Below are 57,133 nucleotides of genomic sequence, written 5' to 3'. Positions count from 1 at the left end.
CCGCCGCGAGGGAGCCTCGCTAAAGCGAGGAGTGAAATCTCTCAGCACTTCTCCAAGGAGAAACGGCGATGGCCGCTTTTGAAGCCAATTTCGACGGCCTGGTTGGCCCGACCCACAACTATGCCGGCCTGAGCTATGGCAATGTCGCTTCCACCGGCAATCAGAATGCCGTGGCCAGCCCGCGCCAGGCGGCACGGCAAGGCCTGGCGAAGATGAAGGCGCTGCACGATGCCGGCTTCAAACAGGGCGTGCTGGCGCCGCACGAGCGCCCCAGCGTGGCCAGCCTGCGCCTCCTGGGCTTTACCGGCACCGACGCACAGGTGATCGCCAAGGCAGCCAAGGAAGCACCGGCCATCCTGGCGGCCTGCTCCTCGGCTTCCACCATGTGGACCGCCAATGCCGCGACCGTCAGCCCCAGCGCCGATACGCAAGATGGCCGGGTGCACTTCACCCCCGCCAACCTGAACAACAAATTCCACCGCTCGATCGAGCACCCAACCACCGGCCGCATCCTCAAGGCCATGTTTGGTGATGAGCGCCACTTCGCCCATCACCCAGCTTTGCCAGCGCAGATGCACTTCGGCGACGAAGGCGCGGCCAACCATACCCGCTTCTGTGCCGAATACGATCAGCCCGGTGTCGAGTTCTTCGTGTTTGGCCAGGCAGCCTTCGACGCTCGCTACCCCAAGCCTGCTCGTTTCCCGGCCCGCCAGACACTGGAAGCCAGCCAGGCCATCGCCCGTCTGCACGGCCTCAGCGACGCCCGAGTGGTCTATGCGCAGCAGGACCCGGACACCATCGACCTGGGCGTATTCCATAACGACGTGATCTCGGTCGGCAACCGCAATGTGCTGTTCCACCACGAACGTGCCTTCCTGAACCAACCGGCTGTATTGGCCGAGCTTGATCGCAAGCTGGCCGCCGTCGGCGGCCGCTTTGTGGCGGTCGAAGTACCCGAGGCTGAGGTCTCCGTGGAAGAAGCGGTCAAGTCCTACCTCTTCAACAGCCAGTTGCTGAGCAAGGCCGACGGTAAGCTGATCATTGTGGTCCCGGAAGAGTCGCGCAATACGCCGCGCGTCTGGCAATACCTGGAGAAGCTGCAACAGAGCGGCGGCCCGATCGATGAGGTACGCGTGTTCGATCTCAAGCAGTCCATGCAAAACGGCGGTGGCCCGGCCTGCCTGCGCTTGCGCGTGGTACTGAATGAGGCCGAGCTGGCTGCGATCAATCCGGCAGTGATGATGAACGACAGCCTGTTCGAGACGCTGAACCAGTGGGTCGACAAGCACTACCGCGACCAGCTTAGCGCTGCCGACCTGGCCGACCCGCAGCTCCTGAACGAATGCCGTAGCGCGCTCGACGAGCTGACCCAGATTCTGCGCCTGGGTTCGGTCTACCCCTTCCAACTAGGCTAAGCGGACCCCGCCATGGACTACCTCGCCCACCTGCTCGATGGCACGCCCTGGCACGACGGGCCCGCAAAGCTGCCGGATGGCACCCAGGTCGTTCAGTTGGGCGAGGGTCTGATCGCATTGGAGCCGGCGCAACCGACCTTCGATCTCTTCCTGTCCTGCGGCATCCATGGCAATGAGACCGCCCCTGTCGAGCTGGTATCTGCATTGCTTCAGGCCGCCCTGGCCGGTGAACTGGCGGTCCGCGCCAGGGTGCTGCTGGCCTTCGGCAACCCGGCGGCGCTGCGCAAGAACGAACGCTATCTTGACGACGACCTGAACCGGCTGTTCGGCAAACCGCGTGAGCAGACCGGCGAGGGGCCAGCCGCAATGCGGGCCCGAGAGCTGGAAGCAGCCGCGCAACAGTTCTTCGCCAATTCGGCCGGACGCTGGAAGCTGCACTACGACCTGCATACCGCCATACGCGGTTCACGGATCGAGAAGTTCGCCATCTATCCCTACCCGCATGAGCAGGGCTTCGATCGTGCAGAGATAGGCCGGCTCGGGGTCTGCGGCATCACCGCCGTCTTGCTGCAGTCCAAGGCCTCACCGACTTTCTCCTACTACACCCGGCGCCACTGTGGCGCGCACGGCTTTACCCTGGAGCTGGGCAAGGCGCGGCCATTTGGCCAGAACCAGGTTGTCGACCTGAGCCGCCTCGAGGCGGAACTACGTCGCCTGATCGCTGGCGAGAAGCAGGACCATGCCGTAACTGCAGATCAGGTCGAGCTGTTCAAAGTAGCGCGCGAGGTGATCAAGCAGACAGACGCTTTTGAGCTACATCTGGCCGATGCAGTGGAGAATTTCACCGAGCTGGAGCAGGGCTATGTGCTGGCAGAGGACGGTGAATGCCGCTTTGTCGTACACGAGGCCGACGCCCGCATCGTCTTCCCCAACCGCAAGGTCAAGAACGGCCTGCGGGCCGGCTTGCTGGTCGTACCGACCCAGCTTCCTCCTACTGCCGCCTAGGTCAGCGCATGCGCCACGCCAGGGATGAATATCTGGACCGGCTTGAACCCTTGCTGGCAGCCATCCGCTTGCGCACCGGCCTGGTCGAGCGCAAGCGCGGTACCTTCTACCGCAAGGGACAAGCCTTCCTGCATTTCCACGAACACGCGGGCCAGCTGCTGGCCGATCTGCGTGCCGATGTGGGCTTTACCCGCTTCGAACTGGTCGCAGACCAATGGCAGCCCCTCCTGGCCGCACTGGATGCCCAGCTGAGCCGGCGCTAGACATTTAGCGCTTATTGTCCGGAGGCAGGGCGGCATTCAGTACGCCACGCAGAATATCCACCTCCAGCTTCTCGAGCTGGATACGCCCGAACATGCGCCGCAGGCGCGGCATCAGGCGCTTGGGGTTGTCGGGGTTCAGGAAGTGCAGCCCGACCAGGGTCTGCTCCAGGTGCACGTAGAAGCGCTCGATATCGTCGTGCGCCGCCAGTTGCGGTTTTTCTTCCAGATGGCTGATGTCATCGTCCACCGCGCAGCGCAGCTCGTAGGCCAGGATCTGCACCGCCTGGGCAAGGTTGAGCGAGGAATAGTCCGGATTGGTCGGGATGGTCACCAGCCGATTGCAGCTGCGGACCTCCTCATTGCTGAGGCCGGACATCTCGGTACCGAATACCAGCGCCACCTCTTCGCCCTGGGCAGCACGCTCGACCAGGATGGGGGCGATCTGCCGGGGGTTGTGCCGAGGTACGCTGAGCTCATGCACGCGCGGGCAGGTGGCCACCGTCTGGGTGCAACCGGCCAGTGCCTCTTCCAGGCTGCTGACTACAACCGCATTTTCAAGAATGTCATCGGCCCGGGAGGCCAGGGTGGTCGCCTCGGGATCCGGAAAGCGCTTGGGGTTCACCAGATAGAGTCGTGACAAGCCCATGGTCTTCATGGCCCGCGCCACCGAACCGATGTTGCGTGGCAGACTGGTATGGGAAAGTACTACCCGTACCCGATCCAGAAGTTGGGTTTCCGGTTTATTCATTGATCGACTTCGCGTAAAATCCATAAAAATTCAACGGCGTGGTAGTCCTCTCCACGCCGTTTTCCTGTTCTTTGCTTCCTGCCGCATCGTGTGCCGCGCCAACATCGCTTGGCTGGCTCGTCTATTGTTCCTACGGTGGGAAGCCTGTTTTCGTTGCCGAAGGAATTGCCATGCACCCGATGCTCAACACCGCCGTCAAGGCCGCCCGCCGCGCCGCTTCCGTCATTCAGCGCGCCTCGAACAATCTCGATCTGCTGCGTGTCGAGCGCAAGGAACACAACAGCTTTGTGACCGAGGTCGACCGCGCTGCCGAGAAGGCCATCGTCGACACGCTGCTGGAAGCCTATCCGACCCACGCAATTTTAGCGGAAGAGGGCGGTGCACGCGGTAGCAACGACTACACCTGGATCATCGACCCCCTCGATGGCACCACCAACTACCTGCATGGCGTGCCGCAGTATTGCATCTCCATCGCCCTGGAGCACCGCGGCCAGATCAGCCAGGCCGTAGTCTACGACCCCAACCGCAACGACCTGTTCACCGCCACCCGCGGTGCCGGTGCCTTCCTCAATGACCGCCGCATCCGCGTCTCCAAGACCAAGGAAATGGCCGATTCACTGATCTGCACCGGCTTCCCGTACTCCGACTTCAGCCGCCTGGACCGCTATATGGGCCAACTGAAGGACGTGGTACAGAAATCGGCCGGCGTACGCCGTCCCGGCGCCGCTGCCCTGGACCTGGCCTATATCGCCTGCGGCCGCTACGACGGCTTCTGGGAACTGGGCCTGCAGCCCTGGGACATCGCCGCAGGTAGCCTGTTGGTCCTGGAAGCCGGTGGTCTGATCACCGACCTCAACGGTGAAGGTGGTTACCTGGAGAGCGGCGACGTCGTCGCCGGTACGCCGCGCGTCTTCGCCCAACTGCTGCAGACCCTGCAGGGCTGAATACCGGCACAGGCTTGAGCCTGCACCGCCAGACGGGATGAACAGCGATGTTCATCCCGTTTTTCTTTGCGGCCCACGGGAACACAGCGTCGGGGCGCAAATTGCAGTTCCAGCAATGCACGCCGGCATTGGATAATGCCGGCTTCTTGCCGGCCGCGGGCTGGCCCAGCAGTACAAAGACCAAGATTGATTGAGGGAATAGGCAAGGTGGAAAAACACACCCCGATGATGCAGCAGTACCTGGCGCTCAAGGCTCAGCATCCTGACAAGCTGATGTTCTATCGCATGGGGGATTTCTACGAACTGTTCTTCGACGACGCCGTAAAGGCCGCACGGCTCCTGGACATCACCCTGACCGCCCGAGGCCAGTCTGCCGGCATGCCGATCAAGATGGCCGGCATCCCCTACCACGCGGCCGAAGGCTACCTTGCCAAGTTGGTGAAGCTGGGCGAATCGGTCGCCATCTGCGAGCAATTCGGTGATCCGGCCACCAGCAAGGGGCCGGTAGAGCGTCGCGTAGTCCGTATCGTGACTCCCGGCACCCTGACCGACGCAGCCCTGCTGGACGACAAGCGCGACAACATCCTGCTGGCGGTCAATGCCATGAAGGGTCGCCTGGGCCTGGCTTGGCTGTCGCTCGCTTCCGGAGAATTCCGCCTGATGGAAGCCCCCAGCGAGGCCCTGCCGTCTGAGCTGGAACGACTGAAGCCTGCCGAGGTGCTATTGCCGGACGACCTGCCGCTGGAACTACCCGCAGCCAGCGGTTACGCGGTCAAGCGCATCGCCAACTGGCAGTTCGACGTGGAAACCGCTGCCCGCCACCTGGCGCGGCAGTTCCAGACCCAGGACCTGAGCGGCTACGGTATTGAAGAACCTGGCGTGGCCGTCGGCGCTGCCGGCGCCTTGCTGGAGTACGCCCGCGCCACTCAATGCGGCGCTTTGCCGCACGTCACCGGACTGATGCTGGAGCAAGCCGGCCAGTACCTGGCCTTGGATGCCGCCACCCGCCGTAACCTCGAACTGACCGAGACCATACGCGGTGAAGCCTCGCCCACGCTCTATTCGCTGCTGGACGTCTGTGCCACCTCCATGGGCAGCCGCCTGCTGCGGCATTGGCTGCACCACCCGTTGCGCAATCAGGCCAAGGTGGCTCGCCGTCGCGATGCGGTTGAGGCGCTGAGCGGTAGTCACCAGCTCGAAACGCTGCGCGAACAGTTGGCCCAGATTCACGATATTGAACGGATTGCCGCCCGGGTGGCCCTGCGTACCGCCCGGCCGCGTGATCTTTCCAGCTTGCGCGACAGCCTCTGCGCACTGCCGCAGCTGCAACCGCTGCTGCCGACAGACCCGCTGCTGGCCGAGTTGATCCGCCAACTACAACCGCCGGCTGACACCGTAGACCTCTTGAGCCGCGCAGTGATGGACGAGCCCTCGGTCGTGCTGCGCGACGGCGGCGTGATACGCACCGGCTTTCATGCCGAGCTGGACGAATTGCGGGCGTTGCAGACCAATCATGGTGACTTCCTGCTCGCGCTGGAGGCACGCGAGCGCGAGCGCAGCGGCATACCCAACCTCAAGGTGGAGTACAACCGCGTCCACGGCTTCTATATCGAGGTCACCAACTCGCATGGCGACAAGATTCCGGACGATTACCGTCGCCGCCAGACGCTCAAGAATGCCGAACGCTATATCACGCCTGAGCTGAAAGCCTTCGAGGACAAGGCATTGTCGGCCCAGGAGCGCTCGCTGGCGCTGGAAAAGGTGCTGTGGGAGTCCCTGCTGGACCAGTTGGCCTCGGTCGTTCCCACCCTGCAGCTGCTTGCCCAGGCCGTAGCCGGCCTGGACGTGCTGGCCGCCCTGGCCGAACGGGCACAGACCTTTGGCTGGATCCCGCCGGTCTTCGTGGACGACACCGTCCTGCAGATCGAAGCCGGCCGCCACCCAGTGGTAGAGCAGCAACTGCGCGATGGTACGGGCGAAGCCTTTATCGCCAATGACCTCAAGTTCGACGCGGGCCGCAAGCTCTTGCTGATTACCGGCCCGAACATGGGTGGTAAATCGACCTATATGCGCCAGGCGGCGTTGATCGTGCTGCTGGCCCATATGGGCAGCTTTGTACCGGCACGCGCTGCCGTCATTGGCAAACTCGATCGCATCTTTACCCGTATCGGTGCCAGTGACGACCTTGCAGGTGGGCGTTCGACCTTCATGGTCGAGATGACCGAGACCGCCAACATCCTCAACAACGCAGGGGAGCATGCCCTGGTACTGATGGACGAGGTAGGTCGCGGCACCTCGACCTTCGACGGCTTGGCGCTCGCCTGGGCCATTGCCCGTGCGCTGATCGAGAAGAACCGCAGCTATACGCTGTTTGCCACGCACTACTTCGAACTGACCCGGCTGGCGCTGGACTATGTGCAGGTCGCCAACGTCCACCTCGATGCGGTGGAGCACAAGGACAAGATCGTCTTCCTGCACAGCGTGCAGGAGGGGCCGGCCAGCCAGAGCTACGGCCTGCAGGTCGCCCAGCTGGCGGGTGTGCCGCGCGACACCATACGGCAAGCCAAGCGCTACCTCACCGAGCTCGAAAACCAGCGGGTGAGCCAAAGCGGGCAGGGTGACCTGTTCTCGCTGCCGCAAGCGGTGGAAGCGGAACCTGAAACGCATCCGCTCGTCGAACAGTTGCAGGATCTGGACCTCGACGAGTTGAGCCCCCGTGCCGCCCATGAGCTGCTCTATGAGCTGGTGCGCAAGGCCCGGCTACACTGAGGGCAGCACAACCGTACAAACTTTCTTCAGAATACCGCCGGATAGATTGAAAAATTCAATTAGTCGACATTTGCCTGCCGTCTATAACGACTCGACATACAACGAGCCGGGGGCATGAACCGCCGGCCTTTTTCATTTTCTCGGAGAAGCAATTTCTATGGTGGCGATACAAGATAGCCGACTCGATGAGGGTCTGGCCCGCATATTCGGTATCTCGGCCGACCAGGCCGGGGTACAGCTCGACGCGATCCGCAGCAAGGCTGCCGCCAATCTGGCCGCCTATGGCAGACTGATCGCCGACCTGTTTGCCAATCAATCGGTCCCCGTACCGCCACCTGTCCACCTGCAATGGTGGAGTGAAGGCAGCCGCATCCAGGTCGTCGGCAGCCATCCGGACCGGGAGCGGATCGAGGTCATCCTCAACGGCAATGGCGAGCTGGTGGAAGAGTTCAAGGAACTGGAACTGCTGCACGAGATAGTGCGCAACGCCGAACTGGCCGGGCAGGGCACGACCCACGGCCAGCACTTCAATATCGGCATCACCAGCTCCGGCCCCTTGGCCTTCTTCACCGAATAAGCCGGCCGCAAGCAGGCTTCAAAACCGGCGCAGACGCGCCGGTTTTGTTTTGTCAGCCCAGCTTAGCGCTTCTTTTTGCTTGAACTCTTCTTAGCAGCGGCCTTGCCGCCGCTGGATGCCTTGCTCTTGCTGGCCTTGCTGGACTTCCTGCCCTTTTTGCCGGTACTGGGCTCGCGGCCCTCGGCCATCAGTTGCGCCAACCGCGGGCTACGCTCGGCAAAGCTCTCGTTGGTCACCCGCCGGGCGCCATTGAAGCGTTTGGCCCAATAGGCGTCCGACAAGCGCACCACCTGCACTTTGCTACCCTTGGATGGCGAGTGGATAAAACGGTCGTCACCCATATAGATGCCAACGTGCGAGAACTTACGCCCCAGGGTGTTGAAGAACACCAGATCCCCTGGCTTGAGTTCATCCTTGTCCACGTCCTCGCCCAGCCGGCTGATGGCAAAGGCGTTATGGGGGAGGGCGATGTTCAGCGATTGCTGGAACACGTACTTGATAAAGCCGCTGCAATCCAGCCCACTCTCGGGGGAATTGCCCCCCCAGCGGTAAGTCACGCCGATCAGGCCCAGGGCCTGCAGCATGATGTCCTGGGCAAAGCGCGTCCCGGCATCACCCTCAACGGCAGACAAGGCATCGTCCGGCTGGGCGACGGTCTCGTTCTTGGGGGCGGCAAGGGCAAGGCAGGCGAGGGGCAGGAACAGCAGGTGTCGGAATTTGAACGTCACGCCGGCACTCATTCAAAAGGTTAACAGGGAGTACGAGCATCAGGCCAGGGGACGCCTGGCGTCCATGCTGGCCGGCTCGACACCGGATCGGCCCGCGCCGGAAGGGCGTCGGGGAGGGCCGCGAATCGCGACACCATACGGGGATGTTTGCCGATGAGCAACGAGCAATCTTGCTGCACTGCGTCGACCGCCGGGCACACGGCTTTGCGCCAGGGCAACCCAAGCTTAGCGTTAGCGTGAAATCCGCCACGGCAGGCTCTAGAATCGACCCATGCTACGCGAAACCCTCAGCCTGATGCGCGACCTGCCGCGCATCCGTGAAATCATCGGCGTGTTGGCCAGACACGGTTTTGGCGATTTAGTTCGCCGTCTCAACGTTCAGCGTACTTTCGAGCGCGCCGGTGAATCACTGGACCTGCCGGACGATAACCGGCGCGAGGAACAGGATGCACCGGTCCGCGCCCGGCGCGCGCTGGAGGAACTGGGCCCGACCTTTATCAAGCTCGGTCAAGTCATGGCGACCCGGGTGGACGTCTTTCCACCGGACTGGATCGCCGAATTCGAAAAGCTGCAATCCAATGTGCCGGCCAGCCCATTCGAGGAGCTGGAGGCCGAGCTGACGCGGGCCTGGGGCAAACCGCCCGGTGAGATGTTTGCCGAGCTGGACCCCACCCCTATCGGTTCTGCCTCCATCGCCCAGGTGCATCGGGCCCGGCTGCCCGACGGCCGCCCCATCATCCTCAAGGTGCGGCGCCCCAATATCGTTGCCAAGATCGAATCCGACCTGCGGGTGCTGCACCACCTGGCCAGCTTGGTGGAATTCGAGTTTCCGGATAGCCGCCAGTACCAGCCGGTCAGGATCGTCGAGCAGTTCGCCAAATCATTGCGGCGCGAACTCAACCTGGCGCAAGAGGCGCACCATCACCGCCGCTTTGCCGAGAACTTCGCCAACCACCCGCACATCGTGATCCCGGAAATTTTCTGGGACTACACCAACGAGATCGTCAACGTACAGGCTTTTATCGGTGGCGTGCCCGGCAATGAATTGGGATTGCTGGAAGCCGCCGGCCTGGACCGTAAGCTGCTGGCGGAGCGCGGGGCAGATGCAGTACTCAAGATGGTATTGATCGACGGCTACTTCCACGCCGACCCGCACCCGGGCAACGTGATCTACCTGCCGGACAACCGCATCGCCTTTATCGATTTCGGCATGGTTGGCCGGTTACCGGCACCGCGCCGGGACGAGATCGTCGATCTCCTGGCCGCGCTGGCCGCGCGTGACGAACGCGGCATCCTCAATGTGTTGCTGGACTGGACCGCAGACAGTCCGGTAGATGAAGAGAAGCTGGCGGCGGACCTGGCTGAGTTCATTTTCAATTACGAGAACCTATCGCTCAAAGACATCCGCTTTGGACAGTTGCTGAACGACGTGATCGCCATCATGCGCGAGCACGCCATTACCTTGCCGGCCGATCTGACCCTGCTGTTCAAGGCGCTGATCACCCTTGAGGGCCTGGGCCGCCAGTTAGACCCGGACTTCCAGATGGTGTCGCACCTGACGCCATTTGTGCGCCAGGTCCTGCTGAACCGCTATGCGCCTGGCTCGCTGTTGAAAAAGGGGCGGCGCAACCTCTGGGAGATCATGACCCTGGTGGGCGGGCTACCGCGCGACTTCTCACGCCTTGTGAAGGCGGCGCGGCGCGGCAAGCTCAAGATCGACCTGGACCTCAAGCGGCTGGATCACTTTGGTCAGCAGATAGACCGCGCCGCCAGCCGCTTGACGCTAGGCATCGTGACCGGTTGCCTGATCATCGGCTCCAGCATCGTCATGACCGTACCGGCCGGCCCTCGTCTCTTTGGCCTGCCAGCCTTCGGCTTCATCGGTTTTCTGATCGCCTTCTTCAACAGCCTGTGGCTGATCTGGTCGATATGGCGCGCCAGCAAGCGTAACGGGCTAGGAGACTAAGCACCCACTTAATAGATACGCCGAGCGAGACTGGCCTTGTGCAGGATGGTGGAGGCCAGCTCTTCAATGGACTTGCTGGTGGTGTTGAGGTGCGGAATGCCGGCATTGCGGTAGATCGCCTCAGCCTCGGCCACCTCGAAGCGACAGTTGTCCAGCGAGGCATAGCGGCTGTCCGGCTTACGCTCGGAGCGGATCTGCGACAGCCGCTCGGGCACGATGGTCAGGCCAAAGAGTTTGTGCTTGAAAGCCTGCAAGGGCTTGGGCAGGCCGGGCTGGCCAAAGTCGTCCGGCGTGAGCGGATAGTTGGCCGCCTTGATGCCATACTGCAAGGCAAGGTAGAGGCAGGTCGGGGTCTTGCCGGAGCGGGAGACACCCACCAGCACGATGTCGGCAGTATCGAGATCGGCCGGCTTGATGCCATCGTCGTGCGCCAGGGCATAGTTCACCGCCTCGATACGGGCGTTGTACTCGTGGAAGTTCTCGATGCTGTGGCTCTTGCCCACGGTATGCGAGGACTCCTTGCCAAGTTCGGCCTCCAAGGGGGCGATAAAGGTTTCGAAGAACTCGACCATATGCGCCTCCGGTATGCGCAGTACCTCGCGGATCTCGTCCTTGACGAAGGTAGCGAAGACCAGTGGCCGGGCACCGTCTACCTCGCCGGTCTGGCGGATGCGTTCAGCCACCAGCTGCGCCTTCTCCTGAGAATCGATGAAGGGCAGGGTGATGCGCTTGAACTCGATGCCCTCGAACTGGGTGATCAGGCTGTGCCCCAGCATTTCGGCGGTGATGCCGGTACGGTCGGAGATGAAGAAGACGGTGCGATGCTGAGGCATGGGGGAGGCTTTCGAGAATGACGGAGCTGCGAACCATGTTGCCATAGGCCCAGCACCGCTAGCGAGCGGGTTGTGCAGATGCAACATCAGGGAAAGCGGCCATTCAGACCATGCGCGCTTGTAACCCAGTGATTTCGACTACATTTTCCTTCATTTGACGCTATCATTGCATGTTGCATCGCGCAAAAAGAGGCCGCATCCGTGCATCCCACCCGGCTGCGTGAGGCCGCGCAATCAGGCTAGAATTGCTGACTCAGAATCCCCAAATCCCTGCAAGGAAACAGAAAATGGCAGAGAAAAACGTCATCTGGTTTGACGAACTGCGCATGACCGACGTCGAACGTGTAGGCGGCAAGAACGCCTCGCTCGGCGAAATGATCAGCCAGCTGGCCGCTTCGGGCGTACGCGTCCCCGGCGGTTTCGCCACCACGGCGGAGGCCTACCGCGCCTTCCTCGCCCACGACGGACTCTCTGCCCGGATCGATGCCGCGCTGAACGAGCTCGACGTGGAGAACGTCACCGACCTCTTGCGGGTGGGCAAGCAGATTCGCCAATGGGTGGTCGATCAGCCATTCCCAGCTGAACTCGATGCCGAGATCCGCGCCAACTACGCCAAGATGGAAGCCGACTCAGGCGCCGCCATCTCGGTCGCCGTACGCTCCTCCGCCACCGCGGAAGATCTGCCGGACGCCTCCTTTGCCGGCCAGCAGGAAACCTTCCTCAATATCGTTGGCGTAGACAATGTGCTGCACGCCATCAAGGAAGTGTTCGCCTCGCTGTATAACGATCGCGCCATTTCCTACCGCGTGCACAAGGGTTTCGAGCACGCCAACGTTGCCCTGTCGGCCGGTATCCAGCGCATGGTGCGCTCGGACAAGGGTGCCGCCGGTGTGATGTTCACCATCGATACCGAATCGGGCTTTGACGATGTCGTCTTCGTCACCTCCAGCTACGGCCTGGGCGAAACCGTGGTGCAGGGTGCGGTGAACCCCGACGAGTTTTACGTCTTCAAGCCCAATATCGAGAGCGGCAAGCCGGCCATCCTGCGCCGTAACCGTGGCTCCAAGCTGATCAAGATGGAATTCACCGCCGAGGCTGCCGCCGGCAAGTCGGTGCGTACCGTGGATGTGTCGGACGTGGAGCGCAACCGCTTCTCGATCAGCGACGCCGAGGTCGAAGAGCTGGCCCGCTACGCCCTGATCATCGAGAAACACTACGCCCGCCCGATGGATATCGAGTGGGGCCGCGATGGTGTCGACGGCAAGCTCTACATCCTGCAAGCCCGCCCCGAGACCGTGAAGTCGCAGGAAGCCCGCGTGGATACGCTGCGCCGCTACCGCCTGAACAACAAGTCCAACGTGCTGGCCTCGGGCCGGGCCATTGGCCAGAAGATCGGCCAGGGCGTAGTTCGCCTGATCAAGGACGCCAGCGAGATGGACGCCGTCAAGCCAGGCGACGTGCTGGTCACCGACATGACCGACCCGGATTGGGAACCGGTCATGAAGCGCGCCTCGGCCATCGTCACCAATCGTGGCGGCCGCACCTGCCATGCCGCCATCATCGCTCGCGAGCTGGGCATCCCGGCCGTGGTCGGCTGTGGCGACGCCACCCGTGCGCTGAAGGATGGCGATGTCGTCACCGTCTCCTGCGCCGAAGGCGATACCGGCAATATCTATGAGGGCAAGCTCGACATCGAAATTATCGATCTCAAGCTCGACTCCATGCCCAAGAGCCCGGTCAAGCTGATGATGAACGTCGGCAACCCCGAGCTGGCTTTCGACTTCAGCCACCTGCCCAACGAAGGCGTAGGCCTGGCGCGGCTGGAATTCATCATCAACCGCATGATCGGTGTGCATCCCAAGGCCTTGCTGGCTTATCCCAACATTCCCTGGGACCTCAAACAGCAGGTGGATGAGCGCATCGGCGGCTATCCCAGCGCCGTGGACTTCTATGTCGAGAAGCTGGTCGAGGGCATCGCCACCCTGGCGGCAGCCTTCTACCCCAAGAAGGTCATCGTGCGCATGTCCGACTTCAAGTCGAACGAGTACTCAAACCTGATCGGCGGCCAGAACTACGAGCCGCACGAAGAGAACCCGATGATCGGTTTCCGCGGTGCCTCGCGTTATATCAGCGAGTCCTTCCGTGACTGCTTCGAGCTCGAAACCCGCGCCATCAAGAAGGTCCGCAACGAAATGGGGCTGACCAATGTCGAGGTCATGATCCCCTTTGTCCGCACCCTGGATGAAGCCCGCAAGGTGGTCGAGCTGCTCAAGGAGCAGGGCCTGGAGCGCGGCCGCGATGGCCTGCGCCTGATCATGATGTGCGAGATCCCCTCGAACGCCATCCTGGCCGAGCAGTTCCTGGAGTACTTCGACGGCTTCTCGATCGGCTCCAACGACATGACCCAGCTGACCCTGGCGCTGGACCGCGACTCCGGCGGCCCCATCGCCAGCCTCTTTGACGAGCGCAACGAGGCGGTCAAGGCCATGTTGGCCATGGCGATCAAGGCCTGCCGCGCCCAGGGCAAGTACATCGGCATCTGTGGCCAAGGCCCATCGGATCACCCGGACTTCGCCAAATGGCTGGTCGAGCAGGGCATAGAAACTGTCTCGCTCAACCCGGACACGGTGGTCGAGACTTGGCTCTACCTGGCCCGCGAACTCGGCTGATTCCCGCATGGGAGCTGGCTTTCAGCAAAAATGGGGCGCCGTCTGGCGCCCCTTTTTTCATGCTTGGGCCGGTCTGCGCGTTGAGAGGGCAGGGCGATCAGGGTAAAATACGGAATTACCACTGGGTGATTCTCACATGACCAAGTTCATATTCGTTACCGGCGGCGTTGTCTCCTCTCTGGGGAAAGGCATCGCCGCCGCGTCACTTGCGGCCATCCTCGAATCCCGCGGCCTCAAAGTCACCATGATGAAGCTCGATCCCTATATCAATGTGGATCCGGGCACCATGTCCCCGCTGCAGCACGGCGAAGTGTTCGTTACCGAAGATGGCGCCGAGACCGACCTGGATCTCGGCCACTACGAGCGCTTCATCCACGCCAAGATGAAGAAGTCCAACAACTTCACCACCGGCCAGATCTACGAGTCGGTCATCAAGCGCGAGCGCCGGGGCGACTACCTGGGCAAGACCGTACAGGTGATTCCGCACATTACCGACGAAATCCGCCTGTTTATCGACCAGGGTGCCGGCGATGCCGAAGTAGCCGTGATCGAAGTTGGCGGTACCGTGGGCGACATCGAATCGCTGCCCTTCCTGGAAGCCATCCGTCAGATGGGCGTCACCCTGGGCCGCGAGAACACCTGCTTCGTCCACCTCTCCTACGTGCCCTATATTGCGGCCGCCGGCGAGATCAAGACCAAGCCGACCCAGCACTCGGTGAAGGAACTGCGAGAGATCGGCATCCAGCCGGACGTGCTGATCTGCCGCGCCGACCGCATGGTGCCGGAAGACGAGAAGCGCAAGATCGCCCTCTTCACCAACGTGGCCGAGAAGGCCGTCGTGTCCTGCCCGGACATGGACAGCATCTACAAGATCCCGCGCGTACTGAGCGAACAGCACATCGACGACATCATCTGCAAGCAATTGCAGCTGAACCTGCCGCCGGCCGACCTGAGCGTCTGGGACCGCATCGTCAATGCCGTCGAGAACCCCAGCCAGACCGTCAACATCGCCATGGTCGGCAAATACGTCGACCTGACCGAGAGCTACAAGTCGCTGATCGAAGCGCTGAAGCACGCCGGCATCCACACCCGTAGCGAAGTGAAGATCCACTACGTGGATTCGGAAGAGCTCGAAGGCGGCAGCCTCGACCAGATCAAGAACATGGACGCGATTCTGGTACCGGGCGGCTTTGGCAAGCGCGGCGTGGAAGGCAAGATCCGTGCGATCCAGTACGCCCGCGAGAACAACGTTCCCTACCTCGGCATCTGCCTGGGCATGCAGCTGGCCCTGATCGAATACGCCCGCCACAAGGCCGGCATGGAAGGCGCCAACTCCACCGAATTCACGCTGGAAACCCCGTTCCCGGTGGTCGCCCTGATCGACGAGTGGGTCAACCACGACGGCAAGATCGAAGTGCGCGACGCCAACTCGGACATGGGCGGCACCATGCGCCTGGGTAGCCAGGAGTGCGAGCTGGAAGCCGGTTCGCTGGCCGCACGCGTCTACGGTGCCGAGCGCATCGTCGAGCGTCACCGCCATCGGTACGAAGTGAACAACCACTACCTGCCGCGCCTCGAAGCCGCCGGCCTCAAGGTCAGCGGTCGTTCGACCGACCCGAACCATCTGTGCGAGACCATTGAGCTGCCCGAGCACCGCTGGTTCTTCGGTTGCCAGTTCCACCCGGAGTTCACCTCCACCCCGCGAGATGGCCACCCGATGTTCCAGGCCTATGTCGAAGCAGCAATGAGCTACGCTCGCGAGCACGGTCGTGAAGGCCTGAGCTGCTGATCGGCATGGGGTAGATAGCCGGCTTGGCCGGCTCTGCCCCGGCGGCCCGCCTACCTTGGGCGGGCCGCGGTAGCACCCAGTAAGGTCGCCCGCCGGCAGCACCGGCCGTGACAAAGCATATGCTTGAATGTTGATGGTGCTTGCCTACAGCAGGCTTGCGCCGTCAAGATCGCCCCGATCCGAACCCCCACATCGCATCAAGGAAATACCGATGAGCGCAATCGTAGAAGTCATCGCCCGCGAGATCCTGGACTCGCGCGGTAACCCGACCGTCGAAGCGGACGTGCTGCTGGAAAGTGGTGTCATGGGCCGCGCTGCCGTCCCGAGCGGCGCCTCCACCGGCGAGCGCGAAGCACTGGAGCTGCGCGACGGCGACAAGGGCCGTTACCTGGGCAAGGGCGTGCTCAAGGCTGTCGAGCACGTCAACACCGAGATCTGCGAAGCCATCATCGGCCTCGATGCCTCCGAACAGGCCTTCATCGACCGCACCATGCTGGAACTGGACGGCACCGAGGACAAGGGCCGCCTGGGCGCCAACGCCATCCTGGCTGTATCCATGGCCGTGGCCAAGGCCGCCGCCGAGGAAGCCGGCCTGCCGCTGTACCGCTATATCGGTGGCTCGGGCCCCATGGCCCTGCCGGTCCCGATGATGAACGTCATCAATGGCGGTGAGCATGCCAACAACAGCCTGGACTTCCAGGAACTGATGATCGTGCCGGTTGGCGCACCGACCTTCCGCGAAGCCATGCGTTACGGCGCCGAGGTGTTCCACACCCTCAAGAAGATTCTGCACGACAAGCACCTGCCTACCCAGGTCGGTGACGAAGGCGGCTTCGCTCCGGACGTGGCCAATGCCGAAGAGGCGCTGGAAATGATCAAGGCCGCCGTCGAGAAGGCAGGTTATGTGTTCGGCAAGGACATCTGCATTGCGCTGGACTGCGCTGCCTCGGAGTTCTACGACAAGGCCACCGGCAAGTACGTGTTCAAGAAGAGCGACAAGCGCGAGCTGACCTCGGCCCAGATGGTCGACTACCTCGAAAGCCTGGCCAACAAGTACCCCATCGTCTCGATCGAAGACGGCATGGGCGAGCGCGACTGGGACGGCTGGAAGCTGCTGACCGACCGCCTGGGCAGCCGTGTGCAGCTGGTGGGTGACGATCTGTTCGTCACCAACAGCAAGATCCTGGCCGAAGGCATTGCCAAGGGCATCTGCAACTCCATCCTGATCAAGGTCAACCAGATCGGTTCGCTGTCGGAGACCCTGCAGGCCGTGGACCTGGCCAAGCGCAACCGTTACACCTCGGTAATGTCGCACCGCTCAGGCGAAACCGAGGACAGCACGATCGCCGACCTCGCCGTGGCCACCAACTGCATGCAGATCAAGACTGGCTCGCTGAGCCGTTCGGACCGCATGGCCAAGTACAACCAGCTGCTGCGTATCGAAGAAGAACTCGGTGATGCCGCCTATTACCCGGGCCGCGCCGCCTTCTACCAGATCAAGCAGTAAACTGGCAGGCAGTCAGCAGTGACAAGGGGGTGACCAATTGGTCACCCCCTTGTTTCTTTGCCCTCTCGCCATATCACCCCGTACAATCTCGGCCATGCGCATTCTCGCCGTCCTTCTCGCCTGCATCGTTGTCCTGCTCCAGTGGCCACTCTGGATCGGCAAAGGCTCGTGGCTGAAAGTCTGGCAGATCGAATCGCAACTGGCTGAGCAAAAGGCCCAGAACGCCAAGCTGCAAGCGCGCAATGACGCGCTGGATGCCGAAGTACGCGACCTCAAGACCGGTAGCGACGCCATCGAGGAACGTGCCCGCAACGAGCTGGGCATGGTGCGGCAGGACGAGGTCTTCTTCCAGATACTGGAAAGTCGCCCCAGCACCTCGCCTGCAACGCCGCCGGCCCAATCGCCCGTGCCTGCCCCTACGCCGACCGACACGCCGCCTGCCGTACTCCCTGGCACCGCCGTCGGGGCTTCGCCCAGCGCGCCTGCAGCCCGGTAAAATAACGGCATGCCGCCGTTTGACCCCAAACCCATACTTGCCAGCCTCCCCAACCTGCCGGGCGTCTATCGCTATATCTCGCCCAAGGGAGACGTGCTGTATGTCGGCAAGGCCATCGACCTCAAGCGCCGCGTCTCATCCTACTTTCAGAAGAACGACCAATCGCCACGCATCCGCTTGATGCTGAGCCAAGTGGCGGACATCCAGACCACGGTGGTTCGCTCCGAGGCCGAGGCCCTCATCCTCGAAAACAACCTGATCAAGGCCCTGGCGCCGCGCTACAACATCCTGTTCCGCGACGACAAGAGTTACCCCTACCTGATGCTGAGCGGCCACCAGCACCCACGGCTGGCCTATTACCGCGGCGCACTGGACAAGCAGAACCAGTACTTTGGCCCCTTTCCCAACGGCTACGCGGTGCGCGAGAGCATCCAGCTCTTGCAAAAGGTGTTCAAGCTGCGCACCTGCGAAGACACCGTCTTTGAAAACCGCAGCCGACCCTGCCTACTGTTCCAGATCAAGCGCTGCAGCGGCCCTTGTACCGGTGAGATCAGCGATGAGCACTACCGCGACGATGTGCGGCATGCTACCCAGTTCCTCAATGGCAAGGCCAATGAGCTGATCGACGCGCTGGATGAGAAGATGCGCCTTGCTGCAGCCGCCTGGCAGTTCGAGGAGGCCAGCATCTATCGAGACCAGATTCAGGCCCTGGCCAAGGTGCAGGAAAAGCAGTTTGTCTCCAGCAATGCCAGCGAGACCGATGCCGACATCGTGGCTTGCGTCGTGGAGCAAGGCCTTGTGTGCGTCAACCTGGTGATGATTCGCGGTGGCCGCCATGTGGGTGACAAATCGCTGTTCCCCAGCCATGGCGAGGACTACGACGTGCAGGGTGCCCTGGAAGCCTTCCTGGCGCAGCACTACCTGGGCCGCAACATCCCACCGGTGATCGTTTGCAACAGCAGCGGCGACAATGCCACCCTGATCGAGCTCCTGACCGCCCAGGCCGGCCGCAAGGTCGCCATCGTCGCCAACCCGATCGCCGAGCGACGGGTCTGGCTGGAAATGGCACTGAAGAATGCCCAGCTGGCCATAGGCCAGCGCCTGTCACTGGAATCCACCCAGTTGAACCGGCTGCAGGCCTTCCAGGAGGCCTTGCAGTTACCTGACTCCGCGCAGCGCATTGAGTGTTTCGACATCAGCCACACCATGGGTGAGGCCACCGTCGCCTCCTGTGTGGTCTACGACCGGCTGGGCATGCAGCCCAAGGAATACCGGCATTACAACATCACCGGCATCACGCCCGGCGATGATTACGCTGCCATGCGCCAGGTGCTGACCCGCCGCTACGGCAAGATCGCTGCCGGGGAGGGTGCCGCCCCCGACGTGATCCTGATCGACGGTGGCAAGGGCCAGATCGGGGTGGCGGTCGAGGTCATCGAGGAGGTCGGCCTGATGGATGCACTACTGGTCGGCGTGGCCAAGGGTGAGACGCGCAAGCCCGGCCTTGAGCAACTCGTTGTTCCATCCAGAAACGAAACGCTACAATTGCCGCGCGATTCGGCCGCCCTGCACCTGATCCAGACCATACGCGACGAAGCACACCGCTTCGCCATCACCGGGCACCGCGCCCGACGTGGCAAAGCCCGGGTTTCGTCCAGCCTGGAGGATATTGCAGGTATCGGCGCCAAGCGGCGCCAAAAGCTGCTGACGCGCTTTGGCGGCCTGCAGGGCGTCAAGGCAGCCAGCATCGACGATCTTTGCCAGGTCGATGGCATCAACCAGGCGCTGGCCGAAAAAATCTACAACGCCTTACATTGAAACTGCTTACGCGGCCCTCCGCCACATGCCTCTAAATCTTCCCAACCTGCTCACCTGGGCACGCATCCTGATGATTCCGCTGATCCTCGGGGTCTTCTATCTGCCCGATGCCTGGATGCCCGTGCTCTGGAAGAACCTGGCAGGAGCCGCGCTCTTCATGCTGGCGGGCATCACCGACTGGTTCGACGGCTGGCTGGCCCGCAAGTGGGACCAGCAATCGCCCTTCGGTGCCTTTCTCGACCCGGTGGCGGACAAGCTCATGGTGGCGGCCGCGCTGATCCTGTTGGTACAGTTGGAACGCGCGGATGCCTGGCTCGCCGCCATCATCATCGGCCGCGAGATCACCATCTCGGCCCTGCGTGAATGGATGGCCCAACTCGGCTCGAGCAAGAGCGTGGCGGTCTCCTTCGTCGGCAAGCTCAAGACCACAGCCCAGATGGTGGCCATTACCGTGCTGCTGCTGCACGAAAACTTCATTCCGGGCATCGATACCCAGCGCCTGGGCTCGATCTGCCTGTTCGTGGCGGCACTACTGACCCTCTGGTCCATGGGCTACTACCTGCGCATGGCTTGGCCGCAACTGAACAGCAAACGCTAACACTGCCAGAGGGCTCTGAATCAGCCATCGTCATAGCGCCCGGTATAGCCGGGCGCTTGTCATTTCGGCTTAGCCGCACTCCGTCACCAACGGATTCCATATCGGCGCCGCTACGCCGTGGGCGTCAGGTTGCCGGTGCATGCGACCGCGTGATATGGTCGTTATCCCCCGAATCGCAACCGGCTGTGAAGAACGATGGCCCAGACCCTCTACGACAAGCTTTGGCATAGCCATGTGGTGCACGAAGAAGCTGACGGCACCGTCCTGCTTTATATCGACCGTCACCTGGTACACGAAGTCACCAGCCCACAGGCCTTCGAAGGTCTGAAGCTGGCTGGCCGCAAACCCTGGCGCATCTCCTCCATCGTCGCCACGGCCGACCACAACACCCCGACCGACCATTGGGAAGAAGGCATCAAGGATCCGATCTCACGCCAGCAGGTCGAGACTCTGGACGCCAACATCCGTGAAGTCGGTGCGCTCGCCTACTTCCCCTTCAAGGACAAGGCCCAGGGCATCGTCCATGTCGTCGGCCCGGAGCAGGGCGCCACACTGCCCGGCATGACCGTGGTCTGCGGTGACTCGCACACCAGTACCCACGGCGCCTTTGGCTGCCTGGCCCACGGCATCGGCACCTCCGAGGTCGAGCACGTACTGGCCACCCAGACCCTGGTCGCAAAGAAATCCAAGGCCATGCTGGTCAAGGTCGAGGGCAAGCTGGGCCTGGGCGTGACCGCCAAGGACATCGCCCTGGCCGTGATCGGCAAGATCGGCACAGCCGGCGGCACCGGCTACGCCATTGAATTTGGTGGTTCCGCCATCCGCGGCCTGAGCATGGAAGGGCGGATGACCCTCTGCAATATGGCGATCGAGGCCGGTGCCCGCGCCGGCATGGTGGCCGTGGACCAGACCACGCTCGATTACCTCGTCGGTCGCCCCTTCGCCCCCAAGGGCGAGCAGTGGGAGCAGGCAACCACCTACTGGCGCACGCTGGTCAGCGATGAAGGTGCCAAGTTCGACGCCGTCGTCGAGCTGCAGGCCGAAGCCATTGCGCCGCAAGTCACCTGGGGCACCTCGCCCGAGATGGTCGTCACCATCGCCGATCGCGTTCCCGATCCGGCCCAGGAGCAGGATGCCACCCGCAAGACCGGCATGGAGCGTGCGCTCAGCTATATGGGCCTGAGCGCCAACACGCCCATCACCGACATTGCGGTCGACAAGGTCTTCATCGGCTCCTGCACCAACTCCCGGATCGAAGACTTGCGTGCCGCAGCTGCCGTGGTGAAGGGCCGCACCAAGGCCGCCAACGTCAAACTGGTACTGGTCGTGCCGGGTTCTGGTCTCGTCAAGGTACAGGCCGAATCGGAAGGCCTTGACAAGATTTTTACCGCCGCCGGTTTCGAATGGCGCGAGCCGGGTTGCTCCATGTGCCTGGCCATGAACGCCGATCGATTGGAGCCGGGCGAGCGCTGCGCCTCGACCTCCAACCGCAACTTTGAAGGTCGGCAAGGGCAGGGCGGTCGCACCCACTTGGTCAGCCCGGAGATGGCCGCCGCCGCCGCCATTGCCGGCCACTTCGTCGACGTGCGCAGCTTCGCCTGAGCCACGGTACCGAAACAAGGATACGCAACGCCATGAAACGACTCTCGTTGATCGCCCTCCTGCTGCTGACCGCGCTGCAACTCACTGCCTGCAACACCATGCAAGGGGTGGGCAAGGACATCAAGAAGGGCGGCGAAGCCATCGAAAAGGCCGCCAGCAAGTAGCCGAAACCGGCCGCCCGACCAAACGCCGGGCGGCGTAAAGCGAGACATCATGCAAGCCTTCACCTCTATCAACGCGCTGGCCTGCCCTCTGGACCGGGCCAATGTCGATACCGACGCGATCATTCCCAAGCAGTTCCTGAAGTCGATCAAGCGTTCCGGCTTTGGCCCCAACCTGTTCGATGAATGGCGCTACTTGGACCACGGCGAGCCAGGCATGGACAACAGCGTGCGGCCGTTGAACCCGGATTTCGTGCTCAACCAAGCGCGTTACGCCGGTGCCCAAGTGCTGCTGGCGCGCGAGAACTTCGGTTGCGGCAGCTCCCGCGAGCACGCCCCCTGGGCACTCGAGGACTACGGCTTTCGCGCCGTGATCGCGCCATCGTTCGCCGATATCTTCTTCAACAACTGCTACAAGAACGGCCTCTTGCCCATCGTGCTGACGGCCGAGATCGTAGACCAGTTGTTCCAGGAGTCCCTGGCCCAGCCCGGTTACCGCCTGGCCATCGACCTTGCCGCGCAGACCGTCAGCACACCTGGCGGCCAGTCCTTTAGCTTTGAGATCACCGCCCACCGCAAGCACTGCCTCCTGAACGGGCTCGACGAGATCGGCCTGACCCTGAACCACGCCGACAAGATCAAAGCCTTCGAGGCCACCCGGCGCCAGCAGCAACCCTGGCTGTTCGGCTGAGCGAGGCCAGCATGGGGCGCCGGTCCAGCCGACTTCGCGCCGCCTTGCTGGACATGCTGCAACGCCATCCCTGGCTGACCTTTCTAGCGATGGGCGTGTGCTTTCTGGGTTTTGGCGTGTCTTCCCTGAATCTGGTCCAGGTACTGCGGGCCAATCTGGACCTGTTCTTGGACTATGGCTGGCAAGCGGCCCAGGACGGTGCACTGCGGCAACTGCTGGAACTGGCAGTATCGAGCTACCTGGCGCTGGCCTGCTGGCTGGGCTTCAAGTGCTGCGAAAAGCTGCTGGTAGACCGATTGACCACCAAAGTGGACCCCGACTGATATGTTGCCGACCACACTGAGCGAGTTGGAAGCGCTACGTCTGGAATGCCGGACCCTGGTACGCCAGCGCGCCGGCATCTCGGCCGGCGCCGCCGTCATTCCCGTGCCCGGCATGGACATGATGGCCGACGTGGTGGTGTTCTCCACCCTGCTCGAAACCATCAGCAGCCGCTTCGGCCTCTCCCAGGCCGAGCTCGCCAAGCTTGACCACAACACACGTAAATACATTCTGCTGACTGCCGGACGGGCGGGCAGCGAACTGATCGGCAAGCTGGTTACCAAGCAGCTGGCCAAACTGATACTGAAAAAAGCCGGGGCCCGCCTGATCGGCAAGACCCTGCTGCGTTTCGTACCCATTGCCGGCCAGGCTGTGGCCGCGGGTATCAGCTACGGCGTCGTCACCCGGCTGGGTGACGCGCATATCGAAGATTGCTACCAGGTAGTACGAGCCCTGCTCGAACAAACCAAGACTCCAGAGGGACAACCATGAAAATCGCCATTCTTCCCGGTGACGGCATCGGCCCGGAAATCGTTGCGCAGGCCGTGCGCGTGCTGGACCAACTGAAGGCAGACGGCCTGCAGTTCGAGACCGTGACCGTGCCGCTGGGCGGCGCCGCCTACGACCAGTATGGCGAACCCTATCCCGACGCTACCCGCGATGCCGTCCGCGCGGCCGACGCCATTTTGCTGGGTGCGGTTGGCGGCCCGCAGTACGACACGCTGCCGCGCGACAAGCGCCCCGAGCGCGGCCTCCTGGCCATACGCAAGGACCTGGGCCTGTTCGGCAACCTGCGCCCCGCCATGCTCTACCCGGAGCTGGCCGGTGCCTCCACCCTCAAGCCCGAGGTAGTTGCCGGCCTCGACATCATGATCGTGCGCGAACTGACTGGGGATATCTATTTCGGCCAGCCGCGCGGTATCCATGTCAACGCCGCCGGCGAGCGCGAGGGTTACAACACCATGCGCTACAGCGAATCGGAAATCCGCCGTATCGCCAAAGTAGCCTTCGATATCGCCCGCAAGCGGGGCAAGAAGCTCTGCTCGGTCGACAAGGCCAATGTGCTCGAATGCACCGAATTCTGGAAAGAGATCGTCACCGACGTTGCCCGCGAGTACCCGGACGTCGCACTGAGCCATATGTACGTCGACAACGCCGCCATGCAGCTGGTGCGCAACCCCAAGCAGTTCGACGTGATCGTTACCGGCAACATTTTTGGCGACATCCTGAGCGATGAAGCCTCCATGCTGACCGGCTCCATCGGCATGCTGCCCTCGGCATCGCTCGATGCCAACAACAAGGGCCTCTACGAGCCTTGCCATGGTTCGGCTCCGGATATCGCCGGCAAAAACTTGGCCAACCCACTGGCCACCATCCTCAGCCTCGCCATGATGATGCGCTACACCTTTGCCCGCGAAGACATCGCCAGCCGTATCGAAGGTGCCGTGCAGACCGTGCTGCGCCAGGGTTACCGGACTGCCGACATCTACGAGGAAGGTACCCAGAAGGTCAGTTGTTCGGCCATGGGCGACGCCGTGGTTGCCGCCCTCAAGCAATAAGTCATTCTTATAAGAACTATAAGCAGGGATAGCATTCCGCAATGGCTTGGCCTTGCGCAGAATCCATCCCTGCCGCAACCCTGGCGATTTGCCCCTGACGCATCCGTCATGCGGTAAACTGCTGATTCCTCAACTCGAGGCTTTGATGGCGTATTGCGTTTGGCCCATTGCCAAAGCTGCCAGCAAGTATTGCCGATCCAGGGTATGAGGCTTCACTTAAAAACTGGATCATAGGAAACGCAATCATGTTGAAAGTCGGTTTGGTCGGTTGGCGCGGAATGGTGGGCTCCGTGCTGATGCAAAGAATGCGCGAAGAAAATGACTTCGCGCTGGTAGACCCCGTATTCTTCACCACCTCGAATGTTGGCGGTGCCGGACCCGATGTGGGCCGCGGCAGTTCCCCGCTGAAGGACGCCAAGTCCGTTGCCGACCTCAAGGGCATGGATGTCATCATCACCTGTCAGGGTGGTGACTACACCACCGAGATCCACCCGCAGCTGCGCGCTGCCGGATGGAATGGCTACTGGATCGACGCCGCCTCGACCCTGCGCATGGAAGAGCAAGCGGTTATCGTGCTCGACCCGGTCAACCTCGATGGCATCAAGACTGCCATCGCCAAGGGTGACAAGGACTTCATCGGCGGCAACTGCACCAACTCCATCCTCTTGATGGGCGTGGGTGGGCTGTTCAAGGCCGGCCTGGTGGAATGGGTCTCGTCCATGACCTACCAGGCCGCGTCCGGTGGCGGTGCCCAGCATATGCGCGAGCTGCTGACCCAGATGGGTGCGCTCAACGCCTCCGTCGCCCACCTCTTGCAGGACCCGGCCTCGGCCATTCTGGAAATCGATCGCCGCGTGGCAGAGACCATGCGCGCTGACAGCCTGCCGACCGATCACTTCGGTGCGCCGCTGGCGGGTAGCCTGATCCCCTGGATCGACAAGCAGCTCGACAACGGCCAATCCAAGGAAGAATGGAAGGGTCAGGCCGAGGTCAACAAGATCCTGGGCAACAGCAAGCCCATCCCGGTCGACGGCCTGTGCGTACGCATCGGCGCCATGCGCTGCCACAGCCTGGCGCTGACGCTCAAGCTGAACCGCGACCTGCCGCTGACCGAGATCGAATCGCTGATCAAGGGCACCAACCAGTGGGTCAAGTTCGTGCCCAACGACCGCGCGATTACCGTCAAGGAACTGACTCCGACCGCGGTGACCGGCAAGCTCGACATCGCCGTGGGCCGCGTACGCAAGCTGAACATGGGACCGGAGTACGTCTCTGCCTTTGTCTGCGGCGACCAACTGCTGTGGGGTGCGGCCGAACCGCTGCGCCGTACGCTGCGCATTCTGCTGGACAAGTAAGTCCAGCAAAAAACACTTCAGTATCAAAACCTTGCGGCCCGGCGTTCACACGCCGGGCCGCATTTTTCCCGACACCCTCATGCTGCCATCCATCGAACACCGCATTGCCCAGGAACTCAACTGCCACGCCGGCCAGGTCAACGCCGCCGTCGGCCTGCTGGACGAGGGCGCAACCGTGCCCTTTATCGCCCGCTACCGTAAGGAAGTGACCGGCGGGTTGGACGATACCCAGCTACGCCACCTAGAAGAACGGTTGCGTTACCTGCGTGAACTGGAAGAACGCCGTGCGGCGGTGGTGGCCTCGGTACAGGAACAAGGCAAGCTCACCCCTGAGCTGCATGCCGACTTCCTCAGTGCCGACAACAAGCAACGCCTGGAAGACCTTTACCTGCCCTACAAGCAGAAGCGCCGCACCCGCGCCCAGATCGCCCGCGAGGCCGGCCTGGCACCGCTGGCCGAGGCCCTGCTCGGCAACCCGTCGCTCAACCCCGAGGCAGAGGCAGCGTCCTATGTCGACCCTGAAAAGGGGGTCGCAGACAGCAAGGCGGCACTGGATGGTGCCCGCCATATCCTGATCGAGCAGTACGCGGAAGACGCCGGCCTGTTGGGCGAGCTGCGCGAGCTGCTGTGGAGTCGTGCGGAATTGGTAGTCAGCCTGGCCGACGAGGCCAAGCGCGAGGAGGGCGCCAAGTTCGCCGACTACTTCGACCACCGCGAACCACTGTCGCGTGCGCCTTCGCACCGCGTGCTGGCCATCTTGCGTGGCCGCAATGAAGGAATTCTCAACTTCACCCTGCTGCTGCCCGAGGATGCCGACTTGCCGGCAGGTCGCGCCAGCGCCGGTGAGGCTCGCATCGCGCTGCGCTTCAATATCCGAGATCAGGGCAGGGCGGCTGACCGCTGGCTGCTGGACGGTGTACGCCTCGCGTGGCGTGCCAAGATCTTCCTGTCCTTGGAGGTCGAACTGACCAACCGTATCCGCGAGGCAGCCGAGACCGAGGCGATCAAGGTCTTTGCCAGCAACCTCAAGGATCTGCTGCTGGCCGCGCCTGCAGGTCCCCGTGCCACGCTGGGCCTGGACCCCGGCCTGCGTACCGGCGTGAAGGTGGCCATCGTGGACCGTACCGGCAAACTCGTAGCCACCGACACCATCTATCCGCACGTACCACGCAACGACTGGGAAGGCAGCCTGCATACCTTAGCCCGGCTCGCCAAGCAGCATCAGGTCGAGTTGATCGCCATCGGCAACGGCACCGCCAGCCGCGAGACCGACAAGCTGGCCGCCGAACTGATCAAGCGCAACCCCGAACTCAAGATGCAGAAGATCGTCGTCTCCGAGGCCGGCGCCTCCGTGTACTCGGCCTCTGAACTTGCCGCCAAGGAATTCCCCGAACTGGATGTGAGCCTGCGCGGGGCGGTGTCCATCGCCCGCCGGTTGCAGGACCCACTGGCCGAGCTGGTCAAGATCGACCCCAAGGCCATCGGCGTAGGCCAATACCAGCATGACCTGAACCAGGGCGAGCTGGCCCGCTCGCTGGATGCCGTGGTCGAGGACTGCGTGAACGCCGTCGGCGTGGACGTCAATATGGCCTCCAGCGCGCTGCTCGCGCGCGTCTCCGGGCTCACCCCGACCCTGGCAGCCAACATCGTTGCCCATCGCGATGCACATGGCGCCTTCCATAGCCGCCAGGACCTCAAATCGGTGCCTCGCCTGGGTGACAAGACCTTCGAGCAGGCTGCAGGCTTCTTGCGCATCATGAATGGCAACAACCCGCTCGATGCCTCGGCGGTGCACCCGGAAGCCTACCCACTGGTTGAGAAGATCCTGCTCAAGAGCCGCCGCGAGGTGAAGTCGGTACTGGGTGACTCAAGCTTCCTGAAGCAGCTCAATGCCGCCGAGTACACCGACGAGCGCTTCGGCCTGCCCACGGTACGCGACATCCTGGCCGAACTCGACAAGCCAGGCCGTGACCCACGCCCCGAGTTCAAAACCGCCAACTTCCAGGACGGCGTCGAGGACATCAAGGACCTGCAACCCGGCATGATCCTCGAAGGCGTGGTCAGCAACGTTGCCGCCTTTGGCGCCTTCGTTGATATCGGGGTACACCAGGACGGGCTGGTGCACGTCTCAGCGCTCTCCACCAAATTCGTCAAGGACCCGCGTGAAGTGGTCAAGGCGGGCGATGTGGTCAAGGTGAAGGTGCTGGAGGTGGATGTGAAGCGTCAGCGGATTGCGCTGACCATGCGGCTGGCCGATCAGCCCGGCAGCAGCGAGCCCCGTGGTGGCAACCGCGGCCCGGCCCCGGTGGGCAAGCCTCGCCAGGACAAGCAGCCCCAGGCGGAGACGGCCATGGCTTCCGCCTTTGCTGCGCTAAAGCGCTGAGACTGTCACAACGTCGCAATACCGCTGCCTGACAGTGTTGACCTACCGAAGCACCGCGCCCCTGGCGTCGCGCGGCGCTTCGGTGCATACTGAATAATTACCGATCGCAACGTTTCAATAGTTAATGACTATTGACATGTTGCAAGGATTCAATTGGACGTCAGGCTGCGCGCAGCCTAAATTCGAACGTCTTTGTCCAACCTCATTCAGGAGAACCGAGATGGCCGTACTCGTTAACAAGCAAGCGCCGGACTTCACCGCAGCCGCCGTACTGGGCAATGGTGAAATTGTCGAGAACTACAACTTCAGCGCCGCCACCAAGGGCAAGTACGCCGTGGTCTTCTTCTACCCACTGGACTTCACCTTCGTGTGCCCGTCGGAGCTGATCGCCTTCGACCATCGCATCGAAGAATTCAAGGCCCGTAACGTTGAAGTGATCGGCGTGTCCATCGACAGCCAGTTCACCCATAGCGCCTGGCGCAACACTCCGGTGGACAAGGGCGGTATCGGTGCCGTTCGCTACACCCTGGTGGCCGACGTCAAGCACGAGATCTGCAAGGCCTTCGACGTGGAGCACGCCGATGGCGTCGCCCTGCGCGGCTCCTTCCTGATCGACAAGAACGGCGTGGTACAACACCAAGTCGTGAACAACCTGCCGCTGGGCCGCGACATCGACGAAATGCTGCGCGTGGTCGACGCCCTGCAGTTCACCGAAGAGCACGGCGAAGTCTGCCCGGCCGGCTGGAACAAGGGCAAGGCTGGCATGAAGGCTGACGCTGCCGGCGTGGCCAAATACCTGGCCGAGAACGCCAGCGCCCTGTAATTGGCGCCGCGCTGTACCCAGAACCCCGCGCAAGCGGGGTTTTTTATTGTCTATCCAAGCTGCCAGCCAGCAGCTAGATTGCAGGCATGGATATCAAAACAAAGCAGCACAGGGCACTGGGGTACAAAGTATGGGCTGCGGCCTTGCTGCTTGCAGGTAGCCTGCAGGCGCTGGGCGAGGTGAGGCAGCTGGACACCCTGGCGCTCAGCATCTCCTCGCTGGAGAATCCCTTCTACGTTGCCCTGGTCAAGGGTACCGAGCTTGAGGCCAAGCGCATCAACCCGGCGGTGAAACTGACCACCCGGGTCAATGAATATTCGGTCGAGCGCCAGATAAGGCATATCCATGAGTTTATCGAGCAACGCGTTGATCTCTTGCTGATCAATGCCGCGGACTATCACGGCCTCAAGGATGCGGTAGCAGCAGCCCGGGCTGCCGGCATCATCGTGGTCGCCGTCGATGTCACGGCCGAAGGCGTCGATGCCGAGGTACGGACCGATAACCGCCAGGCAGGGGAGTTGGCCTGCAGCTATCTGGCCAGCGCGCTCAAAGGGCAAGGCCGCGTCGTCATCCAGAATGGACCGCAGATCTCGTCGGTCATCGAGCGGGTAGCCGGCTGCCACAATGCCTTGCAGGCCTACCCCGGCATCAAGGTGCTATCGGACAACGAGGATGGCAAGGCCTCACGCTGGGGTGGCATGCAACTGATGCAGGCGCAGTTGCAACGCTTCCCTGAGCTGAACGGGGTTTTCACCATCAATGACCGCCAGGCCGTCGGCGCCGACCTGGCCGCCCGGCGGGCGGGGCGCCGCTTGTTGATCACCTCGGTGGACGGGGCGCCGGACGTGGAAAAGGCCTTGCAGTCCGATAGCCTGATCCAAGCATCTGCAAGCCAGGATCCCTACGAGATGGCCAGCCAGGCGGTGCAGATCGGGGTCGCGCTATTGCAGGGCCGGCAGGCGCCGCGGGTCAAGCTACTACCAACCAGCCTGGTCACTCGTGACAATGTCCGCCAGTACCAAGGTTGGCAACGCAGGACTCGTTAGCTCTGCAGGTAGGCGCTATCGTCAAAACTCTCCACCCATTGCGGACGGTAGATCACCAGTACCGCCATCACCATGCCGGTAGTAAAGGCCTCTGACCAGCTGAACAACAGGTAGTAGGGCAGGGCCTCTGCCAAGAGATAGGCCAGCGTGTAGCTACCGCTGAGCAGGTGAAACAGCAGCAACGACAAGGCTGCCGCGCAGAAACTCAGGGCCGCCCCGAAAAAAGCATTGGCAAAAAAATAGCTGAAGTAGTTCGGCGGCAGATGGCGCCGGCTAAGCGGTAGCAATGTCGCAGCCAGCAGCACGGGCGGCACCCCACCCAGCAGCCAGCTCCAGCCGGCCGCCAACCAATCACCGCTGCCGTTGGCGCAGCTGGCCAGGACCACCGCCGCCATGCCGAGCAATGCCTTGTCCCGCCCGGCAATCAGGGTCAGCGCCGATGCGCCGAGCAAATGGAAGCTGAGTCCCGGCTTGATGCTGGCAGCAAACTGCCAGAGCACCGCAATCAAGGTACTAGCGCCCAGCCAGCCAGTCAGCTGGGGCTGGCTTAGTCGCCTCCAGGGAACGCGCCCGCTGGTCCACAGCAAGCCACACAGCGCAAGGCCATTACCGGCCCAGAGCAGGACCGGCGGAAAGAGCTCGGCGCGCAGCTGCATCGGGATCTGCTCAGAAGCTACGGTTCACAATGTCCGCCAGCAAGGGCAACTTGCCATGGAAGAAGTGACCGGCCCCCGGCACCACCACAATGGGCAGGCTTTGCGGGCGGGCCCAGTCGAAAGCCGCCTGCAGCGGCGCGACGTCATCCTCTTCGCCATGCACCACCAGCGTGTCGGCCGGCACACCAGGGAACTGCCACTTGCTGGTAGCCGGGGCGATCAGCACCAACCGCTCAATCTCGCCATCCGCCAGCCGGGCACGCAGCTGCGTCTGTACAAAGGTACCGAAAGAAAAGCCGGCCAGCACGATGGGCAGACCAGGATGGGCAGCGCGAGCATAGGCCAGCACCGCCGCCATATCGTCCACCTCACCGGCGCCAAAATCGTGCGTGCCTTCGCTTTTGCCCACCCCCCGCAGGTTGGGGCAGTAAGCCACATAGCCCTGGCGGGAAAAGACCTTGGCCAGGGTCTGCACCACCTTGTTGGTGTTGGTGCCGCCCTGGGTCGGGTTGGGGTGGGCCACCAGCACGACGCCGCGCGCGCCTTCATCCCAGGCGCTATCGAGCATCAGGGTATCGAGGCCACCGGCTGGCCCGGCGATGGTGATGGGCTGAAATTGGGGGGACTTCATGATCAGATCTTCAGCCGCGCCACTTCACGGCCGTTGACCAGATGCTCCTGGATGATTTCCTCGACGTCTTCCTTGTCCACGTATTGGTACCAGACATTATCGGGATAGATCACCATGACCGGGCCGAGCGCGCAGCGGTCCAGACAACCGGCCTTGTTGGTGCGGACCTTGCCTTCACCTGCCAAGCCCAGTTCCTTGACGCGGTTCTTGGCGTAGCTGTGCATCTCGCTAGCGCCAAAGTCGTTGCAGCAGCTCTCACCATTGGGGCGTTGATTGGTGCAGAAGAAGACGTGGTGCTTGAAGTAGCTCATCGATTAGCCTCTGGATAGGCCCCGAACCGTTTGGTCATGGGTCGGGAAAGTTCGATAGGCAGGCCTGCCTACGGCAGACCTCACCAGGCTCAGTGTCGGGTTGCGGCCTGCGGCAGCTCGGTCGGCAGCGGGAAGTAGGGCAGATTGTCCTTCACGGTGGGCAAGAGTTCGGTCAGCACACGGATATCGTCGTGGTGACACTCACGCAGCAGCTCGACCATCATGTGCTGGACAGCATCGACCCGGTCCAGCGGTCCCAGCGGCCAGATAAAGCCAGCCCATTCCTCACCGTTCTTCTCGGCGCCCAGCGTCACCCGCAGCTCGCCGCTGTCATGGCTGGAGAGAACCGCCACTGGCGTCTCGCCGGCTTCGCGCAGCTTGCGCAAAGTATTGCTGGCAAAGACCTGGAAGCGGATCTCCTGCTGCGCCACCCGGCCATCATCCAGCGCGGCAAGCCAAGTCTGCGGCGCGCGTGGCAAGGGGAACAGCGTCATGGCATCGTGCTTGAGCTGGTTGCTCAAGAGTTTGGTCAGCGCCATGGCCCAGGCGCCAGACGCTGCATTGAGCTGCACCACCGGTGCTTCGTCCGCCGGCTGCATGGCCACGCCCACCAGGTAGCGCAGATAGACGCCATCACCATCCACCTGGACCGGAGCAGGCGTGAAGTCATGCGGCAGGCCGCCGGAAGCGTATTGCAGCACATCGCGCCAGCGCGCCAGCTGGCTGGGATTGATCGCCAGCAATTGGTCACGGTCAAGCAGCTTGCCGGAGAGGCTGATCTCGGCACCGGCACGGAACAAGCCTTGCTCGGTCAATAGATCCTGCACGGCTGCCACATCGGGCAGTTGCCCTTCGATCACATGCTTGCCCCGCACACCGGCCACCAACACCAACGGTATGGCGAACAGCACTGCATGCCTTGTACTGCCGGCGGCCGGCCGCTCAACCGCTACCCGCAGGCGCTCATTCAAGAGACGCACCACCGCCATATTGGGTGCCGTCTGCAGAGCCATCTCAATGGCAGCATCGTCTCCGGCCTCCAAAAGAGAGTGCAGCGCTTGATCCAGGGCAGACTCCGCCGCCACCAGGCGACCGAGGTTGCGCTCATTGAGCAGCTGGCTGGCCAGCGTATGCAAGTTGGCGGGCTCGCCGCCATAGCGACGAGGATCGGGCAGAAGAGGAAGGGCTTGCATGGACGGAGAATGAGGGGAAATCAGCAAAAGCCGATTATACCCCGTTCACCCAACTGAGCACCGGGGCCATCCCTAAGGAAGCGCGGCCAAGAGATTCCCGCGGCAGCGCCCCCAAGGCGGCCCAAGCACCCCATCGAGAGCAGTCCGGATTTGTGAGACTTCGGAAATTCGCAGAACGGTACGACAGTACAAATAATATTTGACACTATCGTACCAATAAAAGAAGATACTAATATCGATGAGTGCAAGGTGCACCTATTCGATGTTTCTCCTCTATTCTCCTTTGTATCTTTGATGGCCAGGCCCTATCGCCTGGCCGTTTTTTTGTCTACTTGCCCCGCTCCTACGCTGCGACAGCATCGATTCATTCAAGCGCTTGCTTTAGAATATAAGGACAGACTGTATACAAGCAGCTCAAGGAGACGACACGCATGTCCATCAGCAAGGCCTTCAGCAGCACGCTGGATTGGTTTATCCCCGACACCATCCGCCAGAACCCGCTCGATCTCAGCCGCGCCCGCAACGTCGTCAGCGCAGCCCTCCTGGCAGCGATCTTCGTACCGATCTTCGCCATCAACTATTTCAAGCTGGGCCACACCGCCATGGGCGGCGGCATCCTGACGGCTGGCGCACTGATGCTGAGCGCAGCCTTCCTGATGAAGCTCACCGGCCTGCTCCCCCTGGTGCGCGAATATGCCATTGCGGTGTTCTTTGGCATGGTGGTGTGGATGTGCTATGTCAATGGCGGCATCGAATCCTCTTCCGCTCCCTGGTTCCTGCTGGTCCCCATCACCTCCATGTTCATAGGCGGCAAGAAAAGCGGCATGTTCTGGAGCGTCTGTTCGCTGCTGGCCATCGTGCTGTTCTTTGTTGCCAACCGGCATGGCTGGGCCTTGCCGGCCAGCCCGCTGGGACCGGAACTGCATCCTCAGCTACAGTTCCGCTCGCTCATTGGGCTGACCATCGTCATCTTCCTCTTGGCGCTCGTGTTCGAGTTCGGCAAGCTCAAGAGCGTGGAAAAGGCAGAACTGGCGCTGGAACAGGCAGAGCAGGGCCGTACGGCCATGCAAGCGATGCTGGGCCAGGTGACCGGCGCCATCGGTACCGCCTCGCGCGAGACAGCGCAGATCAGCCAGCGTACCGCTTCCATCAGCCAGACCATGCAGCAGCAAGCCAGCGAAGTGGACCAGATGGCGCAGACCGTGGACCAGATCGCTACGCTGACCGTCCATAGTGCGGAGCAATCGCAGCAGGCCGCCCAGGAAGCCGAACAGGCCGGCCGCTTGGCCAGCGAGGGTGGCCAGGCCATGAACCGTACGCTTGCCAACCTGACCAAGGCGACCACGGTGGTCAGCGATTCGGCCGACCGGATCGAGCAGTTGGCCCATAGCAGCGATGAAATCGGCGGCATTGTTCAGGTGATACGCGAGATTGCCGACCAGACCAATCTGCTGGCACTCAATGCCGCCATCGAGGCAGCCCGCGCCGGTGAGCAGGGCAGGGGCTTCGCGGTAGTGGCCGACGAAGTTCGCAAGCTGGCTGAACGTACCCGTGCAGCAACCCATGAGATCGAAACCAAGATCGGCGCCATGCTCACCAGCACTGGCGAGGCCATGGCTGCCATGCAGGAAGGCAAGCAGCGCATGGGCGAGATCAGCAGCAGTGCTGGCGAGGCCAGTCAGCATCTCGATCACATCATTGCCGGCGCAGAGCGGGTCAACAGGCTGATCGGCGACGTGGCCCGCCATGGCGCGCGCCAGTCTGGCCAATTCCAGGCCATCGCCAGCGACATCTCGACCTTCCGCGCCAGCATGGTGGAGGCTAGCGGCTCGGCCGAAGCCATCGCCCGTGCGGTGGGTACGCTGGACAGCACCATGCGCAACTTGGACAGCACGATCCAACGTTGACCATCAGACCGCAAAAGAAAAGCCGCCCAAGGGCGGCTTTTCTTTTGCTGATCCAATACAGGCCAGGCTTATAGTTTGGCGGCATGCTCACGCGTGGCATGGAACCGGACTTTGGGCCAGCGCTCCTCAGCCAGTTGCAGGTTCACACGGTTGGGCGCCAGGTAGGTCAGGTTGTCGGCAGCATCGCGGGCCAGGTTGAGCACCAGGCTCTTCTCGAAGTCCGCCAGCATGCGCGCATCCTCGCAGCTGACCCAACGGGCACTATGGATGGCACAGCTCTCAAATACGGCATCGACACCGTATTCGTTCTCCAGCCGGCTCTTCACCACTTCATACTGCAGCACCCCCACGGCCCCGAGAATGATGTCAGCGCCACTAAGCGGTTTGAATACCTGCACGGCACCTTCTTCACCCAGCTGTTGCAAGCCCTTTTGCAACTGCTTGAGCTTGAGCGGATTCTTGATCCGCACCGTACGGAACAACTCCGGTGCAAAGTAGGGGATGCCGGTAAAGGACAGTTTTTCACCCTCGGAGAAGCTGTCGCCGATCTGGATATTGCCGTGGTTAGGCACGCCAATGATGTCGCCGGCGTAAGCCTCTTCCACCTGCTCACGGCTGGCAGCCATAAAAGTCACCACCGAGTTGGCCGCCACATCGCGATCCAGGCGTAGATGCTTCATCTTCATGCCGCGCTCGAACTTGCCTGAGCAAACGCGCAGGAAGGCAATCCGGTCGCGGTGCTTGGGGTCCATATTGGCCTGGATCTTGAATACGAAGCCGGAGAACTTCTCCTCATCAGGCTTGACATCGCGTGCGGTCGCATCACGGTGCTGCGGCGCCGGCGCCCACTCGATCAGCGCGTTGAGAATCTCGCGCACGCCGAAGTTGTTGATGGCGGAACCGAAGAACACCGGGGTCTGGGTACCGGCGAGGAAGGCCTCGAGATCAAACGGATGGGAAGCACCGCGGACCAGCTCAAGCTCCATGCGGGTCTGTTCGATCTCGAGCGGGAAGAGTTCGTCAAGACGCGGGTTGTCGATACCCTTGATGATCTCGACATCCTCGATGTCACGCTCCTCGCCCGGCGAGAACAGCAAAATCTCATCCTTGAGGATGTGATACACGCCACGGAAGGTCTTGCCCATGCCGATGGGCCAGGTGATAGGCGCGCACTGGATCTTGAGCACGCTCTCCACCTCGTCCAAGAGCTCCAGCGAATCCCGCACCTCACGGTCATACTTGTTCATGAAGGTGACGATGGGCGTATCGCGCAAGCGGCAGACGTTGAGCAGCTTGATGGTCTGCTCTTCCACGCCCTTGGCCGCGTCGATCACCATTAATGCGCTATCCACTGCCGTCAGTACGCGATAGGTGTCTTCCGAGAAGTCCTGGTGACCGGGGGTATCGAGCAGATTGATGACATGCTCACGGTATTCGAACTGCATCACCGAGGAGGCAACCGAAATACCGCGCTGCTTCTCGATCTCCATCCAGTCGGAGGTCGCAAACTTGCCCGTCTTCTTGCCCTTGACAGTACCCGCCATCTGGATGGCACCCGAGAAATACAGCAACTTCTCGGTCAAGGTCGTTTTACCGGCATCAGGGTGGGAGATGATGCCGAAGGTACGCCGACGAGCGACTTCCTGAGCAATGGGCGACATGGCTAGCTGCCTGAATTCAATGAGAAAAGGGCGCGATTGTAGGCCAGTGCACGATTAAAGTCGATTTGCCCTTGCTAGCGCCGCCGGCACATGGCGACAACAAGCCCGCAAAGCGGCTTGGTCACGCCTGCCAGGTTGGATAGACTAAAGGTAGACCTTCTTCACCGACCAGTCCTCTCGGAACCATGCGCCGACTCGCCCTGATCCTCGCCTTGCTCGGCCTGTTCTGTCCCATGGTACAAGCGGCCAAGCAGGTCACTTTCGTCTCGACCGACTACCCGCCTTATTTCAGCGGCAAGCTGGCAGAGGAGGGGACCGTCGCTGCGGTCAGCCGTGCCGCCTTCAAGGCCGCCGGCTACGACCTCAAATTGGTCTTCCGGCCCTGGGCCCGCTTGCTGCAGGAAGTGCAGGCCGGCAAGTACGACGGCGTGGTCGCCGTTTGGTACCAGGCCGACAGGGAGCGCTACCTGGCCTATTCCGCCCCCCTGTTGGACACTCATATCGGCTTTTACGGCCGCCGCGAGCAGGCGCTCGATGTCGGCAATCTGCAAGGCCTGCAGACCCGTTTGATCGGTACGGTACGTGGTTACGCCAATCCCCCGGCTTTTGAGGCCGCCGGCTTGCGTACCGAAGAAGCAGTCGATGACCTGACCAATCTGCGCAAGCTCGATGCCGGTCGCCTTGACTTGGTGCTGATCGACAGGGCAGTCGGCAATTGGCTGCTACGCAACGACCTGCCGGCGGCCATGGCGCGGGTGACCTGGCTGGAGCCCCCGGTCCTGACCATGCCGCTCTACCTCGGCATAGCCAAACAAAAACCCGGCTACCAAAAGCTACTGACCGACTTCAACCAGGGTATGGCAGAAATACGCCGCAACGGCGAATACGATCGCATCATGCGGCGCCTGCCCCTGACGCCCTGAGCCGCCTCTGCTTCATAGGCCGGCCCAGAGCCACAACCCTTACTGCTCCCCGAGCCGCTTCTTCTCCAATACGTCCCAGCGCTCCATCTTCTCGACCACCAAGAGGTCAATCTCTTCGATACGAGCTTGCCAGGTAGCGGCATCAACCGGCGCATTGCGGTAGACGTTCGGGTCCAGGAGGCGCTCCTGCAGCTCGGCCTGCTCCGCTTCGAGCGTCTCGATTTCGCCAGGCAGCTGGTCCAGCTCACGGTTCTCATTGAAGCTCAGCTTGACCGGCTTGGCGGTGCGCGTCGGAGCGGGTGCCGGCTTGGCCGGCTCAACCTTGGCGGGAGCCTTGGCGTTGGCCTGCATACGGCTGCGGGCAATCACCCAGTCGTCATAGCCACCGGGGTTCTCGATCAGCTTGCCATCGCCCTCGAAGGCAATGACCTGGGTCACCACATTGTCGAGGAAGGTCCGGTCATGGCTGACCAGGAAGACCGTACCGCTGTAATTGGCCAGCAGCTCCTCGAGCAACTCCAGCGTTTCGATATCGAGGTCGTTGGTCGGCTCGTCCAATACCAGGATATTGGCCGGCTGGGTAAAGAGGCGGGCCAACAGCAGACGTGCCCGCTCGCCGCCTGAGAGCGACTTGACGGGGCTGCGTGCACGCTGCGGCGCGAACAGGAAGTCCTCCAGATAGCTGATCACGTGCTTCTTCTCGTTGCCGATCACCACGTAATCGCTACCCGGGCTGATCACGTCGCAGATCGCCACATCCTCAGGCAGCACCGAGCGGAACTGGTCGAAGTAGGCAATCTCCTGTTTGGTACCTTGCTGCACCGTGCCACTGTCGGGCTGCAGCTCGCCCAGGATCAGCTTCAGCAGGGTGGTCTTGCCGGCACCATTAGGGCCGATCAGGCCGATCTTGTCGCCACGCAAGATGCGGGTGCTGAAGTCGCGGATCAATACGCGGCCATCATAGGCCTTGCTGACATGCTCCAGCTCAGCGATCAGCTTGCCGCTGCGCTCGCCCGCATCCAGCGAGAACTGGACATTGCCTACCCGCTCGCGCCGCGCGGCACGGTCGCGGCGCAGCTGTTCCAGACGCCGTACGCGGCCTTCGTTGCGAGTACGGCGGGCCTTGATGCCCTGGCGTATCCACACTTCTTCCTGGGCCAGGTATTTGTCGAACTTCTGGTTCTCCACCGCCTCCTGAGCCAGCATCTCGGCCTTGCGCTCCTGGTAGATGCTGAAGTTGCCGGGGAAGCTGCTCAAGCGGCCACGATCGAGCTCGATGATACGGTTGGAGACATTGTCCAGGAAACGGCGGTCATGGGTGATCAAGAGCACCGCGCCGGCAAAATTACGGATCAAGCCTTCCAGCCATTCGATGGCCGACAGGTCCAGATGGTTGGTCGGTTCATCCAGCAGCAGCAGCTCAGGCTCGGCTACCAGGGCGCGGGCCAGGGCCACACGCTTCTTCCAGCCGCCAGAGAGCTCACCGACCTTCTTCTCGGCAGGCAGGCCCAGATTGCTCAGGGTGCTCGCCACCAGGGAATCGAGCCGCCAACCATCGCGTGCTTCCAGCTCGTGCTGCAGATCCATCAGCCGCTCCAGCGCAGCCGGGTCGCTCTCGGCCGCAATAGAGGCGGCATGGTAGTCCTTGAGGATCTGCTTCAGATCGCCCAAGCCGTCGGCGACCGCCTCGAAAACCGTCATCGCCGGGTCCATGGGCGGCTCCTGCGGCACGTAGGCCACCCGCTGGGTGTTGGACACCCGGATGACGCCATCGTCCAACTTGGCGACGCCGGCAATCGCCTTGAGCAGCGAGGACTTGCCCGCGCCGTTACGACCAATCAAGCCAACCCGTTCACCAGGCTCAAGCACGAAATCGGCGTGATCTAGCAGGGGGACATGACCAAAGGCCAAGCAGGCATTTTCAACAATCAGGACAGGCATGGAGAGGCAGACGGGGCTGTAAAACGACCAATTATACCGGGCGTCGCCAAGTCTCTCGCTGCATCAATCATGCAACTAGTGTGAAGTTAGCTGAAGAAATGCCGATAAGTTGCTGAACAACAGGCTACATTAGCAAACTGCTATATATAAAAACGAAGCAGGGACAACATGAACGAAGTCGTCACCACCTTGGCCGTCAGCGTCGATGCCGCCACACGTCAACTGAATGTCAGCTATACGCCCATCGACGGCATAGCACCGCCCGACCGCGCCGCCTTACAGGCCGAGCTGGAAGCCGGCGGCTGGGCAGAGTGCGCGCTCGACGAAGCCACCATCACAGCCTTCCTCGACAAAATACGCAATATGGCCGAGCCGCTATCCATGACGATAGGGGCACAGGTCGACGGCAGCTTCGACATCTCCGTCTCCCCCAGCCGGATGTGCGCTTGGCTGACCCTGGTGCCACCGCGCGGAGGCAAGCCGGTGCCAGCGGAAAAAGTGCGGGAAGCGATCCGTTCACGCAACATCAGCCACGGCCTACACGAAGCAGAGCTCGCTGACGCCTTGCTCAAAGGGCAGTGCAACGAATTGATCATTGCCGAGGGCGAGGAACCCGAGTCTGGCATCCCAGCCCGCTTCGACAGCCTTTTGGAGGCACTCAAAGCGCAACGGCTCGAACATGACGAGGGTGACGTGGTGGACTACCGCGATCTGGGCAACTTGATCGTGGTCGACCCCGGCACGCCGCTGATGAAACGCACCCCGGCGGTGCAGGGCAAGAACGGGGTGGACGTATTCGACCGCCCGGTCCCTGCCAAACCGGTACCGGACCCACCCTTCAACAAGGGTTTGCCCGGCGCGGCACCGGACGAAAAGAACCCCGATCTTCTGCTGGCCACCATCGCCGGCGCCCCCAGCCTGACCGAGAACGGCGTATCGGTGAACCCGCTGGTCGACGTCGTCGATGTTGACCTTTCCACCGGTAATATCACTTTCGACGGCACCATCCAGGTCAAGGGTGACATCAAGGCCGGCATGTCGGTACGAGTACAGGGCGATGTCGTGGTCAGCGGCACCATCGAGGCCGCCGAGATCATTGCCGGCGGCAACGTGGTCTGCAAGGGGGGCATCATCGGCAAGGCCGAGCACGGCTCGACCGCGGACGGAGAGCCGACCACGGCCCGCATCCAGTGCAATGGCTCGGTGCAGGCCAAATTCATCGAACATGCCATCATCGAAGCCGCCAAGTCCATCCAGGCCGAGAGCGGTATACGCCAGAGCGAGCTATCGGCAGGCGATTGCATCGTCATCGGTAAACCTGGCAGCAACCAGGGCAGCCTGATTGGTGGCCACGCCCGCGCCCGTCTGCTGGTAAGGGCACCTACGCTGGGCTCGCCCTCAGGTACGCCCACCCTGGTACAGGTCGGCTTCAACCCCTACCTGAGCGCGGAACGCACCCAAACCGAGCAACAGCGCAAACGCAAGCTGGAAGAGCTGGCCAAGCTTAAGCAGTTGCTGGCCTTCTTTGACCAGAACCCGGCCAAGGCGGTAGGCGGGATGCGGGAGAAGGCCGAACATACCCGTTCGATCTATGAAACCGAGATCAAGTCTTTCGACGCCAAGCTCAGCGACCTGGCCGAACAACTGGAGATGACCGAAGGCGCCAGTATCGAAGCGCCCAAGCGTATTCACGGCGGGGTCAATCTGCAGTTCGGGCAAAAGCTCATGCAGGTGGTCGAGGACAAAGCCGGTGGCCGGGTGCGCTTGGTAGACGACCAAATCGTCATAGGTTGAGCGAGAGCGGGGGCAGGACGCCCCGCCCCTCAACGCTGCACGCGCAGCGTTTCCATCAGATCGGCCTCCAGCCGAACCAGCGACTTCGGGTCGGCCAACGCAGCGCCCGAGATAGTGAAAGTATCCTCGGCACGCTCACCCAAGGTCATGATCTTGGCCGAGTGGATACCAATGCCGTGGGTGGACAGCACCCGCGCGATACGCGACAGCAAGCCCGGCTGATCGCCGGCGACCAGGGACAGAATATGCAGCTTCTGCTTGTCGTCCTGACGGATCAGCACCTGCGGTGGCAACGGGAAATGCTTGAGCACCCGGCTCAAGCGGCCGCTGAGCGGAGGTGGTAGCGGCTCGTTGCGGGCAATCAGCTGCGCCAGCTCGTATTCGATATAGCCCACCAGGTCGCGGTAGTCGGTATCCCGGCCATCGGCAATATCCACGTAGAAGCTGTCCAGGGCATAGCCGCGCAGGGTGGTGTAGATCTTGGCATCGAAGATGCTGTAGCCAGCCCGCTCAAAAAAGGCACAGATACGGGCAAACAGGTCTGGCCGGTCCGGGCAGTAGACCAGGACCTGCAAGCCTTCGTCCTGCTCGACCGGACGGGCGCGCACCACGATCTCGTCCTTGTCGTAGCGCCCCCACAGCACCCGCCCATGCCAAGCGATCTCCGGCGCATCGTGCCGCAGGAAGTAGACTGCATCCAGCGTCTTCCAGAAGGGCAGATGGGCATCGTCACGCAAGCCGTGGCGCCGCATCAGGCTGGCGGCCTCCGAGCGGCGCTCATCAAGCGCGTCGGTGGCGTTCAACGTCTCGCCGGTCAGGTAGCGGCGGGTAGCCCGGAACAGGTCCTCCAGCAGCTTGGCCTTCCAACCATTCCAGACCTTGGGACTGGTGCCACGTATATCGGCAACGGTCAGCAGGTAGAGGGCGGTCAGGTGGCGTTCGTCCTTCACTATCCGGGCGAACTCGGCCACGGTGTCCGGATCGTAGACGTCCTGCTTCTGGGCCACGCTGGACATGGTCAAGTGATGCTCGACCAGCCATGCCACCATATCAGTGTCTTCGTCCGCCAGGCCATGCGCCTCGCAGAATTCGCGGGCGTCCACCTTACCGAGCTGGGAGTGATCGCCACCGCGCCCCTTGCCGATGTCGTGGAACAGCGCCGCGAGATAGAGCACCTCGGGCCGCTCGAACGCTTCGATCAGCTGCGAACAGGTCGGGTATTCATGGTTGAAGGCCGGCGTGGCAAAGCGGCGCAGATTGCGCAGTACCATCAGGATGTGCTCGTCCACGGTGTAGACATGGAAGAGATCGTGCTGCATGCGCCCGACAATCTTGCCAAAGGCCGGGATATAACGCCCCAGCACGCCGTATTGATTCATCCGCCGCATGACCCGGGTAGTGCCCCAAGGCTGGCGGACGATCTCCATGAACAGCGCCTTGTTGACCGGATCGCGCCGGAAGGCGGCATTGATACGCGGCCGGGCATGCCAAAGCGCACGCAGGGTGTCGGCCCCGATCGCCGTGAGTTCCGGGTGCTGCTGCATGACCAGGAAGGTCTCCAGGATGGCCGATGGCGTCTGTTCATAGACATCCGGCCGGGCGATCTCAAGCAAGTGACCACGTGCGACAAAACGCTCGTTGAGCTGACGCACTTCCAGTTGGGCACGCCCGTAGAGCTTGCGGCGTATGGCCTGGATGATCAGCGGCTGCAGCTGCGCCACGATACGGGCAGACAGGTAGTACACCGCCATCAGTTGCTCGCTGGCGCGATTGGCATCGGTATCGGCATAGCCAAAGCGCTTGGCCAGGGCATTCTGATAATCGAACAGGATGCGGTCCTCGCGCCGGCCCGCCGTAAGGTGCAGAGCGATACGGAAGGACCAGAGCATCTTTTCTGCACGCTTGAGCTTGCGTAGCTCCTGGCCGGTCAGCACCCCGGCTTTGTGCAGTTCTCCCCAGTCACAAGCCAGCTTGCAGGCCTGCGCCAGCCAAAGAATCAGGTGCAGGTCGCGCAGCCCACCGGGCGCTTCTTTGACATTGGGTTCGAGCTTGTTCACCGAGCCCTGGTAGCGCTCGTGCCGCTGTTGCTGCTCCAAGAGCTTGGCTTCGAAGAAGGTCCGCGGATCAAGTCGCGCGAACACGGTACGCACCAGCTCGGCATAGGCCGCAGTCGAGCCTGCCAAAAGACGGGTTTCCAGCAAGGTGGTCTGGACCGTAATGTCCTTGCCCGCCTCCTCGATACATTCGGCAATGGTCCGTACGCTGTGACCGACTTCCAAGCCCAGGTCCCACAGCAGGCCTATCAGGTCCTGCAGCTTATCGAGGGTAGCCTGGCTTGAATCCTCGGGCAGCAACATCAAAAGATCGATGTCCGAGCACGGAAAGAGCTGCCCGCGCCCATACCCCCCCACCGCGATCAGCGCGACGGCCGGATCAATCTGCAGCTCCTGCCAACGGGCCAAGAGAAACTGATCCACCAGCAGCGCATCGGCCTCTACCAGCGCGGCGGCTTGTTCAGGGTCGTGGTAACCCTCGTAAAGCGCCGCACGGGCGGTCTGCAGTTGGCGGCGCAGATCAGGAATGGAGACGGGTGCATTCATGGCGGTGCGGGGTCTGGCTAGGGCGAGTGGTCGACGTCAGGCGAAGCCGCCGTCTTGGCGGGCATCGGGTACTGTAACAGGACCAGGGCCAGACCGTCTGGCGTCAGCATATGTCGTTGAGGAATAAAGCCGGCGCGCCGATACAAGGCCAAAGCTGGGGCATTTGCCGCCGCAGTGCAGACCTGTACAGGCACACCATCTGCTGCCTGCAGTACGGCAGCCAGCAAGCGGGCGGCCAAACCTTGCCGCTGATGCGCAGGGTGAACGACCAACCTGCAGATGGTCAGCGCTTCGTCATCACACTCATAGCCCAGTGCCGCCAGCAAGTCACCCGCCTGCCAGCAGGCCAATACGGTTTCGCCGCAACGCATCAAATCGTCCAGCGACTCCCTGAGTGGCGGCAGGGCAGGGTAGTTGATCAGCGCAGCTTCCTGCGCATAGGCCAGCCGTTGCAACGCCAGCAACTGTTCCGCATCACCGCGCCGGCTCAGCATTACGGTACCCAGCACCTGCACTTCTCCGTCGCGATTAGCCATAAAAAACGCCGGGTGACCGGCGCTGTTGTTGTTCAGTCCTTGGCCTCAGGCAGCCACGGCACTAGCCAGTAAGGCCGGCTTGGCCGGTGTACCGGCCGACTGGGTCAAGACCTCATAACCAGTCTCGGTTACCAGGATGGTGTGCTCCCACTGCGCCGACAGAGAGCGATCCTTGGTGACGATAGTCCAACCGTCCGGCATGGCGCGGATCTCGCGTTTACCAGCGTTGATCATGGGCTCAATGGTGAAGATCATGCCGGCCTGCAGCTCCAGGCCCGTACCGGGCTTGCCATAGTGCAGCACCTGCGGCTCCTCGTGGAACTTGGTACCGATGCCATGGCCGCAAAATTCACGAACCACCGAATAACCGTTCTTTTCGGCATGGCGCTGGATGGCAGCGCCGATATCCCCCAGCCGCACACCCGGCCGCACCATATCGATACCGATCCACATGCACTCGTAGGTAACCTGCGCCAGCCTTTTGGCATGCGAAGGCACCTCGCCGACCATGTACATCCGGCTGTTGTCGCCGTGGTAGCCATCCTTGATGACCGTGATGTCCAGATTGACCACATCACCGTTCTTGAGCGGCTTGTCGTTCGGTATGCCATGGCAGATGACCTGGTTGACCGAGGTACAGATCGAAGCCGGGTAGGGGGTATAGCCTGGCGGGCAGTAATTGAGGGGTGCAGGAATGGTGCCTTGCACATTCACCATGTACTCATGGCAAAGGCGGTTGAGCTCCGCCGTGGTCACGCCGGGCTTCACAAAGGGCGTGATGTAGTCCAGCACCTCACCGGCCAGGCGGCCGGCAACGCGCATCTTTTCGATATCTTCCTGGGTCTTGATGACGACGGCCATGACGGGCTCTCAAAGCGAGCAAAGAGACAGGATATCGCCTCCATGCCATCGAGAGCAATTTGCGAATTTTTATCACATTGATTTAAAAGGGCTTTCAATGCCAGAAATCGTGTTTTCAGCGCACCAAGGCCGGTAGATGCGCCCAGTCCGAATACGGGATTCATGACGCAGCGCAATATCCGTGGTCTCCAGTCCTCTTAAGGTGTCGGCAATCCCGCGCTTTGAAGCGGGCCACACTACGGAGAACTGCACCATGCAAGGCAAACTATCGCTTTTCGTCGCCGGCCTGCTCATGTCCGGGTCCGCCATGGCGGCCCAGGGCGACTGGCTGATCCGCGGCCGCGTCATCGACGTGGCACCCGACGTCTCCACCAGCGGCGCGCTCAGCACGCTGAACGTGGATGTAGACAACAAGGCCGCGCCTGAGCTGGACTTCACCTATATGCTGACCGACAAGCTGGGTGCCGAGCTGATCCTGGGCACAGCCCGCCACACCGTGACCGCTGGCGGCGCCAGCCTGGGCAAGGTCAGCCACCTCCCGCCCACGCTCACGCTGCAGTACCACTTTGCGCCTGACACCAACATCCGCCCCTATGTCGGCGCCGGCATCAACTACACCCGTTTCTATAATGTCGACCTGCACGCCGGCGCTGTACCGCTGGATGTGGACAAGAACAGCTTCGGTGGTGCGCTGCAGGCCGGTGTGGATATCGCCGTCAACAAGGATTGGTTCGTCAACCTGGACGTCAAGAAGCTCTACATCAAGACCGACGTCAATGTGCGCGGCGGTGCCAGCCTGGGCACCCTGAAGATCAACCCCGTGGTCTGGGGCGTGGGCGTAGGCACTCACTTCTGAGGCGAAACCCCATGAAAAAGGCGCCCTAAGGCGCCTTTTTCATGCCTGCAGCGATCAGAACATGTGCTGGCCGCCATTGATGGCGATATTGGAGCCCGTGATAAAGCCGGCATGGTCCCCAGCCAGGAAGACCACCAACTGCGCTACTTCTTCAGGCGTACCCAGGCGATTGACCGGTATGCCGGAGATAATGGCGTGACGGATTTCCTCCTTCACCGCCATGACCATTTCGGTGGCGATATAGCCCGGGCTGATCGTATTGACCGTCACCCCCTTTTTGGCCACTTCCTGCGCCAATGCCTTGGTGAAACCATGCATGCCGGCCTTGGCTGCCGAGTAGTTGGTCTGCCCGAACTGGCCTTTCTGGCCGTTGATCGAGGAGATATTGATCACCCGGCCGAAGTTGCGGTCGGTCATCGTATCGATAAAGGGTTTGGTGACATTGAAGACCGAGTCGAGGTCGGTGCGCATGACCACGTCCCAATCGACCTTGCCCATCTTGCGGAAGGTGGTGTCCTTTGTAATGCCGGCATTGTTGACCAACACGTCGACATGGCCGACCTCCGCCACGATGCGGCTCGCCAGTGCTTGACAGGCATCGTAGTCCGCCACGTCACACTGGTAAGCATGAAAGCTGTATCCCTTCTCCTTCTGATCCGCCAGCCACTGGACCTCCTTTCCAGGACGGCTGTAGGTAGTCACGACAATATGCCCGGCGTCGGCGAGCTTCTGGCAGATAGCGGTTCCGATTCCGCCCATGCCGCCGGTGACGAGTGCGATTCTGGCCATGTTGCTATGCTCCTGAGTTTGCGTGCTTGAGGGGGCGCTTATTGGATTTGCTTTGCATTGCTTTGCTGCGCCCACCCTCAATATATACGAGTGATCGAAGTAGGAAACCCCCCGTGCGCTACAGCGGCGGCAATGCCAGCCAGAAGCCGCTCCATCCGCCGACTACTGTGGCATGGAGGCTATAATCGCGCTCATTGTTCCCGCTGCCATCACCATGTCACAACACGTATTCACCGCCCACATCTCGCCTGGCACCCCGCCGTTGACCTGGTATGAGGCCGCAGCCCAACAGCCGGGCTTTCAGCGCGACACTTCGCAGGAAAATGCCATCCGGCACCTGCAAAGGCTCTACGAGGAGCTGGTCGAGTTCAAGCGCAAGCGCGACCGTCTGTTCGGTCGCAGCCTCCTGCCCACGCCAGACATTCCCAAGGGCCTGTATTTCTGGGGCGGGGTAGGGCGCGGTAAGAGCTTCCTCATGGATGGCTTCTTCGCCTGCCTGCCGTTTCGCCGTAAGCGCCGCTTGCACTTCCATCATTTCATGCAAGAGGTGCATGACGGTTTGCGTTCGCTCAAGAACGAGACGGATCCCTTGGCCACCGTGGCTGCCAATATCGCGCGCGACACCCGGGTGCTGTGTTTCGACGAGTTTCATGTATCGGATATTGCCGACGCCATGATCCTGGCACGGCTGTTCACCCATCTGTTCAACCTCGGCACCGTGCTGGTCGCCACCAGCAACTACGCCCCGGATGATCTTTACCCCAATGGCCTGCAGCGGCATAACTTCCTGCCAGCCATCGAGCTGATCAAATCCAATGTCGAAGTGGTCAATGTAGACGGCGGCAACGACTACCGCATGCGTACCCTGACCCAGGCCCGTACCTATTTGTACCCGCTGAGTCCCGATACCGACCGCGAGTTGGATACGATCTTCAGCAAGCTTGCCACTGGCAGCGACCTGCCCAATGAGCTGGTGATCGAGGAGCGGCAGGTCCACGCCAAGCGGCATGCGCCGGGCGTGATCTGGTTCACCTTCAAGGAACTCTGTGATGGCCCACGTTCCCAGACGGACTATCTGTGGCTGGCCCGCCAATACCACACGGTTCTGCTTTCGGACGTGCCCAAGCTCACTTTCCGCGAAGCCTCGGCGGCGCGCCGCCTGACCTGGCTGGTGGACGTGTTCTACGACTACCGGGTAAAGCTCATCATCTCGGCGGCGACCGAGGCCGAGGCCATCTATACCGAGGGTAGCTTCGCCAATGAATTCTTCCGTACCGCGAGCCGCCTGACCGAAATGCAGTCCACCGACTACCTCGCGTTGCCGCACGAAGCCGGCAAGGTCAAGGACGCCGCCCTGAGCGTGGTACACACATGAAAACCGCCATGCGCGCCGTGTTGCAGGATGCCCCAGGCAGCGCCGACACACTGTTCCTAGGCCAAGTAGCCCGCCCGCATCCCGGCCCCGGCCAGTTGCTGGTGCGGGTCAAGGCAGCCGGCGTCAACCGTGCCGACATCGTGCAGCGCGAGGGCCGCTACCCACCGCCTCACGGCGCCTCGCCCTTGCTGGGACTGGAGGTGGCGGGTGAAGTCACGGCGGTCGGAGCCGGTGTCACCGCCTTCCCACCCGGGAGTGCCGTATTCGGCCTGGTGGCAGGTGGCGGTTATGCCGAATACGCCGTGCTGGACGAAGGCTGCGCAATTGCCAAGCCTGACTGGCTGAGCTTTGCCGAAGCGGCCAGCCTGCCGGAAGCCTGGATGACCGCCTGGCTGAATCTGGTTGAGCTGGCGGCGCTGGGCGAGGGCGAGACTGTCTTGATCCACGCGGGCGCCAGCGGAGTAGGCGCCGCCGCCATCCAGTTAGCGCGATTGCGGGGTGCAACAGCTGTTGTGACGGTAGGCAGCGAGGAGAAGGCCGACTTCTGCCGCCGATTGGGCGCGGCCCATGCCATTAATTACCGGACCGGCAGCTTTCAGGACGCCACCAGGGCAATCGGCGGCGTGGATGTGATTCTGGACTGCATAGGCGGCACCTATCTGGACGCCAACCTCAACAGCCTCAAACCCGATGGGCGCCTGATCGTGATCGGCCTGATGGGCGGCAGCGGTGCCGAACTCAACCTGGGCAAGCTACTGGTAAAGCGCCTGCGCGTGCAGGGCTCAACGCTGCGGCCTCAGCCTCTCGCGGTTAAAGCCCGTCTGACACAAAGCCTGCGCGATACCGTGCTACGCGCCCTGCAGACCGGGCACGCCACTTTGACCATGGACCGCCAATTCCCCCTGAGCGAGGTCGCCGCGGCACATCGTTGGTTGGAAGAAAACCGCAACCAGGGCAAAGTAGTGCTTGAAATTGAATAAGGCAAAACCAGGAAAACCAATGAAACAATGGATGTGGATGCTACCGGCCTTGGGCTTGCTGCTACTCCCCGGCTGTGCCGTGGTCACTGTCACCTCCGCCGTCGTCAGCACGGCCGTTACCGCGGTGGAAGTCACCACCGATGTGGCAGTCGCCACCGGCAAGGGCGTCGTCAAGGCAGGTAGCTGGGCGATCGACGCGGCCAGCAAGGATGGCGGCGAAGCGGCCGCCAAAGCTGCCGCGACGCCAGCCAAATAGGCGGTGTACCTGAGACGCAAAAAAGCCCGGCCAAGCCGGGCTCTTTTGCTGGGAGCCTGCTTCAGCACCTCACTCCATTGCCGTCCGCATCTTTTCCGCCCGCCCCCGCAGCCACTCCAGGACCAGCAGCATCACGGTGGAGAAAGCGATCAGGATGGTCGCCACGGCGGCAATCGTCGGGTTGATGTTCTCACGGATGCCGCCAAACATCTGCCGCGGCAGCGTCGCCTGCTCGGGCCCCGCCAGGAACAGGGTGACCACCACCTCATCGAAGGAAGTAGCAAAGGCGAACAGGGCGCCGGAGATGACACCGGGTGCGATGATGGGCAGCGTGATCTTGAAGAAAGCCGTCAGCGGATCAGCGCCCAGACTGGCGGCTGCACGCGTCAGGTTGTGGTTGTAGCCCGCCAGGGTCGCGGTCACAGTGATGATCACAAAGGGTACGCCCAGCGCGGCATGAACCAGGATCAGCGCGGTGTAACCATTCACCAGCCCCAGTGGGGCGTAAAACAGATAGCTGCCCACACCAACGATGACCACCGGCACCACCATGGGCGAAATCAACACGCTTTGCAGCAGCGCCTTACCGCGGAAATCAGCCCGGGTCAGCCCTACCGAGGCCAGGGTGCCGAGCAGCATGGCGATCACCGTCGCCGATGGTGCGACGATCAGGCTGTTCTTGAGCGAGGCCATCCATTCCGGAGAACCGAAAAAGGCCGCATACCATTTCAGCGAGAAGCCGGTCAGCGGATAGAGCAGGAAGGAGCCTTCATTGAAGGACAGCGGTACGATCACCAGGATAGGCAACACCAGGAACAGCAGCACCAGGCCACAAAACAGCCGATGCAGCCAGAACCAGGCGCGTTCGATAGGGGAGGCATAGGGCAGCATGGCGGAACTCCTTATCCGAGCTTGAGGCTCTTGGCCCCGACGAGCCAGCCGTAAACCAAGTACAGCAGCAAGGTGGCGATCAGCAGCAAGCCGCCCAGGGCCGTTGCCATGCCCCAATTCACCGTACTGTTGGTGTAGAAGGCCACAAAATAGCTGACCATCTGATCATTCGGCCCGCCCAGGAGGGCCGGTGTGATGTAGTAGCCAATGCAGAGTATGAAGACCAGCAGGCCACCCGCGCCGATACCCGCCAGCGTTTGCGGAAAATAGACCCGCCAGAATGCCGCGAAGGGGTGCGAGCCCAGCGAGACCGCCGCCCTCAGATAACTCGGTGAAATACCCTTCATGACGCTGTAGATAGGCAGGATCATGAATGGCAACAGGATGTGCACCATGGCGATATACACGCCCAGCCGGTTGAACACGAGTTCCAGGGGCGCGTTGATCAGGCCCAGCATCTGCAGCGCGCCGTTGATCAATCCACCGGACTGCAACAGCACGATCCAGGCAGCAACACGCACCAGTATCGAGGTCCAGAATGGCAGCAGGACACAGATCATCAACAGGTTGGCACGCCGTGTGGGCAGGCTGGCCAGCAGATAGGCCAACGGGTAGGCCAGCAAGAGGCAAAGCACCGTGACAACCGCACTCATCCAGAAGGTGCGGGCAAAGACGTCCATATAGACAGCCTGGCCAGGATCAACCCGGCTGATCTCACCCTGGTCATCGACATGGCGATCGAGCGCCGCCAGCACATAGAAGGGAGTGGTCTTGCTGCTGTTGCGCCGGATGGCCTGCCAGTAGACTGGATCGCCCCAGCGCTCATCCAGCTCGCCCAGCGCCTGCTTATAGCTGCCTGGCGCAGCATCGAACGGTAACTGGCGCGCGGTCTTGCCCAGCAGGCTGCGGTAGCCCGGTGCTTCCATATTCAGGCGCTTGCCGAGATCCCCCAGCGTTTGCGCCTCGCGAGCCGCCAGCAGATCTTCGCTGACCGCCCGGTAGGCGGCTTCCGCCGGCAACCCACGGCCATCCCAGCCTTCCAGTGCCTTGACCGTACGCGGCAGAAAGCCGACAACTTCCGGGTTATCGACGCTCTTCCCCACGAGGCCTAGCAGCGGCAGCACAAACACCAGGGCCAAAAACACCACCAAGGGGGCGATCAGGGCAAGTGCCTTGAGCTTGTTGGCGCGCTCGGCCTTGGCCAGCTGACGCTTCAGCGGCACACCATCCTTGCTGAGCAGGAGCGGCGGAGGAGCGGGGGTAGTCATGGATCTTCCTTGCGATAGGTTGGGGAAGGCCCACGGCCTTCCCCGACTGCGACGGCGGTGCCGAAGCACGGCACCGCTCGCTTACTTGGCGGCCCAGGCGTTGAAACGCTGCTCCAGCTGCTCGCCATAGTCGGCCCAGAAGCTCACGTCAATGCCGACCTGGTTCTTGATATTGGCAGGGGAGGTAGGCAGGTTGGCGGCGACGTCCTTGGCCAGCAGGGCGTTGGCCTTGGTGTTGGTCGGGCCATAGGCGATGTTTTCCGAGTAGACCTTCTGGTTCTCCGGCTTCGAGGCAAAGGCGATGAACTTCAACGCCTGCTCCTTGTTCGGTGAGCCCTTCACCACAGCCCAGGCATCGAAGTCATAGATGCCGCCACTCCAGACCATCTTGAGGTTCTTGCCCTCCTTCTGGGCGGTCGCAATCCGGCCGTTGTAGGCCGAGCTCATCACGACATCCCCGGCAGCGAGGTACTGCGGCGGCTGCGCGCCTGCCTCCCACCACTGGATATAGGGCTTGAGCTGGTCAAGCTTCTTGAAGGCGCGATCCTGGCCGGCCGGGGTAGCGAGTACCTTGTAGACATCCTTGGGCGCCACGCCATCGGCCATCAGGGCAAATTCCAGCGTGTACTTGGCGCCCTTGCGCAAACCGCGCTTGCCCGGAAATTTCTTCACATCCCAGAAATCTGCCCAGCTGCTCGGGGCGGTCGTGAGCTTGTCCGCGTTATAGGCCAGCACCGTGGACCAGACGAAGATGCCCACGCCGCACTGGGTGACGGCGCCAGGTACGAAGTTGGCCTTGCCGCCAACCAGACCGGGGTCGAGCTTCTCGTACAGGCCCTCATCGCAGCCGCGCGCCAGTTCAGGCGACTCCACTTCCACCACATCCCAGCTCACGCTCTTGGTGTCGACCATGGCCTTGATCTTGGCTTGCTCGCCGTTGTAGTCACCCGCCACCAGATTGGTGCCGGTCTTCTTGAACGGTTCATAGAAGGCCTTGACCTGCGCATCCTTGTTGGCGCCGCCAAACGAGATGACGGTCAGGTCCGCAGCCGTGGCCGAAATGGCGGCAGCGCCGGCAAGTAACAAAGGCAAATGAGCAAAGCGAAACTGCGACATGACCAACTCCTTTATGTTGTGCGTGGTGATACGGGAAAGTAAGGGGGAGTGACACTCAATGCGTCTGGAGGGGGTCGAGCGCCCGGGCATGCTCGATGTCCCAGCCCAGCGGGATGACATCGTTTACCTTGAGCTGGGCATCGAGCTCGGCAATCGGCTGTTTGACCACAAAATGGTTATCGCCGGCCACTTCGAGACGGATACGGACGTGGTCGCCAAGATAGATGAACTCCGCAACCCGCCCGGTCAGACGGTTGGCGCAGGCTTCGCTCGCACCGTTGAGACGGATCCGCTCAGGCCGGATGGAAAGGGAGACAGGGCTGCCTTCGGTGCCGATATTGATGGCCAGGGCCTGCACGGTCTCGCCGTGCGGCAAACGCACGGTACAGGTATCGCCGCTGCGGCTTTGCAGGCTGCCGCTGAGCCGGTTGTTCTCACCGATGAAATTTGCGACGAAGGTATTGCTGGGCTGCTCGTAGAGGCCGCGCGGCGTGTCGATCTGCTGGATCTCGCCCTGGTGGAATACGGCAACCCGATCACTCATCGTGAGCGCCTCGCTCTGGTCGTGGGTCACGTACACCACGGTCACACCGAGGCGGGCATGGATATGCTTGATCTCCATCTGCATATGCTCGCGAAGCTGCTTGTCGAGCGCACCCAGGGGTTCATCCATCAGCACCAACTGGGGCTGGAACACCAAAGCGCGGGCCAGCGCGACCCGTTGCTGCTGTCCACCCGACATCTGGCCGGGGTAGCGGCCACCAAACTTGTCGAGCTGCACCATGCCCAGCGCTTTCTTGACCTGGTCCGCTATCTCGCTGCGGCCGACGCCCCGTACCTTGAGCGGGAAGGCCACGTTCTCTGCCACGGTCATATGTGGAAACAGGGCATAGTTCTGGAACACCATGCCGATATCACGCTTGTGCGGCGGCACCCGGTCCAAGCGCTTTTCACCCAGCCAGATCTCTCCGGAGGTCGGCGTCTCGAAACCCGCAAGCATCATCAGGCTGGTGGTCTTGCCCGAGCCGGAAGGGCCGAGCAAGGTCAGAAACTCGCCTTTGCGGATGTCCAGGTTCAGATCACGCACGATCAGCGTTTCGCCGTCGTAGCTCTTTTGCACCTTGCGGAAGCTGACCAGCGTATCGGTGACACTCATGGCATCGGGCCCGTTGATTCGGATGAGCCATGGTGCGCGCCGGCGCCACGCCCGCCTATAGTCGGCGGCGGATTTTGCTGTGAGGGCAGGCTTACAGGCGGGTAGGGAAATTCCTACAAAGGCGGGAGGACTAGTCGATCAATTTCTGATCGATGGCATAGCGCACCAACTCGGCGGTGGAGTTCAAGCCGAGTTTTTGCAGCAAACGCAGCTTGTGGGTGCTGACCGTCTTGGCGCTGATCGCCAAGTGTTGGCCGATCTCGTTGACGCCTGCACCCTTCACTAGGCGCAGGAATATCTGGAACTCCCGTTCCGACAGGTGCGCATGCAGCGGCTTATCGCTACCCAGGCCAACCTCAAACACCATGCGGTCCGCCAGCTGCGGGTCAATATAACGCCCCCCGGCTGCCAGCTTGCGGATGGCCGCGATCAGCAGGGCAGGGTCGCTGGCCTTGGTGGCATAGCCCTTCGCGCCCAGCTTCAAGGCGCGAGCCGCCATCTGCGCCTCGTCGTGCATGGACAGCACCAAGATCGCCGGTGCGGGGGTCTGAGCGAGGATACGAGGCAGCGCTTCCATGCCGGAAAGACCCGGCATGGACAGATCAAGCAGCAGCACATCGCAAGGTGTGGCGCGCAGGATCTCCAGTACGCGCTCACCATCCATGGCTTCGCCCACCACCTGCATATCGCCACTCAACTGCACCAGCTGCTTGACCCCCTCCCGGACGATGGGGTGGTCTTCAGCGATCAATACACGGATCATGCCTTGGCTTCCTGCAGATAGGGTTCAAGCGGCAAGCGTACCGTGACATCTGTGCCCTCGCCGTAGTGACTTTCCACCGTACACACACCGCCTATGGCCATAGCCCGCTCGCTCATGCCCAGAAGCCCGAAGGACGTGGGGCGAGCGGCCTGGGCATCAAAGCCGCGGCCATCATCTTCAATGGCAAGAAACAGCATCTGCTCGGCCACGGTCAGATCGATGCGCACGGTTTCCGCATGGGCGTGCCGGGCAATATTGGTCAAGGCTTCCTGGGCAATGCGGAAGAGGGCGACCGCCGCGACGTCGGGCAGGGCAGGCAGCGCTTCGTGAACGCTGACCACCACCGGCACGCCGAAGCGGTCCTCATGGCGGCGGGCCAGCCAATCGAGCGAGGCCGGCAAGCCGGCGTTGAGTATGGGAGGGCGCAGCTCGCTGGCGATACTGCGCACGATCTGGAAGGTCTGGTCTATGAGGCCCTGCATGCGCTGTACACGCTCATGCACCTTGGGCGCCTCCGCACCGGCCGCGAGCCCGGTCATCGACACCTCCAGCCGCAGGCCGGTCAAGACCTGGCCCAGCTCATCGTGCACCTCCCTGGCAATGCGCGCCTTTTCCTCTTCCCGTACCGTCTCGATATGGCCGGCCAGCTCTCGCATGCTGGCCTCGCTGGCCTCAAGGGCAGCACGCGCTCGCCGGCGCTCGGTCGCATCGGCCACAAACATCACCAAGTATTCGGTCTTGTGGAAGCGCAGGTAGGAAAGCCGCACATCCACCGGCAAGCTGGCGCCGCCGGCCTGGGTATGCAGCGCTTCATATTCGGCCGCGCCGCTCTGCTTGACCCGGTGCCAGGCGGCCAGCCAGCCATCCACATCCAGTTGCGGGTCCAGCAGGCGGACGCTCTGACCGTCCAGCTGCGCCGGTGGATAGCCGTGCAGCGCGAGCGCAGCCGTATTGGCGTAACGGATCAAGCCGTCCCAACCCAGCCACAACACCCCAACGGTGCTGCGATCGAGGGAAAACTGCGTCAGCTGCAGCGCAGCAGCGCTGGCCGCCTGAGATTCCAGCTGTTGCTCGGTAGCATTCAACTGCCGACGCAGGCTGCCATAAGCCCGCCGTTGCCAGAGATAGCTGCCGGCCAGCAGCAGCAACAAGACCATGAGCCCGGCTGCGCCCAGTTGCCAGAACGACGCTCTGCTCCAGGGTGGCGTCGTCTGCGGGCTGAGCCAGCGCCGCTGCAAGCTGGCCAATTCGCTGGCAGGGAGCCTGCCGAGCGCCTCATTGATTGCCTCGGCGAGCTCGGGGTGGTCGTTCCGACTGGCCACCCGCAACATCAGTGTGTAGCCTGCATCACCAATAGCCTCGAGGTCGAGATAGTCACCCCGACCGACCAAGGCACGCGCATGCGCCTGGTCTACCAATGCCACGTCGACTTGCCCACTGACCAACGCATCAAGTGTGGCGCGCTCGGAAGGGTAGGCAGCCCGCATATGGGAGGGGTAGTTATCGCGCACAAAGCGCTCGACCGGCCCGCTCTGCTGCAGCGCCAGGACGTACCCCCCCAACTCCTCAAGCGTTCCGGCCCGGAATCCTTGTCTGGCAACCAGCTTGACCGGCATGCGCACCACCGGCTCGCTGAACAGGTAATCCCGCAATCCTTCCGGTGTTTGCGCCTGTAGAGGGAGCAGATCAATCTGCCCGGCACGGCGAGCGGCGGCAAGTTGAGCCGGGGTATCGTAGACCTGCCAGTGCAATTCACGCCCCATCTGCTTCGCCAGCAGGCCGGCCAGCTCTACGCTGGCACCCGTCAGCTTGCTGCCCGCCGTCTCGCGCAGGACATAAGGCGGATCAACCAGCACACCGACCCGCAGCGGCGGCAAGGGCTCGGCTGCTACCGCGGCCGATGCGAGCAGCGGCACGAGGGCGAGGCCAAACGCCAGTACTGTGCGCCTTGCTCGCAGGAAGAAAAGCAGTAGCACCCTAGCCATGCCGCTCCAGACTTCTCAAGATTGGTACAACGCATGGCCCGCTGGCAACCAGCCCGCTTGAGGCTTGCCAGGCAGCGCTACAGCAAGGCTTGAGGGTCATGGACAAAAAGAGGGGGTTCGCGCCACTTCGATCCGAAGTTAACGCGAATCCCCCCCTGTTCGTCAAAGCACTGTCCAGCAATAACAGCGACTGTGGGTTAGTTGCAGCAACTAGCCGGTCAGGCCCTTGGGCAGGGAAAACACGATGCCCTCGACCGTGCCTTCCATCTCCTTGACGGATTCCGCACCGAAGGAACGTATCCGGTCGATGACTTCCTGCACCAGCACTTCCGGTGCGGAAGCACCCGCCGAGACCCCCACTTGGCGCTTGCCGGCAAACCAGGCGGCTTGCAGCTCCTCGGCATTGTCGACCAGATAGGCATCGAGGCCGGCATTGGCCGCCACTTCGCGCAGGCGGTTGGAGTTGGAGCTGTTGGGGGAGCCGACCACCACCACCACGTCAGTCTCGGTCGACAACTTCTTGACCGCGTCCTGCCGGTTCTGGGTGGCGTAGCAGATATCGTCCTTCTTGGGGCCGACAATGGCGGGAAAGCGCCGCTTCAGCGCCTCAACCACCAC

The 57,133-nt window shown here is 62.1% G+C and carries 49 protein-coding genes and 1 pseudogene; 30 read left to right on the top strand and 20 right to left on the bottom strand.

Translation table 11 applies throughout. The annotated features are described in order from the left end of the window. Window positions 1–68: 68 nt before the first annotated feature. Genes astB through VIM95_RS01470 form a run of 3 tightly spaced genes read left to right on the top strand, consistent with a single transcriptional unit; the run spans window position 69 to window position 2,683 of the window. Window positions 69–1,415 (top strand): N-succinylarginine dihydrolase, encoded by a 1,347-nt coding sequence (astB, locus tag VIM95_RS01480; RefSeq protein WP_331982046.1) that lies wholly within the window; start codon window positions 69–71, stop codon window positions 1,413–1,415. Window positions 1,416–1,427: 12 nt separating this feature from the next. Next, window positions 1,428–2,420 (top strand): succinylglutamate desuccinylase, encoded by a 993-nt coding sequence (gene astE, locus VIM95_RS01475; RefSeq protein ID WP_331982043.1) that lies wholly within the window; start codon window positions 1,428–1,430, stop codon window positions 2,418–2,420. An 8-nt stretch (window positions 2,421–2,428) separates the two neighbouring features. Continuing rightward, window positions 2,429–2,683 carry a hypothetical protein gene (locus VIM95_RS01470; protein WP_331982040.1) on the top strand — a complete coding sequence of 85 codons (255 nt, stop codon included), beginning with the start codon at window positions 2,429–2,431 and terminating at the stop codon, window positions 2,681–2,683. A gap of 4 nt (window positions 2,684–2,687) precedes the next feature. On the opposite strand, the gene VIM95_RS01465 is transcribed toward VIM95_RS01470, so the two are convergent. Next, window positions 2,688–3,431, bottom strand: coding sequence for an RNA methyltransferase (locus tag VIM95_RS01465; RefSeq protein ID WP_331982037.1), 744 nt, complete (start codon window positions 3,429–3,431; stop codon window positions 2,688–2,690). Window positions 3,432–3,601: 170 nt separating this feature from the next. Here VIM95_RS01465 and VIM95_RS01460 point away from each other — a divergent pair, with 170 nt between their 5' ends. The 3 genes from VIM95_RS01460 to VIM95_RS01450 all read left to right on the top strand — a co-directional run bounded on the left by VIM95_RS01460 (window position 3,602) and on the right by VIM95_RS01450 (window position 7,721). Next, on the top strand, window positions 3,602–4,375 hold the full coding sequence (locus VIM95_RS01460) for an inositol monophosphatase family protein (protein ID WP_331982034.1): 774 nt from the start codon (window positions 3,602–3,604) through the stop codon (window positions 4,373–4,375). Between the two features lie 225 nt (window positions 4,376–4,600). Then, complete coding sequence (gene mutS, locus VIM95_RS01455; protein WP_331982070.1) at window positions 4,601–7,144, top strand: DNA mismatch repair protein MutS; 2,544 nt, start codon at window positions 4,601–4,603, stop codon at window positions 7,142–7,144. Window positions 7,145–7,301: 157 nt separating this feature from the next. Next, window positions 7,302–7,721: a hypothetical protein gene (locus VIM95_RS01450; protein WP_331982031.1), complete on the top strand. Its 420-nt coding sequence runs from the start codon at window positions 7,302–7,304 to the stop codon at window positions 7,719–7,721. Between the two features lie 62 nt (window positions 7,722–7,783). Here the strand turns inward: VIM95_RS01450 and VIM95_RS01445 are convergent, their stop codons facing one another. Continuing rightward, window positions 7,784–8,449, bottom strand: coding sequence for a C40 family peptidase (locus VIM95_RS01445; RefSeq protein WP_331982028.1), 666 nt, complete (start codon window positions 8,447–8,449; stop codon window positions 7,784–7,786). Window positions 8,450–8,720: 271 nt separating this feature from the next. On the opposite strand from VIM95_RS01445, the gene VIM95_RS01440 reads away from it, so the two are divergent. Next, window positions 8,721–10,415, top strand: a complete 1,695-nt coding sequence (locus tag VIM95_RS01440) for an ABC1 kinase family protein (RefSeq protein ID WP_331982025.1) — start codon at window positions 8,721–8,723, stop codon at window positions 10,413–10,415. Window positions 10,416–10,423: 8 nt separating this feature from the next. Here the strand turns inward: VIM95_RS01440 and ppsR are convergent, their stop codons facing one another. After that, window positions 10,424–11,248, bottom strand: a complete 825-nt coding sequence (ppsR, locus tag VIM95_RS01435) for a posphoenolpyruvate synthetase regulatory kinase/phosphorylase PpsR (RefSeq protein ID WP_331982022.1) — start codon at window positions 11,246–11,248, stop codon at window positions 10,424–10,426. Between the two features lie 287 nt (window positions 11,249–11,535). On the opposite strand from ppsR, the gene ppsA reads away from it, so the two are divergent. The 16 genes from ppsA (at window position 11,536) to VIM95_RS01355 (ending at window position 30,066) form a co-directional block, all read left to right on the top strand. Further along, a complete protein-coding gene (gene ppsA, locus VIM95_RS01430) occupies window positions 11,536–13,917 on the top strand; it encodes a phosphoenolpyruvate synthase (protein WP_331982019.1) in 2,382 nt (793 codons plus the stop codon). 136 nt (window positions 13,918–14,053) lie between these two features. Next, entirely contained in the window at window positions 14,054–15,706 is a 1,653-nt protein-coding gene (locus VIM95_RS01425; protein ID WP_331982016.1) for a CTP synthase, read from the top strand. Window positions 15,707–15,917: 211 nt separating this feature from the next. Beyond that, window positions 15,918–17,213: a phosphopyruvate hydratase gene (eno, locus tag VIM95_RS01420; protein WP_331982013.1), complete on the top strand. Its 1,296-nt coding sequence runs from the start codon at window positions 15,918–15,920 to the stop codon at window positions 17,211–17,213. Between the two features lie 94 nt (window positions 17,214–17,307). Next, complete coding sequence (gene ftsB / locus VIM95_RS01415; RefSeq protein WP_331982010.1) at window positions 17,308–17,709, top strand: cell division protein FtsB; 402 nt, start codon at window positions 17,308–17,310, stop codon at window positions 17,707–17,709. 9 nt (window positions 17,710–17,718) lie between these two features. After that, a complete protein-coding gene (uvrC, locus tag VIM95_RS01410; protein WP_331982007.1) occupies window positions 17,719–19,527 on the top strand; it encodes an excinuclease ABC subunit UvrC in 1,809 nt (602 codons plus the stop codon). Between the two features lie 25 nt (window positions 19,528–19,552). Then, window positions 19,553–20,125 (top strand): CDP-diacylglycerol--glycerol-3-phosphate 3-phosphatidyltransferase, encoded by a 573-nt coding sequence (pgsA, locus tag VIM95_RS01405; protein WP_331982004.1) that lies wholly within the window; start codon window positions 19,553–19,555, stop codon window positions 20,123–20,125. A gap of 195 nt (window positions 20,126–20,320) precedes the next feature. Then, entirely contained in the window at window positions 20,321–21,727 is a 1,407-nt protein-coding gene (leuC, locus tag VIM95_RS01400; protein WP_331982001.1) for a 3-isopropylmalate dehydratase large subunit, read from the top strand. 32 nt (window positions 21,728–21,759) lie between these two features. Continuing rightward, a complete protein-coding gene (locus tag VIM95_RS01395; RefSeq protein WP_331981998.1) occupies window positions 21,760–21,891 on the top strand; it encodes an entericidin A/B family lipoprotein in 132 nt (43 codons plus the stop codon). 49 nt (window positions 21,892–21,940) lie between these two features. Beyond that, complete coding sequence (gene leuD, locus VIM95_RS01390; RefSeq protein ID WP_331981995.1) at window positions 21,941–22,579, top strand: 3-isopropylmalate dehydratase small subunit; 639 nt, start codon at window positions 21,941–21,943, stop codon at window positions 22,577–22,579. An 11-nt stretch (window positions 22,580–22,590) separates the two neighbouring features. Beyond that, the gene (locus tag VIM95_RS01385; RefSeq protein ID WP_331981992.1) at window positions 22,591–22,902 is read left to right on the top strand and encodes a hypothetical protein; all 312 of its coding nucleotides are present in this window, start codon (window positions 22,591–22,593) and stop codon (window positions 22,900–22,902) included. Window position 22,903: 1 nt separating this feature from the next. After that, window positions 22,904–23,392, top strand: coding sequence for a hypothetical protein (locus tag VIM95_RS01380; protein ID WP_331981989.1), 489 nt, complete (start codon window positions 22,904–22,906; stop codon window positions 23,390–23,392). Continuing rightward, complete coding sequence (gene leuB / locus VIM95_RS01375; RefSeq protein ID WP_331981985.1) at window positions 23,389–24,459, top strand: 3-isopropylmalate dehydrogenase; 1,071 nt, start codon at window positions 23,389–23,391, stop codon at window positions 24,457–24,459. Before VIM95_RS01380 ends, leuB begins: the two co-directional genes overlap by 4 nt. A 245-nt stretch (window positions 24,460–24,704) precedes the next feature. Further along, window positions 24,705–25,814 (top strand): aspartate-semialdehyde dehydrogenase, encoded by a 1,110-nt coding sequence (gene asd / locus VIM95_RS01370; protein WP_331981982.1) that lies wholly within the window; start codon window positions 24,705–24,707, stop codon window positions 25,812–25,814. Between the two features lie 79 nt (window positions 25,815–25,893). Further along, window positions 25,894–28,197, top strand: a complete 2,304-nt coding sequence (locus VIM95_RS01365; RefSeq protein WP_331981979.1) for a Tex family protein — start codon at window positions 25,894–25,896, stop codon at window positions 28,195–28,197. A gap of 220 nt (window positions 28,198–28,417) precedes the next feature. Beyond that, entirely contained in the window at window positions 28,418–29,020 is a 603-nt protein-coding gene (locus VIM95_RS01360) for a peroxiredoxin C (protein ID WP_331981976.1), read from the top strand. 86 nt (window positions 29,021–29,106) lie between these two features. Beyond that, window positions 29,107–30,066 carry an ABC transporter substrate-binding protein gene (locus tag VIM95_RS01355; RefSeq protein ID WP_331981973.1) on the top strand — a complete coding sequence of 320 codons (960 nt, stop codon included), beginning with the start codon at window positions 29,107–29,109 and terminating at the stop codon, window positions 30,064–30,066. On the opposite strand, the gene VIM95_RS01350 is transcribed toward VIM95_RS01355, so the two are convergent. The 4 genes from VIM95_RS01350 to VIM95_RS01335 all read right to left on the bottom strand — a co-directional run bounded on the left by VIM95_RS01350 (window position 30,063) and on the right by VIM95_RS01335 (window position 32,857). Continuing rightward, window positions 30,063–30,722: an energy-coupling factor ABC transporter permease gene (locus tag VIM95_RS01350; protein ID WP_331981970.1), complete on the bottom strand. Its 660-nt coding sequence runs from the start codon at window positions 30,720–30,722 to the stop codon at window positions 30,063–30,065. The two genes, VIM95_RS01355 and VIM95_RS01350, sit on opposite strands and share 4 nt — an antisense overlap. 10 nt (window positions 30,723–30,732) lie before the next feature. After that, entirely contained in the window at window positions 30,733–31,353 is a 621-nt protein-coding gene (locus VIM95_RS01345; protein WP_331981967.1) for an alpha/beta hydrolase, read from the bottom strand. Between the two features lie 2 nt (window positions 31,354–31,355). Beyond that, entirely contained in the window at window positions 31,356–31,664 is a 309-nt protein-coding gene (locus VIM95_RS01340; RefSeq protein ID WP_331981964.1) for a (2Fe-2S) ferredoxin domain-containing protein, read from the bottom strand. Window positions 31,665–31,753: 89 nt separating this feature from the next. Then, window positions 31,754–32,857: a hypothetical protein gene (locus VIM95_RS01335; RefSeq protein WP_331981961.1), complete on the bottom strand. Its 1,104-nt coding sequence runs from the start codon at window positions 32,855–32,857 to the stop codon at window positions 31,754–31,756. 431 nt (window positions 32,858–33,288) lie between these two features. Here VIM95_RS01335 and VIM95_RS01330 point away from each other — a divergent pair, with 431 nt between their 5' ends. Then, the gene (locus VIM95_RS01330) at window positions 33,289–34,764 is read left to right on the top strand and encodes a methyl-accepting chemotaxis protein (RefSeq protein WP_331981958.1); all 1,476 of its coding nucleotides are present in this window, start codon (window positions 33,289–33,291) and stop codon (window positions 34,762–34,764) included. Window positions 34,765–34,832: 68 nt separating this feature from the next. Here VIM95_RS01330 and VIM95_RS01325 read toward each other — a convergent pair whose 3' ends face one another. After that, complete coding sequence (locus VIM95_RS01325; protein WP_331981956.1) at window positions 34,833–36,425, bottom strand: peptide chain release factor 3; 1,593 nt, start codon at window positions 36,423–36,425, stop codon at window positions 34,833–34,835. A gap of 185 nt (window positions 36,426–36,610) precedes the next feature. On the opposite strand from VIM95_RS01325, the gene VIM95_RS01320 reads away from it, so the two are divergent. Beyond that, window positions 36,611–37,348, top strand: a complete 738-nt coding sequence (locus VIM95_RS01320; RefSeq protein WP_331981953.1) for a substrate-binding periplasmic protein — start codon at window positions 36,611–36,613, stop codon at window positions 37,346–37,348. A 39-nt stretch (window positions 37,349–37,387) separates the two neighbouring features. Here VIM95_RS01320 and VIM95_RS01315 read toward each other — a convergent pair whose 3' ends face one another. Further along, window positions 37,388–39,289: an ATP-binding cassette domain-containing protein gene (locus VIM95_RS01315; RefSeq protein ID WP_331981950.1), complete on the bottom strand. Its 1,902-nt coding sequence runs from the start codon at window positions 39,287–39,289 to the stop codon at window positions 37,388–37,390. A gap of 168 nt (window positions 39,290–39,457) precedes the next feature. Here VIM95_RS01315 and VIM95_RS01310 point away from each other — a divergent pair, with 168 nt between their 5' ends. Next, the gene (locus VIM95_RS01310; RefSeq protein WP_331981947.1) at window positions 39,458–41,083 is read left to right on the top strand and encodes a FapA family protein; all 1,626 of its coding nucleotides are present in this window, start codon (window positions 39,458–39,460) and stop codon (window positions 41,081–41,083) included. A 29-nt stretch (window positions 41,084–41,112) separates the two neighbouring features. On the opposite strand, the gene VIM95_RS01305 is transcribed toward VIM95_RS01310, so the two are convergent. From VIM95_RS01305 to map, 3 genes are read right to left on the bottom strand one after another with little or no spacing between them, the layout of a single operon-like run. Continuing rightward, entirely contained in the window at window positions 41,113–43,683 is a 2,571-nt protein-coding gene (locus VIM95_RS01305; RefSeq protein ID WP_331981944.1) for a [protein-PII] uridylyltransferase, read from the bottom strand. A gap of 17 nt (window positions 43,684–43,700) precedes the next feature. After that, window positions 43,701–44,219, bottom strand: a complete 519-nt coding sequence (locus tag VIM95_RS01300; protein ID WP_331981941.1) for a GNAT family N-acetyltransferase — start codon at window positions 44,217–44,219, stop codon at window positions 43,701–43,703. Window positions 44,220–44,264: 45 nt separating this feature from the next. Then, entirely contained in the window at window positions 44,265–45,080 is an 816-nt protein-coding gene (map, locus tag VIM95_RS01295; protein WP_331981938.1) for a type I methionyl aminopeptidase, read from the bottom strand. A gap of 253 nt (window positions 45,081–45,333) precedes the next feature. Between map and VIM95_RS01290 the strand changes: the two genes are divergently transcribed. Further along, entirely contained in the window at window positions 45,334–45,936 is a 603-nt protein-coding gene (locus tag VIM95_RS01290) for an OmpW/AlkL family protein (protein WP_331981935.1), read from the top strand. Between the two features lie 54 nt (window positions 45,937–45,990). On the opposite strand, the gene phbB is transcribed toward VIM95_RS01290, so the two are convergent. Continuing rightward, complete coding sequence (gene phbB / locus VIM95_RS01285; protein ID WP_331981932.1) at window positions 45,991–46,725, bottom strand: acetoacetyl-CoA reductase; 735 nt, start codon at window positions 46,723–46,725, stop codon at window positions 45,991–45,993. A gap of 214 nt (window positions 46,726–46,939) precedes the next feature. Between phbB and zapE the strand changes: the two genes are divergently transcribed. Genes zapE through VIM95_RS01270 form a run of 3 tightly spaced genes read left to right on the top strand, consistent with a single transcriptional unit; the run spans window position 46,940 to window position 49,336 of the window. Beyond that, window positions 46,940–48,100: a cell division protein ZapE gene (zapE, locus tag VIM95_RS01280; protein WP_331981929.1), complete on the top strand. Its 1,161-nt coding sequence runs from the start codon at window positions 46,940–46,942 to the stop codon at window positions 48,098–48,100. Continuing rightward, window positions 48,097–49,080 (top strand): NAD(P)H-quinone oxidoreductase, encoded by a 984-nt coding sequence (locus tag VIM95_RS01275; protein ID WP_331981926.1) that lies wholly within the window; start codon window positions 48,097–48,099, stop codon window positions 49,078–49,080. The genes zapE and VIM95_RS01275 overlap by 4 nt, the downstream gene beginning before the upstream one ends. Window positions 49,081–49,099: 19 nt before the next feature. Further along, window positions 49,100–49,336, top strand: a complete 237-nt coding sequence (locus VIM95_RS01270) for a hypothetical protein (RefSeq protein ID WP_331981923.1) — start codon at window positions 49,100–49,102, stop codon at window positions 49,334–49,336. A gap of 69 nt (window positions 49,337–49,405) precedes the next feature. Here VIM95_RS01270 and VIM95_RS01265 read toward each other — a convergent pair whose 3' ends face one another. The 7 genes and pseudogenes from VIM95_RS01265 to ispH form a co-directional block, all read right to left on the bottom strand. Next, window positions 49,406–50,227 (bottom strand): ABC transporter permease, encoded by an 822-nt coding sequence (locus tag VIM95_RS01265; protein ID WP_331981920.1) that lies wholly within the window; start codon window positions 50,225–50,227, stop codon window positions 49,406–49,408. An 11-nt stretch (window positions 50,228–50,238) separates the two neighbouring features. Then, window positions 50,239–51,495: an ABC transporter permease gene (locus VIM95_RS01260; RefSeq protein WP_331981917.1), complete on the bottom strand. Its 1,257-nt coding sequence runs from the start codon at window positions 51,493–51,495 to the stop codon at window positions 50,239–50,241. Window positions 51,496–51,576: 81 nt separating this feature from the next. After that, window positions 51,577–52,611, bottom strand: a complete 1,035-nt coding sequence (locus VIM95_RS01255) for an ABC transporter substrate-binding protein (protein ID WP_331981914.1) — start codon at window positions 52,609–52,611, stop codon at window positions 51,577–51,579. 55 nt (window positions 52,612–52,666) lie between these two features. Further along, window positions 52,667–53,767, bottom strand: a complete 1,101-nt coding sequence (locus VIM95_RS01250) for an ABC transporter ATP-binding protein (RefSeq protein ID WP_331981911.1) — start codon at window positions 53,765–53,767, stop codon at window positions 52,667–52,669. 130 nt (window positions 53,768–53,897) lie between these two features. Then, complete coding sequence (locus tag VIM95_RS01245) at window positions 53,898–54,530, bottom strand: response regulator transcription factor (RefSeq protein WP_331981908.1); 633 nt, start codon at window positions 54,528–54,530, stop codon at window positions 53,898–53,900. Continuing rightward, window positions 54,527–56,515 (bottom strand): sensor histidine kinase, encoded by a 1,989-nt coding sequence (locus VIM95_RS01240; protein WP_331981905.1) that lies wholly within the window; start codon window positions 56,513–56,515, stop codon window positions 54,527–54,529. Before VIM95_RS01240 ends, VIM95_RS01245 begins: the two co-directional genes overlap by 4 nt. Before the next feature lie 210 nt (window positions 56,516–56,725). Next, window positions 56,726–57,133, bottom strand: a pseudogene (gene ispH, locus VIM95_RS01235) (4-hydroxy-3-methylbut-2-enyl diphosphate reductase); the annotation flags it as partial.

This window comes from Chitinimonas sp., from assembly GCF_036568685.1.
GTDB lineage: Bacteria > Pseudomonadota > Gammaproteobacteria > Burkholderiales > Chitinimonadaceae > Chitinimonas.
Note: the sequence above shows the minus strand (reverse complement) of the source record. Positions and strands in the feature narration are given on the sequence as shown.

Excerpts from the sequence above, each read along its gene's own strand:
- VIM95_RS01245 (WP_331981908.1), bottom strand. The coding sequence starts at position 54,530 with ATGATCCGTGTATTGATCGCTGAAGACCACCCCATCGTCCGGGAGGGG.
- VIM95_RS01385 (WP_331981992.1), top strand. The coding sequence starts at position 22,591 with ATGGGGCGCCGGTCCAGCCGACTTCGCGCCGCCTTGCTGGACATGCTG.
- VIM95_RS01360 (WP_331981976.1), top strand. The coding sequence starts at position 28,418 with ATGGCCGTACTCGTTAACAAGCAAGCGCCGGACTTCACCGCAGCCGCC.
- leuD (WP_331981995.1), top strand. The coding sequence starts at position 21,941 with ATGCAAGCCTTCACCTCTATCAACGCGCTGGCCTGCCCTCTGGACCGG.
- phbB (WP_331981932.1), bottom strand. The coding sequence starts at position 46,725 with ATGGCCAGAATCGCACTCGTCACCGGCGGCATGGGCGGAATCGGAACC.
- leuC (WP_331982001.1), top strand. The coding sequence starts at position 20,321 with ATGGCCCAGACCCTCTACGACAAGCTTTGGCATAGCCATGTGGTGCAC.
- astB (WP_331982046.1), top strand. The coding sequence starts at position 69 with ATGGCCGCTTTTGAAGCCAATTTCGACGGCCTGGTTGGCCCGACCCAC.
- VIM95_RS01255 (WP_331981914.1), bottom strand. The coding sequence starts at position 52,611 with ATGTCGCAGTTTCGCTTTGCTCATTTGCCTTTGTTACTTGCCGGCGCT.
- VIM95_RS01380 (WP_331981989.1), top strand. The coding sequence starts at position 22,904 with ATGTTGCCGACCACACTGAGCGAGTTGGAAGCGCTACGTCTGGAATGC.
- VIM95_RS01450 (WP_331982031.1), top strand. The coding sequence starts at position 7,302 with ATGGTGGCGATACAAGATAGCCGACTCGATGAGGGTCTGGCCCGCATA.
- ppsA (WP_331982019.1), top strand. The coding sequence starts at position 11,536 with ATGGCAGAGAAAAACGTCATCTGGTTTGACGAACTGCGCATGACCGAC.
- VIM95_RS01325 (WP_331981956.1), bottom strand. The coding sequence starts at position 36,425 with ATGTCGCCCATTGCTCAGGAAGTCGCTCGTCGGCGTACCTTCGGCATC.
- leuB (WP_331981985.1), top strand. The coding sequence starts at position 23,389 with ATGAAAATCGCCATTCTTCCCGGTGACGGCATCGGCCCGGAAATCGTT.
- VIM95_RS01310 (WP_331981947.1), top strand. The coding sequence starts at position 39,458 with ATGAACGAAGTCGTCACCACCTTGGCCGTCAGCGTCGATGCCGCCACA.
- VIM95_RS01425 (WP_331982016.1), top strand. The coding sequence starts at position 14,054 with ATGACCAAGTTCATATTCGTTACCGGCGGCGTTGTCTCCTCTCTGGGG.
- ppsR (WP_331982022.1), bottom strand. The coding sequence starts at position 11,248 with ATGCCTCAGCATCGCACCGTCTTCTTCATCTCCGACCGTACCGGCATC.
- VIM95_RS01465 (WP_331982037.1), bottom strand. The coding sequence starts at position 3,431 with ATGAATAAACCGGAAACCCAACTTCTGGATCGGGTACGGGTAGTACTT.
- VIM95_RS01275 (WP_331981926.1), top strand. The coding sequence starts at position 48,097 with ATGAAAACCGCCATGCGCGCCGTGTTGCAGGATGCCCCAGGCAGCGCC.
- VIM95_RS01460 (WP_331982034.1), top strand. The coding sequence starts at position 3,602 with ATGCACCCGATGCTCAACACCGCCGTCAAGGCCGCCCGCCGCGCCGCT.
- VIM95_RS01340 (WP_331981964.1), bottom strand. The coding sequence starts at position 31,664 with ATGAGCTACTTCAAGCACCACGTCTTCTTCTGCACCAATCAACGCCCC.
- VIM95_RS01320 (WP_331981953.1), top strand. The coding sequence starts at position 36,611 with ATGCGCCGACTCGCCCTGATCCTCGCCTTGCTCGGCCTGTTCTGTCCC.
- uvrC (WP_331982007.1), top strand. The coding sequence starts at position 17,719 with ATGCCGCCGTTTGACCCCAAACCCATACTTGCCAGCCTCCCCAACCTG.
- VIM95_RS01270 (WP_331981923.1), top strand. The coding sequence starts at position 49,100 with ATGAAACAATGGATGTGGATGCTACCGGCCTTGGGCTTGCTGCTACTC.
- VIM95_RS01470 (WP_331982040.1), top strand. The coding sequence starts at position 2,429 with ATGCGCCACGCCAGGGATGAATATCTGGACCGGCTTGAACCCTTGCTG.
- VIM95_RS01315 (WP_331981950.1), bottom strand. The coding sequence starts at position 39,289 with ATGCCTGTCCTGATTGTTGAAAATGCCTGCTTGGCCTTTGGTCATGTC.
- mutS (WP_331982070.1), top strand. The coding sequence starts at position 4,601 with ATGATGCAGCAGTACCTGGCGCTCAAGGCTCAGCATCCTGACAAGCTG.
- VIM95_RS01350 (WP_331981970.1), bottom strand. The coding sequence starts at position 30,722 with ATGCAGCTGCGCGCCGAGCTCTTTCCGCCGGTCCTGCTCTGGGCCGGT.
- VIM95_RS01355 (WP_331981973.1), top strand. The coding sequence starts at position 29,107 with ATGGATATCAAAACAAAGCAGCACAGGGCACTGGGGTACAAAGTATGG.
- astE (WP_331982043.1), top strand. The coding sequence starts at position 1,428 with ATGGACTACCTCGCCCACCTGCTCGATGGCACGCCCTGGCACGACGGG.
- VIM95_RS01440 (WP_331982025.1), top strand. The coding sequence starts at position 8,721 with ATGCTACGCGAAACCCTCAGCCTGATGCGCGACCTGCCGCGCATCCGT.
- VIM95_RS01250 (WP_331981911.1), bottom strand. The coding sequence starts at position 53,767 with ATGAGTGTCACCGATACGCTGGTCAGCTTCCGCAAGGTGCAAAAGAGC.
- eno (WP_331982013.1), top strand. The coding sequence starts at position 15,918 with ATGAGCGCAATCGTAGAAGTCATCGCCCGCGAGATCCTGGACTCGCGC.
- VIM95_RS01300 (WP_331981941.1), bottom strand. The coding sequence starts at position 44,219 with ATGGCTAATCGCGACGGAGAAGTGCAGGTGCTGGGTACCGTAATGCTG.
- VIM95_RS01305 (WP_331981944.1), bottom strand. The coding sequence starts at position 43,683 with ATGAATGCACCCGTCTCCATTCCTGATCTGCGCCGCCAACTGCAGACC.
- VIM95_RS01395 (WP_331981998.1), top strand. The coding sequence starts at position 21,760 with ATGAAACGACTCTCGTTGATCGCCCTCCTGCTGCTGACCGCGCTGCAA.
- map (WP_331981938.1), bottom strand. The coding sequence starts at position 45,080 with ATGGCCGTCGTCATCAAGACCCAGGAAGATATCGAAAAGATGCGCGTT.
- zapE (WP_331981929.1), top strand. The coding sequence starts at position 46,940 with ATGTCACAACACGTATTCACCGCCCACATCTCGCCTGGCACCCCGCCG.
- VIM95_RS01240 (WP_331981905.1), bottom strand. The coding sequence starts at position 56,515 with ATGGCTAGGGTGCTACTGCTTTTCTTCCTGCGAGCAAGGCGCACAGTA.
- VIM95_RS01330 (WP_331981958.1), top strand. The coding sequence starts at position 33,289 with ATGTCCATCAGCAAGGCCTTCAGCAGCACGCTGGATTGGTTTATCCCC.
- VIM95_RS01265 (WP_331981920.1), bottom strand. The coding sequence starts at position 50,227 with ATGCTGCCCTATGCCTCCCCTATCGAACGCGCCTGGTTCTGGCTGCAT.
- VIM95_RS01290 (WP_331981935.1), top strand. The coding sequence starts at position 45,334 with ATGCAAGGCAAACTATCGCTTTTCGTCGCCGGCCTGCTCATGTCCGGG.
- asd (WP_331981982.1), top strand. The coding sequence starts at position 24,705 with ATGTTGAAAGTCGGTTTGGTCGGTTGGCGCGGAATGGTGGGCTCCGTG.
- VIM95_RS01335 (WP_331981961.1), bottom strand. The coding sequence starts at position 32,857 with ATGCAAGCCCTTCCTCTTCTGCCCGATCCTCGTCGCTATGGCGGCGAG.
- VIM95_RS01345 (WP_331981967.1), bottom strand. The coding sequence starts at position 31,353 with ATGAAGTCCCCCCAATTTCAGCCCATCACCATCGCCGGGCCAGCCGGT.
- VIM95_RS01365 (WP_331981979.1), top strand. The coding sequence starts at position 25,894 with ATGCTGCCATCCATCGAACACCGCATTGCCCAGGAACTCAACTGCCAC.
- pgsA (WP_331982004.1), top strand. The coding sequence starts at position 19,553 with ATGCCTCTAAATCTTCCCAACCTGCTCACCTGGGCACGCATCCTGATG.
- VIM95_RS01260 (WP_331981917.1), bottom strand. The coding sequence starts at position 51,495 with ATGACTACCCCCGCTCCTCCGCCGCTCCTGCTCAGCAAGGATGGTGTG.
- ftsB (WP_331982010.1), top strand. The coding sequence starts at position 17,308 with ATGCGCATTCTCGCCGTCCTTCTCGCCTGCATCGTTGTCCTGCTCCAG.